Genomic DNA, 57,165 nt, shown 5'->3' with positions numbered 1-57,165 from the left:
AGGAGCCTGCCGGAGACCTGCCAAGTGCCTAGGACGACCAGCAAGCCCCCAGTCCCGGCCGCGATCAGGCCAGTGACTCCGAACACGGTCACCGACTGGATCGCCGCCGCGACGCCGAGCACAAGTAGCAGCGCGCCGGCGATAATGGTCGATCTGGCAATGCCTTTGGTCAACGAGACCACTCGGTATCCACTGAGGGTGAGTGTCCGCAACGTGATCAGTGGTGGCTTCAATACACTGGGCAGCTGCCGGACCGAGCCGGCCGCTCCGGCCGCAGTCGCGGCGGCTTTGGCGACCGTGTGCGCCATCAGTGGTGAGCCCTTGTCGCTGGCGAATGTTTCGCCTGCGATTGGATTTTCGTTCAGCAGAGCATATTTGGCGTCGCCAGGGTGAGCGGCCAATACCTTGGTCGCCCATGTTCGTGAACTCGTCGGGCTCCAGTCCGGCAATTTTCCGGGCTGTGGGTCGAGCACCGTGTTGGCCAGTCCGTCCAATTCCTCTTCGAGGACTCGTTGTTGCCACGCCTGCGACAACCACAGCGCGGTCCACGGAATGCTGGCCGGCAGCGGCTTTGCTGGGTCGTCCAGGAAGCCAAGCTCATCGAGCAGCATGTCCTCGGTCAGATGTTGGGCCGGCCCGCCGCCGACCGCCGGCAGCGGGTAGCCCGGACTCGGAAAGTCAGGTGCCCCAAGTTCTTTGAGTTTGCCTAGGAACCATTGTGCACCGCTCTGCGGCCCGTTGGTATCGGCGCGCTCCCCGACGATCCAGCGCACCCGGCGCGGGTCTAGCAGCACGTGGACGAGCCATCCCGCTCCGTCGAGTCGGCCCCACATCCAGTCATTGGCTCGCCATGACCTCTTGTAGAACGCACCGAAATGATGCAAGCGCATGCCGGTGAGCTTCTGCTGGGCTGTCTGCCAGTCAGGTGCGAGCAGGCTGCGGGTGTCGGCGCTAACCTGCACGAGTTCGAGGCCTTGCTCGATCTCTGCGTCGGCCGGGAGCATCGCGCGCTGCGTCGTGGCGAGATCGAATAGCTTCCATGCCATGGTCGGTGCGTCGCGCGAGTCGTCGGCACGCCCTGGATAGGTCCCCAGATAGCTGAGGTACGTTTCCAACTGACCGGCTGCAACATGGTCCCGGGCGAGCAGAGAGTCTGTCGGGGCACCCGAGTCGGCTGAAGCGCTGGCGGCAAGTTGCGTCAAGGTCGGGTAGGCGTTCACCAAGGCGGCACCGAGCCGCTCCCAAGCGTCGCCGGGCACCGTGGATTGTTGGAGATAGTCGGCAGCGAGCTGGTCAGTGGCGTTCTCGAGCGACCCTTGTCGGATCGCTGGTCTGCTACACATCGTCCGCACTAGCACACTGAGATCGGATGACGCGGTCGGTCGCCACGCCCGGTGGATTGCTTCGGTGACTTCCGCCAACGCGGCGATGTCAGCATCCGAACGTGCCAGCTGGAATGCCGCCCGGATGACGGTGAGCGCGCATCCTTTTGCAAGGTCGTAGGCCGGCTGACCGAACCGAGCCAGCTCGGCTGGACTCTGTGGGAGCGGCTGGGCGGTCGGCTGCGACCAAGAAAGCAGGATCGTCGCGGTGATCTGCTGCCGGCACACCTTGTCGGCGTCACCACCGACGGTGAGTTCGGCTGACCAGCTCTTGGGAAGGCTTTCGGTTGCCGGGCCCGACTCCGGCGGACAGGTGGAAAGCCGGCGCAGCAGAGCGCTGGTGAGGGTCTGGGCCTGCTTGGTTGCCTCGCGGGTCCGGTAATCCGTGAGCAGGGACGGGGTGAGCAACCGTGTGCCGTTCCGCAGCGTTGCCGCCAGCTCTGCGAGCCGCAGTTTGGCATCTGTGCGCGCTTCCATGCAGTCCTGATGGGCGCGGATCGCGCGTAGGTCGGCCGCGATCGACTGGGTGGTGACCGCGGCCAGGCCCTTCAGCAGCCCGTCGATGAGCCCGAGTGGCTCGTCGACGTTGTCCGGTGGTGGCTCATGCATCGGGTCGGGTGCGGGTCCGGACGATGGTACGACGAACAGGAGCACCCGGCGAACCGGCCGTCGGGCTGGACGGTCGAAGATGCGCTTGAACAAAACGCCAATTGGCCGGTTGTCCAGCAAGCCACCATCGCTAACCCAGTGCGGACGGGTAAGGCTGGTGAACGGCGCCATCGCCGGTCGAGCCGGCACCTCTCCCTTCTTGGCGGTTCCCTTCGTGAACGGCAGAAAGGAGGGTTCGAACGCAAGTGGGAATGAGGCGGAACTGCGCGCTGCTAGTGCCAGCGCCGGCGCCGTGTCTGGCCGCGCCAGGTCGGTTTCGGTGAAGGTGAACAGACCGCGGCGGTCGACATCCTGGACGAGAGTGCCGAATGAGTCGGTGAATCTGCTTGTTTCCCCGGCTAGCAGCGTCGTCGTGATGTACAGGGTGGTGGACGGGGTGCGCGCGGCCTCCGGAAAGGTCGTGGGCGGGAACGGCCCGGTCGCCAGCTTGGGAAGCCGCTTGGCCAGAGCGGCGAATATGCGTTCGTCGCCGTACAAGAGGGACGGTGTTTTCTTGTCCCGCGGATCTCGGAGAAGCTCGGTCAAGGCCCCAAGATCGAGCCAGAGGTCGCGGATCCCGCCCAGGTCAGACCCGGTGACTCGGGATGACGCAAGCAAAGCCGCGTTGATGCCGCCCGCACTTGTTCCCGACAAGATGTCGACGTCGACGACCATGTCGAGGAGGTCGATTAGTTGAGCGTAGAGCCGCAGGGAAGCGGCTGACTCGTTGGTGAGTTGGCTGTTGGTCGGGAAGGTTCCCCCCAGCCTGCGCCATTGTGAGGCCTGCGCGAGCAGGTTGATCTCCCGCGTAACACCGGCCATCCAGATCGCGAGGCTGACGCCGCCCGTCATGGTCGTCGCGAATCGTAGTTCCTGCGTCAATGCCGTTACCGGTGACGGCTTTTCGAATGCCATCGACAGCCCCTCGATGCCGTGGGGTCCGCCCGGTGGGGTCGGGTCCCTTAGACCAGATTGCCAGAGCACGCCAACCGCGGCGGGGAACAACGCCGACGCATCCGCGCAAACCGGTCGTGCTATCCGGCGGCCGGTGTGCGGGGTATCGCGTAGGCCCGTGCCGGCACCCGCAGCGCATTGTTGATACCGCTGCCGGCGTTGACCGAGTGCCCCAGCGGTAGCCCGCCCAGCATGTGTCCGGGGGCGGTTTGGGCGGCGCTGGTCAGGCTGGTCAGCGGCAGCGCCCGCGCCGCCGGGGTGACCGCCTGGTTGGCCGCGGCCCATGCTGGCGGCACCGACAACGAACCGACCGAGGCCGCCCGACCCAAGTTGGCGGCCACCCCAGCGCCCAGACCCGAAGAACCCAGCGAGCTGCCCAGCGAGCTCATCGCCTGGACCCCGTTTTGCGCCGCGGTTTGCACGGCCTGGGCGGCCGCCGCCGGAGCTAAGCCCTTCAACATCGAGTGCAAGGTGTTGGTCATCGACACACCCGTGCCCATCATCGACATGTGGTTGTTGGCTATCGAACTGACGTTGCTGAGCGGCGACAGATGCGGCGAGACCGCCGTCCACAGCCCACCCAGCTTGGAAGAAGGTACGACGCCCTGCGCTGGCTGGGCCAGCTGTTGCAGCGCTTGGGGCACATTGTTCATCAACTGGTTCGCCGCGGCGGTGTCGATGGCCTCCTCGACCGCGACGGCCTGCTCAAGGAGCCCGCCGGGGTTGGTGATCAGTGGGGCGTCCTCGAACGGCAGCAACGCCTCGGTCGCCGTCGCCGCCGTGGCGGCGTAGCCATACATCGCCTCCGCGTCTTGGCCCCACATCTGGCTGTATGCGGCCTGATTGGCCTCGATCGCCGGCGTGTTTTGCCCCAAGAGGTTGGTCGCGGTCAGCGTCATCAGTTCGGTACGGTTCTCGGCGATCACCGGCGGGGGCACCGTCAGCCTATACGCTGTCTCGTAGGCCGCCGCAGCAACCCGGACCTGGGCGGCGGTCAGCTGGGCCTGCCCCGCGGTGACGCTCATCCACGCCACATACGGCGAGGCCGCCGCCGCCATCAGACCCGCCGACGAACCTATCCACGACCCCACCGTCAGACCCCAGACCACCGACTGAAACGCCGACGCGGCCGAAAACAGGTCACTCGCCACGCTGTCCCACATCTTCGCGGCGGCCACCAGCGAGGCCGAACCCGGGCCGGCGTACATCCTCGCGGAGTTGATCTCCGGTGGTAACGCCCCGAAATCCACCACTTCGATAATCCTTCCGCTCGAATACCGTCAGGTCAGCTAGCCGGTGACCACAGCGTTGGCGGCCTCGGTGTCCGCATATGAACTAGCGCTGGTGGCCAGCGTGGTCACAAACTGCTCATGGATCACCGCGGCCTTGGCGCTGGCCGTCTGATACGTCGCCGCATGCGTACGGAATTGTGTGGCAAGCAGCAGCGACACCTCGTCGGCAGCCGGGGGCACCACCCCAGTCGTCGGCACGGCTGCGGCGGCATTGCTAGCCTTCAGCGTTGCCCCCAGGGAACGAAGTTCGCCAGCCGCGGCCGCCAACATCTCCGGTTGCGCAGTGAAAGACACGCGTGCTCCTCCTCATTTAGCCCGAGCATCGGCCCGGGAGCTCAAGATTGATTGGTAGTCAAGCGATCTGATCGCCCGCCTGGCGCGCACGCCAAGCGTTGGTGACGACTGGTCCGGCCAAATCGACCCCAACACGGGGTGAACGCTACATTAACCAATCGTGAAGTCCTATACCTCGCAGGCACTTCAACGAAATTAGTTGCACTAAAGAGCGGCATCGAGTCTGCATCCACGCCGGCGACACGCCGAGGGACGTCACCTTGACCGCAGAGTCAAAACCGACCACGCTCCAGCCCTGCACGGCGGGTGCTGACGTCGGTCACTATGGTGACCGTCAGACGGCGCGACAATGCGAATCGCATGGAGGACACCATGACCGTTTCCATTGCACCTCCATCGCGCCCGAGTCAGGCCGAGACCCGTCGGGCCATTTGGAACACGATCCGGGGATCGTCGGGCAATCTGGTCGAGTGGTATGACGTCTACGTCTACACCGTGTTCGCTACGTATTTCGAGGACCAATTCTTTGATCGGGCCGATCGCAACTCGACGGTCTATGTCTACGCGATCTTCGCTGTTACCTTCGTGACCCGGCCCGTCGGATCGTGGTTCTTTGGTCGGTTTGCCGACCGCCGCGGCCGCCGGGCCGCGCTGACGTTCAGTGTGTCGCTGATGGCCGCCTGTTCGCTGATCGTGGCGTTGGTGCCGTCTCGCTCGAGCATTGGCGTCGCTGCGCCGATCCTGCTTATTTTGTGTCGGCTCGTCCAGGGATTTGCGACCGGCGGAGAGTACGGCACGTCGGCGACGTACATGTCTGAGGCCGCGACGCGGGAGCGGCGCGGCTACTTCTCGTCGTTTCAGTATGTGACGCTGGTGGGTGGGCACGTGCTTGCCCAGTTCACCCTGCTAGTCATCCTGGCGGTCTTCACCCGCGAGCAGGTTCACGAATTCGGCTGGCGCATCGGCTTCGCCGTAGGCGGTGGCGCCGCGATCGTGGTGTTCTGGTTGCGGCGCACGATGGATGAATCGCTCAGTCAGGAACGCCTGACTGCGATCAAGGCCGGGCGGGACCACGACTCCGGGTCGCTCCGTGAACTGGCCACCCACTATTGGAAGCCATTGCTGCTCTGTTTCCTCGTCACGTTGGGCGGCACGGTCGCGTTTTATACCTACAGCGTCAATGCACCTGCGATCGTCAAGAGTGTCTACGGTTCGCAGGCGATGACCGCTACTTGGATCAACCTGGTTGGTCTGATTCTGTTGATGATGCTGCAGCCCATCGGGGGCATGATCAGCGACAAGATCGGCCGCAAGCCACTGCTGCTGTGGTTCGGCGTCGGCGGACTCATCTATACCTACGTCCTTGTTACTTATCTTCCCGAAACACGTTCGCCGACAATGTCGTTTCTATTGGTGGCCGTCGGCTATGTGATTCTGACCGGATACTGCTCGATCAATGCACTGGTCAAGTCCGAACTGTTCCCCGCGCACGTGCGCGCCCTTGGTGTCGGAGTCGGCTATGCACTGGCGAACTCGGTCTTCGGCGGCACCGCGCCGCTGATCTACCAGGCTCTTAAGGAACGCGATCAGGTGCCGATGTTCATCGCCTACGTGACCGCGTGCATAGCGGTCTCGCTGATTGTCTATGTGTTTTTCATCAAGAACAAGGCCGATACCTACCTCGACCGCGAGCAGGGATTTGCATTCTACGGGCACGCATAGCTGTAGCGTCTGGGTAACACCTTTCGCCGAGCGTGCAATCACTGCGAAAATGGCGCCTTGGGTTCCGTGGATGGACCACGAACCGGGTGCCGGATTGACGCCGAATCTGGGGTGACTGCGGGCCGCTCGGTAGGACAGGATCGTGGTAGGGCATGCAAACGGATGGTTCTGGATCCCCTGATGGACCCGATATCAATGGCAGCTGAATCGTTCTCGGTCCACGGGCCGGGCGGTGTCCGTATCGTCGCCGACCGCTTGGGAGACCCGCGAGCGCGTGCCGTGGTGTTCTTGCATGGCGGTGGACAGACGCGACGCTCATGGGGTCGGGCCGCAGCCGCTGTCGCCGAACGTGGCTGGCAAGCGGTCACGATCGATCTGCGCGGGCATGGCGAATCCGACTGGTCGAGCGAAGGCGACTATCGGTTGGTCAGCTTCGCCGGCGATATCCAGGAAGTGCTGCGCAACCTGCCTGGGCAGCCGGCGCTGGTGGGCGCCTCCTTGGGTGGGTTTGCCGCGATGCTGCTGGCGGGGGAGCTCTCGCCGGGCATTGCCAGCGCAGTGGTGCTGGTGGACATCGTGCCGAATATGGACCTGGCCGGGGCGAGCAGGATCCACGCGTTCATGGCCGAACGGGTGGAATCGGGGTTCGGCTCGTTGGACGAGGTGGCTGACGTCATCGCCAACTACAACCCGCATCGGCCGCGGCCTTCGGATCCGGATGGCTTGGTGGCCAACCTGCGCCGCCGCGGTGATCGCTGGTATTGGCACTGGGATCCGCAGTTCATCGGTGGTATCGCGGCGTTTCCTCCCGTAGAGGTCACCGACGTCGACCGCATGAATGCAGCCGTTGCGACGATCCTGCGCGACGAAGTGCCGGTGCTTCTCGTGCGCGGCCAAGTCAGCGACATCGTCCGCCAAGAAAGCGCCGACCAATTTCTCTCGCGGTTTCCGCAAGTCGAGTTCACCGATGTGCGCGGCGCCGGACATATGGTCGCCGGCGATCGCAACGACGCTTTCGCAGGGGCGGTCCTAGATTTTCTCGCTCGGCATGTCGGCGTCCGATGATGGGGTTAGGGAAGGTCCTGCACAGCCAACCCGCGAGCGCGTGTGTCCGTACACCGACGTCGGCCCTAGCTTGTCGCCCCTACGTGTCGCTCATCTGGGTTCCGAGCCGGCGCGCGGCCGCGAGAAGGTGACCGACGACCGCGGCGACGTCGGCATCGGCGACGTTTACCGCCACGCTGGGATCCGACACCAGCCGATCGTTGCGCAATCGCCGGTACGCGATACGCCACTGGCCGTCCTGCTTGATGAGGCGATCCTGGTACTCGCCCGAGCCGAGGATCTTGTAGCCGGCGGCAGTGGCCAGAGTGACCACGCTGGCGCTGCGCCCGGTGGCGACGTCCCCGTCGACCTCGTAGAGAAGATCCGTGGTCAAGTGGCGGCCCCGCACGACGCGGGCATGCGCATCTGCGTATTCGCGTAATGCGGGCCGCCCCCGGATCACCCAGCCGTCGAACTCGAAGGCACCGTCCTCGGTAAAGCATCCCGCCCAGCCTTCGCCATCCTGGGTGTCGATCGTCAAACAGTACCGAGCACACAGTGCCTGGATCCTGAGTATCTCGATCCACTGCTCATCCACCGGGCGCATTGTGTGGCCGGTGGTGGGGGATGTCAACCCGGCCCGAACGGGAGCGAGCGTCAACGTCGACAGACGCTGTGCTGCAGGCAACCGTCGCGCTCTCCGCCGGTCACAAACCCGCGTTCCGAGGATTCGTCAAGGATCCGCCAAGAGCGCGGGCACACGCTGCTGCCATGTTCGTCAGCAACGCCAGGGAGGCAGAGCCGTTCGTGGCGCCGGACTTGTCCGAGATTCGGGTCCTGGTGGATCGGGCCACTGTGGGCGTCGCCTCGGTCAGTCTGGCCCATGCGACCGTGGCGGCGGGAGCCGAGACCGTATGGCACCGATTGCAAGCCACCGATGAGATCTATTTTGTTCTCTCGGGGCGCGGGCTGGTTTCGGTCGGAGACGAATCTGGCGAGGTCGGGCCCGGCGATGCGGTCTGGATACCGGCTGGTGTCCCGCAGAAAATCCGGGCCCTAGGTTCAGTTCCGTTGACATTCTTGTGCGCCTGCGGCCCGGCCTACCTACCGGAACGCGATCAGCGCATGGGCGAGGCCGCCGTGATCGGGGCATGGCCGTGACTCCCGTGACCGTCGGGGATCATCTCGTCGCCAGGATGCGCGCAGCCGGCATTTCGGTCGTATGCGGGCTACCGACTTCCCGGCTCGATTCGTTGCTGGTGCGTCTGTCCCGCGATGCCGGCTTTCAGATCGTGTTGGCCCGGCACGAGGGCGGCGCCGGCTACCTGGCCGACGGGTTCGCCCGCGCGTCCGGCAAGTCCGCTGCGGTGTTTGTGGCGGGACCTGGGGCGACCAACGTCATTAGCGCCGTGGCCAATGCGTCGGTGAATCAGGTTCCGATGCTTATCCTGACCGGGGAGGTGGCGGTCGGAGAATTCGGCCTGCACTCGCAGCAGGATACGAGCGACGACGGACTGGGCCTGGGCGCAACCTTCCGCCGGTTCTGCCGCTGTTCGGTGTCCATCGAATCGATCGCCAATGCGCGCAGCAAGATCGATTCGGCGTTCCGGGCCTTGGCGAGCATCCCTCGCGGACCGGTGCACATTGCTCTGCCGCGCGATCTAGTGGACGAGCGGCTGCCGGCTCACCAACTTGGAACTGCCGCGGCCGGTCTTGGGGGCCTAAGAACCCTGGCGCCGTGCGGTCCTGATGTCGCTGACGAGGTGATCGGTAGGCTGGATCGGTCGCGTGCCCCCATGCTCGTGCTGGGGAATGGCTGCCGGCTGGACGGCATCGGCGAGCAGATCGTCGCGTTTTGCGAGAAGGCGGGACTTCCTTTTGCGACCACACCGAACGGGCGGGGGATCGTCGCGGAAACCCATCCGCTGTCTCTGGGTGTGCTCGGCATATTTGGTGACGGCAGGGCCGACGAGTACCTCTTCGACACACCGTGCGACCTGTTGATCGCGGTCGGTGTTTCCTTCGGCGGGTTGGTTACCCGCTCCTTTTCGCCCCGCTGGCGCGGGCTGAAAGCCGACGTCGTCCATGTCGATCCCGATCCATCGGCAGTTGGCCGATTCGTCGCTACGTCGCTCGGGATCACCACGTCCGGGCGCGCGTTCGTCAATGCCCTGAACTGCGGGCGGCCGCCACGCTTTTGTCGGAGGGTGGGCGTGCGGCCGCCGGCGCCAGCGGCGTTGCCGGGGACCCCGCAAGCGCGGGGGGAATCGATTCACCCGCTTGAGCTGATGCACGAACTGGACCGCGAGCTTGCACCCAACGCCACGATATGCGCCGACGTGGGTACCTGCATTTCTTGGACGTTTCGTGGGATACCGGTGCGGCGGCCCGGCAGATTCTTTGCCACCGTTGACTTTTCGCCCATGGGATGCGGCATCGCCGGAGCCATTGGCGTGGCCCTGGCTCGACCGGAAGAACACGTCATATGCATCGCCGGGGACGGGGCTTTCTTGATGCATGGCACGGAGATTTCCACTGCGGTTGCGCACGGGATCAGGGTGACCTGGGCTGTCCTCAACGACGGACAAATGAGTGCCAGCGCCGGCCCGGTCAGCGGGCGGATGGATCCGTCGCCGGTCGCTCGCATCGGCGCGAACGATCTGGCGGCGATGGCCCGCGCCCTTGGAGCGGAAGGGATTCGGGTCGATACGCGCTGCGAGCTGCGCGCCGGTGTGCAAAAAGCGTTGGCCGCCACCGGTCCCTGCGTCCTCGATATCGCGATCGATCCAGAGATCAACAAACCCGACATTGGACTGGGTCGATAGGACACCAGCCGCGCGTCCAAGAATTCATCAAGGATCCGGCAAGGGTGCGGGCTGACACTGATGCTCATGACTGCGACCCACAGAGAGCCGATTGTCCTGGACACGACCGTCCGTGACGGCAGCTATGCGGTGAACTTCCAGTACACCGACGACGATGTCCGCAGGATTGTCGGGGATCTCGACGCAGCGGGAATTCCCTACATTGAAATCGGTCACGGCGTCACCATCGGAGCCGCCGCGGCGCAGGGCCCGGCGGCTCACACCGACGAAGAATATTTCCGCGCCGCCCGATCGGTGGTTCGAAACGCGAGACTTGGTGCCGTGATCGTGCCGGCCCTGGCCCGCATCGAGACGGTCGATTTGGCCGGAGACTATCTGGACTTTCTGCGCATATGTGTCATCGCCACCGAATTTGAGTTGGTGATGCCGTTCGTCGAGCGTGCGCAGTCAAAAGGTCTGGAGGTTTCGATCCAGCTGGTGAAGTCGCATCTCTTCGAGCCCGATGTGCTTGCTGCTGCCGGGAAGCGGGCCCGCGATGTGGGCGTCCGGATCGTTTACGTGGTGGATACGACGGGAACCTTCCTGCCCGAGGACGCGCGCCGCTACGTCGAGGCTCTCCGCGGTGCCAGCGATGTCTCCGTCGGCTTCCACGGGCACAACAACCTCGCCATGGCCGTCGCCAACACCTTGGAGGCATTCGACGCCGGGGCCGATTTCCTGGATGGAACGCTGATGGGTTTCGGTCGCGGGGCCGGGAATTGCCAGATCGAGTGCCTCGTCGCCGCGTTGCAGCGGCGCGGGCACCTGGCGGCAGTCGACCTGGATCGGATTTTCGACGCAGCGCGATCGGATATGTTGGGCCGGAGCCCGCAGAGTTACGGCATCGATCCGTGGGAGATCTCGTTCGGATTCCACGGACTCGATTCGCTGCAGGTCGAGCACCTCCGCGCAGCGGCCCAACAGGCGGGGCTTTCCGTGTCCCACGTTATTCGGCAGACCGCGAAAAGTCATGCGGGGCAGTGGTTGTCCCCGCAAGACATCGATCGAGTGGTCGTGGGAATGAGGGCGTGAGTCGTGGGAACACATGCAGCCACCATGAGAGTCCGCGCCGGCGTGCGGTCCAGTCCGCTGTTGTTGCACGCGGGCACGCCTCCGACGGCTGCCGCCGCCGAGAGCGGGATGCGTACCCTGGTTACCGGCAGCTCCGGTCACCTGGGCGAGGCGCTGGTGCGCACTCTGCGTGCACGGGGCGCCGACGTCGTCAGCCTCGACAGCAGACCGTCGCGGTACACGAATATCGTTGGCTGCGTGAGTGATCGAGCACTGCTGCGAGACGTGATGGCCGGCGTTGAGGTGGTGTTCCACGCGGCCGCCCATCACAAGCCGCAACTGGCCTTCCTGCCGCGTCAGGCGTTTCTGGACACGAACATCATCGGTACCCAGACCGTGCTGGATGCTGCGGTCGCCGCCAACGTCCGCGCCTTCGTCATGACATCATCGACGACCGTTTTCGGCGACGCCCTGACACCGCCGGCAGACCAGCCCGCGGCGTGGATCGACGAATCCGTCACGCCCATTCCCAAGAACATCTACGGCGTGACCAAAGCTAGCTCCGAGGACCTCTGCCAGTTGGCACATCGCAACGACGGTTTGGCCTGCGTCGTGCTGCGTGTTGCCCGATTCTTCGTCGAGGGCGATGACATGCCTGACCTGTATGACGGGCGCAGCCAGGACAACATCAAAGCCAACGAATATGCCTGCCGGCGGGTCGCGCTCGAAGACGCGGTAGATGCGCACCTCAACGCCGCGCAGCGAGCTCCCCAGCTGGGGTTCGGGCGCTATCTGGTGTCGGCGACCACACCGTTTACCCGTGATGACCTGACGCAGCTGCGCACCGACGCGGCATCGGTGTTCGCCCGGCGGGTACCGCTGGCCGCGGCTGTGTGGACCCAGCGTGGTTGGCGCTTCCCCGACCGCCTCGACCGCGTGTACGTTAACTCCCGCGCTCGCCGTGACTTGAACTGGCGTCCGCGGTTCGACCTAAACGCGGTCGCCGCCAGACTCGCACGCGGGCAGTCGGTGCACACGCCGTTGTCACAACTGGTGGGCTCCAAGGCATATGCCCACAGCTCCTACCACCGTGGCGTGTTTGCTCCGGCCAGGCCCTGACGGACTCGGTGTTTATGGTTGTGCGGCGTTGTGGCGTGTGGCTTTGACTGCTGGGGGTCAATCGGGTTCGTCGTCGTCGTCTTGGTTGTGGAGGAATCGTTCGGGGTGGTGGAAGGTGTTGGTGCGGGGTTGGCCGTGGTCGAGGTGGGGTGGTGGTAGCCATTCGGTGTGGCCGTGGGTGTTTTTGCGGGTGGTCCAGCCTTTTTCGGCGAGTCGGTTGTCGGGGCCGCAGGCCAGGGTCAGCTCGGTGATGTCGGTGCGTCCGGTGCTGGTCCAGGCGGTGACGTGGTGGGCTTGGCTGTGGTAGGCCGGTGCGTCACAGCCGGGTTTGGTGCAGCCGCGGTCGTTGGCGAACAGCATGATCCGCTGGGCCGGGGAGGCTAGGCGTTTGGTGTGATACAGCGCCAGGGGTGTGCCGTGGTCGAAGATCGCCTGGGGGTACCTCCCGCTTGCGGGGGAGTAGTGGTGGGCGTGGCTGGTCATGCGGATCACATCGGCCATGGGTAGCAGGGTGCCGCCGCCGGTGAAGCCCTTGCCGGCGCCGGTTTGCAGGTCGGTCAGGGTGGTGGTGACCACGATCGAGACGGGAAGACCGTTGTGTTGGCCCAGTTTCCCGGAGGCGATCAGCGCGCGCAGCCCGGCCAGCAGCCCGTCGTGGTTGCGTTGGGCTTGGCTGCGGGTGTCGCGGTCGATGGCGGCCGCATCGGGGGTGGTGTCGATGACCGGGGTGTGGTCGTCGGGGTTGGTCGCGCCGGGGGCGGCCAGTTTGGCTAGCACGGCTTCAAAGGTGGCCCGCGCTTGGGGGGTCAGGTAGCCACTTAGCCGTGACATGCCGTCGTATTGCTGGTTGCTCAGGGTGATGCCGCGTTTGCGGGCGCGTTCGGTGTCGGTGAGGTCGCCGTCGGGGTGTAGCCAGTCCATGACCCGCTGGGCGTAGCGGGCCAGCTCGTCGGGACGATATTGAGCGGCTTTGCCGGCCAGGTCGGCTTCGGCGGCCTGGCGGGTGGACACATCCACCGCGGCGGGCAGGTGGGCGAAAAAGGGCGCGAATCACTTTGATGTGCGCCTCGCCGATCAGGCCCTGGCGTTGGGCGGTGGCGGTGGCGGTCAACTGTGGGGCTAGCGGTTCGCCGGTGAGTGCTCGACGAGGTCCGAGATCGGCGGCGTCGGCGATGCGCCGGGCGGCGTCGGGCTTGGTGATGCGTAACCGGTTGGCCAGCGCGCAGCACAGCGTGCCGCCCAGTTCTTCCTCGCTGGCTTGGGCGTCAAGTTGGTTGATCAACGCGTGACCCACCGCCGGTAGCCGGCGCACCAAGCATTCCAGACGTTCCAGAGACCGCAGCCGTTCCGGGGTGGTCAACACCTCAAAAGACACCTCGTCCAAGCGGTCCAGCTCGGCATCCAGCGCATCAAAGACCTCGACAATCCGTTCGCGGCTACCCGAACCCATACCCCAAATTCTACGAGGGGCCACCGACAACAATCGCCGCGCTGTGACCGCTGAAGCCAAAGCAACACAAGGGATTACCGAGCTAGGTGCCGCGCATCTCCCCAATGAACCGCTGCGTCTGTTCCCACCTGGGCAGCAGGCCAGACGCGCGCACATCCTCGAAGCTGGGCGCAGCGGCATCACGGTCGGACAGGCTGGGGGCAGCGCCATCGACCAGCGGCCAATCGACCGCCAACGTCGGATCTGTGGCGCAGATGGTGTGCTCGCGCTGCGGATTGTATTCCGCCGAGCACAAGTACATCACCGTCGAATTGTCTTGCAGTGCAAGGAAGCCGTGCGCTAGGCCTTCGGAGACGTAGATCGTCCTACGGTCTTGGTCGTCGAGCAGCACCGAGTCCCATCGGCCGAATGTCGGTGAGCCCTCTCGGATGTCGACGACGACATCGAACACCGAGCCGGAAACGCAGGTCACATACTTGGCCTGGCTCGGCGGCAACTGGGCAAAGTGCAGGCCGCGCAGCACACCGGCCGATGACACCGAGCAGTTCACTTGCCGGACGTCCAAACTGTGACCTGCGAATGCGCGGAACCCATGATCGGTAAGCCATTCGAAGAACAGTCCGCGGGAATCGACATGGATGGTCGGGGTAATCTCCCAGGCGCCGGGGACGTCGAGTTCGCGTGCTTTCATCTCATTGACCGCGTTCTTGATAGCGGGCCTCCGTGGCGTCTTTTAGTGGACGCCACCACGATTCGTTGTCGCGGTACCAGTCGATCGTGGTCCGCAGGCCCTCCTCGAAATCGGTATGCTTTGGCGCCCAGCATAATTCGTCGTAGAGCGTGGACGGGTCGATGGCATAGCGCAGGTCGTGGCCGACGCGGTCGGTGACGTGGTCGAAGTCGTCCGGATCGCGGTCCATCAGTCGCAGCAGCGTGCGCAGCACGGTCAGGTTGTCACGCTCGCCCTCGGAGCTGATCAGGTAGGTTCGGCCGATGCGGCCTCTGTCCAGGATTCGCCGCACCGCGCTGTTGTGGTCGTCGACGTGGATCCAGTCACGGACATTGGCGCCCGCGCCGTAGAGCTTGGGCCGCCGCCCGGTGAGCACATTGGTGATCTGACGCGGAATGAACTTCTCGACGTGCTGATACGGCCCGTAGTTGTTGGAGCAGTTGGAGATCGTCGCGCGTACGCCATAGGACCGAACCCAGGCCCGGACCAACATGTCTGCGCCCGCCTTGGTCGCCGAGTAAGGGCTGGACGGGTTATAGGGCGTCGATTCGGTGAACCGCGCCCGGTCGTCGAGCTCCAAGTCGCCGTAGACCTCGTCGGTGGAGATGTGGTGCAGGCGCACACCGTGGCGTCGCACCGCTTCCAGGATGGTGAAGGTCCCGATGACGTTGGTGTGCAGAAACGGCTCCGGATTGTCCAGTGCATTGTCGACATGGGATTCGGCGGCAAAATGCACCACCGCGTCGGACTCGGCCACCAGCTGCGAAACCAGCTCGGCGTCGGTGATATCGCCCTGAACCAGCCGGATGGCATCCTCCACGTCGGCCAGCGACTCGCGCCGGCCGGCGTAGGTCAGGGCGTCGAGTACGGTAACCGCATCGTCTGGATGCTCACGTACGGCGCTGTGCACGAAATTCGTGCCGATGAATCCCGCGCCACCGGTGACTAGCAACCGCATGGATCAAACCCTAACCGAGCCTTAACCGAGTGGAGCCGCGACCAGTTGGGTTCGCAACCCTCCGTTTCGGGATCAAGTCAGTCGGAGCGGCTTCGCGAGTTCGGTCAGCGCCGACACCAGGTTGTCATCTTCGGTGAGGACCTGAATAGGGACATGGTCGGCGCCTGCAAGCAGGTGTTCGTTCAGCCGTGCCGCGATCGCGTCTGGAGTGCCGTAGGCGACCACGGCGTCAACCAGGCGGTCGCTGCCCGGCCGGGAGACTTCGTCGTCGGTGAAGCCCAGCCGTTTCCAGTTGTTGCGGTAGTTAGCCAGGTTGAAGTACATATCGAGCGCCTGGCGTCCCACCGTACGGGCCCTTGCCGAGTCGGTGGTCAGCACCACCTTGTGTTCGGGCGCCAGGAACGCCGACGGACCAATCAGCTCACGGGCCCGTGCCGTGTGTTCGGGTGTGGTCAGGTACGGGTGCGCCCCGGCGCTGCGGCGTGCGGACAGGCCCAGGACCCGGGGGCCCAGTGCGGCCACCACCCGGCGGTTGGCGGGCACCCCATAGTCGTCGAGCCGGTCTAGGTATTCCACCAGCGCGTTGTAGGGCTTGCGGTACTCACTGATCATCTCGGCATGCCCGACTCCGATACCCAGCAGAAAGCGGCCCGGGTAGGCCGCCTCGATGCGGTGGAACGATTCGGCGACTCGCTGGGCCGGTGCCGACCAGATATTGACAATGCCGGTGGCCACACACAATGTGGTGGTCGCTTGCAGAATCGGTTCCACCCAGGACAGTGCGGCGGGTGGTGAGCCTCCCACCCAGACCGCCCCGTAGCCCAGCGCCTCGATTTCTGTGGCCTGCTGGGGGGTGACGCCGCGTCCGAACGATCCGAATCGGCCGAGGTTAGGGCCTGAGCTGGGTTTGCCGGCGGCACAATTGGTCATGGTTGCTCTAACCGCTCGGCTCACCGGTGCTATTCCGGTGAGCGCGTGGCCTACGGCGTTTTGCGCAGAGCACGGCGATGCGGGTAATGTGGGTTGGCGGTGCGGTGTCCCGTGCCGGTTTGGCGTGCCCAGTTTTGAAAATTTCTCGGAGCCCTTCGCGGAATTTCCACCACCGGCTCACGTTTGTAGTCCGAGCACGTGCTGCGCCGGAATCGGGTGCACCGACAAGGAAGAGAAGGATCGCCAGAAAGTAATGGCCAAGAAGGACGGTGCCATAGAGGTCGAGGGTCGCGTGGTCGAGCCCCTGCCCAATGCCATGTTCCGCATTGAGTTGGAGAACGGCCACAAGGTGCTCGCCCACATCAGCGGCAAGATGCGTCAGCACTACATTCGCATCCTGCCCGAGGACCGGGTGGTGGTGGAATTGTCGCCCTACGACCTGTCCCGGGGCCGCATCGTGTACCGGTACAAGTAGCGACATACCCATAGAACAGGACCGAGACAGTCGTGAAGGTAAACCCGAGCGTCAAGCCGATCTGTGACAAGTGCAGGCTGATCCGTCGGCACGGGCGGGTTATGGTGATCTGTTCCGATCCGCGTCACAAACAAAGGCAGGGCTAGTTCGGCGACGATGCGGGCCGCGTAGTGGTCCGAGGAGGAGCCGGACAGTTGGACTTGGTCGGCGACGATGCGGGCCGCGTAGTGGTCCGAGGAGGAGCCGGACGGCCCGACAACTAAATGCAGACCCCCAGCACCAATGAGCGGCTGGCATCGATGGAGATGGGCCAGCTCATTCACGCCCGGACGGAGGCCGGGCCCCACACCCAAAGATCTTTTTTGGGCAGGGAACGGACTGGGACCATACCTCCGCAGAGGAAGAGGAAACGCCACCTATGGCTCGACTCGTCGGCGTCGACCTGCCGCGCGATAAGCGGATGGAGGTCGCCCTGACCTACATCTTTGGCATCGGCCGTACCCGCTCGAACGAAATCCTGGCGGCCACCGGCATTGACCGGGATCTGCGCACCAGAGATCTCACCGAAGAACAGCTGATCCACCTGCGCGACTACATCGAAGCGAATCTGAAGGTGGAGGGTGACCTGCGCCGCGAGGTACAGGCCGACATCCGTCGCAAGATCGAGATTGGCTGCTATCAGGGGTTGCGGCACCGCCGCGGTATGCCGGTACGCGGCCAGCGGACAAAAACCAACGCGCGGACCCGCAAAGGCCCCAAGCGCACCATCGCAGGCAAGAAGAAGGCTAGGTAACCGATGCCACCAGCAAAAAAAGGGCCGGCAACGTCGGCTAGGAAGGGCCAGAAGACCCGCCGGCGGGAGAAGAAGAACGTCCCGCACGGCGCCGCCCACATCAAGAGCACGTTCAACAACACGATCGTGACCATCACCGACCCGCAAGGCAACGTCATTGCCTGGGCATCGTCGGGGCACGTCGGCTTCAAGGGTTCCCGGAAATCGACCCCGTTTGCGGCCCAGCTGGCCGCGGAGAACGCCGCTCGCAAGGCCCAAGACCACGGGGTGCGCAAGGTCGACGTGTTCGTCAAGGGCCCGGGCTCGGGCCGCGAGACCGCGATCCGGTCGCTGCAGGCCGCCGGCCTGGAGGTGGGCGCGATCTCGGATGTCACCCCCCAGCCGCATAACGGTGTCCGGCCCCCCAAGCGCCGGCGCGTCTAGGAGAGAAGATGGCTCGTTACACCGGACCCGTCACCCGCAAATCACGGCGGTTGCGCACCGACCTCGTCGGTGGCGACCAGGCCTTCGAGAAGCGTCCCTACCCGCCCGGCCAACACGGTCGCGCGCGGATCAAGGAAAGCGAATATCTGCTTCAGCTGCAGGAGAAGCAGAAGGCCCGTTTCACATACGGCGTAATGGAAAAGCAGTTCCGCCGCTACTACGAAGAGGCCGTGCGGCAGCCCGGCAAGACGGGTGAAGAACTGCTGAAGATCCTCGAAAGCCGGCTGGACAACGTCATCTACCGTGCCGGGCTGGCGCGCACCCGGCGGATGGCTCGCCAGCTGGTCAGCCACGGGCATTTCAACGTCAACGGCGTGCACGTCAACGTCCCCAGTTACCGGGTGTCGCAGTACGACATCGTCGACGTGCGGGACAAGTCCCTGAACACGGTGCCGTTCCAGATTGCCCGGGAGACGGCGGGCGAGCGTCCGATCCCGAGCTGGCTGCAAGTGGTGGGGGAGCGGCAACGCGTCCTGATCCACCAGCTACCCGAGCGCGCGCAGATCGACGTCCCACTCACCGAGCAGCTGATCGTCGAGTACTACTCAAAGTAAACCCAACCCTCGGGGGGGGCCGCCCCCCGAGTACCCCCCAACCCAACCCTCGGGGGGCGCCGCCCCCCGAGTACCCCCACCCTCGGGGGCGCCGCCCCCGAGTGCCCCCACAGACGTCATATGGCGGACGTCGAAAGGAAGAAGAAACACCATGCTGATCTCACAGCGCCCCACCCTGTCCGAGGACGTCCTCACCGACAACCGATCCCAGTTCGTGATCGAACCGCTGGAGCCGGGATTCGGCTACACCCTGGGCAATTCGCTGCGTCGCACCCTGCTGTCGTCGATTCCCGGAGCGGCCGTCACCAGCATTCGCATCGATGGTGTACTGCACGAATTCACCACGGTGCCCGGGGTCAAAGAAGATGTCACCGAGATCATCCTGAATCTCAAGAGCCTGGTGGTGTCCTCGGAGGAGGACGAGCCGGTCACCATGTACCTACGCAAGCAGGGTCCGGGTGAGGTTACCGCCGGCGACATCGTGCCGCCGGCCGGCGTCACCGTGCACAACCCCGGCATGCACATCGCCACGCTGAACGATAAGGGCAAGCTGGAAGTCGAGCTCGTCGTCGAGCGTGGCCGCGGCTATGTCCCGGCGGTGCAAAACCGGGCTTCGGGTGCCGAAATTGGGCGCATTCCAGTCGATTCCATCTACTCACCGGTGCTCAAAGTGACCTACAAGGTGGACGCCACCCGGGTCGAGCAGCGCACCGACTTCGACAAGCTGATCCTGGACGTGGAGACCAAGAATTCAATCAGCCCGCGCGACGCGCTGGCGTCGGCTGGCAAGACGCTGGTCGAGTTGTTCGGCCTGGCACGGGAACTCAACGTCGAGGCCGAAGGCATCGAGATCGGGCCGTCGCCGGCCGAGGCCGATCACATTGCGTCATTCGCCCTGCCGATCGACGACCTGGATCTGACGGTGCGGTCCTACAACTGCCTCAAGCGCGAGGGGGTGCACACCGTGGGCGAACTGGTGGCGCGCACCGAATCCGACCTGCTTGACATCCGCAACTTCGGTCAGAAGTCCATCGACGAGGTGAAGATCAAGCTGCACCAGCTGGGCCTGTCACTCAAGGACAGCCCGCCGAGCTTCGACCCCTCGGAGGTCGCGGGCTACGACGTCGCCACCGGCACCTGGTCGACCGAGGGCGCGTACGACGAGCAGGACTACGCCGAAACCGAACAGCTTTAGACTGCCTCTAATCCAGACAGGAGCGTCAGCTATGCCCAAGCCCACCAAGGGCCCTCGCCTCGGCGGGTCGTCTTCACATCAGAAGGCGATCTTGGCCAACCTCGCCACGTCCCTGTTCGAGCATGGGCGGATCACGACGACCGAGCCGAAGGCCCGGGCGCTGCGTCCGTACGCGGAGAAGCTGATCACGCATGCCAAAAAAGGCGCGTTGCACAACCGGCGCGAGGTGCTCAAGAAGCTCCGTGACAAGGATGTGGTGCATACCTTGTTCGCCGAGATCGGACCGTTCTTCGCCGACCGCGATGGTGGCTACACCCGTATCATCAAAATCGAGGCACGTAAGGGCGACAACGCTCCGATGGCCGTGATCGAACTGGTCCGGGAGAAGACGGTGACCTCGGAGGCCAATCGAGCACGCCGGGTAGCTGCCGCGCAGGCGAAGGCCAAGAAGGCGGCGGCCATGCCGACCGAGGAGTCCGAGGCCAAGCCTGCTGAGGAGGGTGACGTGGTTGGCGCCAGTGAGCCTGACGCGAAGGCCCCCGAAGAGCCCCCCGCAGAGGCCCCCGAGAATTAGCGGCGTTGTCCGTCTTCGGCTCGATATCGCCTACGACGGAACCGATTTCGCGGGCTGGGCTGCACAAGTGGGGCAGCGCACGGTCGCGGGCGATCTCGATGCGGCGCTGACTACCATCTTCCGCACCCCGGTGCGGCTGCGGGCGGCCGGACGCACTGATGCGGGCGTGCACGCCAGCGGCCAGGTCGCCCACGTTGACGTGCCCGCCGATGCCTTGCCGAACGCTTACCCGCGCGCCGGCCACGTCGGTGATCCGGAATTCCTGCCGCTGTTGCGGAGGCTGGGTCGATTTCTGCCCGCCGACGTTCGAATCCTCGATATCACGCGCGCACCAGCGGGTTTCGACGCCAGATTCTCGGCGCTGCGGCGGCATTACGTGTACCGGCTGTCGACAGCACCCTACGGTGTCGAGCCGCAGCAGGCGCGCTACATCACCGCTTGGCCACGCGAGCTTGATCTGGATGCGATGACGGCCGCGTCGCGAGATTTGATGGGGCTGCACGACTTCGCGGCGTTCTGCCGTCATCGCGAGGGCGCCACCACGATTCGTGATCTGCAGCGGCTGGACTGGTCGCGTGCCGGCACCCTGGTCACCGCGCACGTCACCGCCGACGCGTTCTGTTGGTCGATGGTGCGGTCGTTGGTGGGGGCGCTACTGGCGGTCGGCGAGCACCGTCGCGCGACAACTTGGTGTCGTGAGCTGCTCACCGCGACAGGACGATCCAGCGACTTCGCGGTCGCGCCGGCGCACGGGTTGACGTTGATCCAGGTGGACTATCCGCCCGATGACCAGCTCGCGTCACGGAACTTGGTCACCCGGGATGTGCGCTCGGGCTAACCCAGGAAGCACATGCTCGGCCTGCTTGTCCGTGGACAAGCACAGCGAACAGACATGCGCACCATGGGTCTGGCAGGCCAGCATGTCGGGCCGCTCGAAATCCTGGTGGCAGACATGGCAAGTCAACACCGCGGCCGAGGGATTGCCGTGCTCGTCGTACATGGGCAGATCGATACCGTCGTGCGTGCGGCGAAGGTAGTACTTGCCTTTGGTCGCGGCTGCCAGAATGGGCGGCATTACCAACGCGGTGACGATTGCCACCAATGGTGAATAAGGCTGCAGTGCCGCACCCAGACCGCCGAAGAAGGTGACGATCGACAGCCCCGCGGCCAGCAGCAACGACCCGAAGCCGACCGGGTTGATGGCGTATAGCATGCCGCGGCGGAATTCGGGAGTCTTCGGCGACAGGCCGAGCAGATACTTGTTGAAGCCGATGTCCGACGCCACCGCCACCACCCAGGCCATACCGCAATTGGCGTAGCAACCCAGGATTGTGTTCAGGAAGTCAAACATGTTGGCTTCCATGAGAATCAACGCAATCGCGAGGTTAACCCCAAGAAACACGACCCGCCCGGGATAGTGCTTGGTGAGCCGTGTGAATGAATTGGTCCACGCCAGCGAGCCCGAATACGCGTTCGTGACGTTGATCTTGATCTGGCTCAAGACCACCAGGATGACGGCGAGTGTCAACGCCAGCCAGCCCGGTACGAAGGTGCGGTATATCTGCATGAATTGGTGCACCGGCTGGTTGGCGATTGTCGACGAGCCGGGGATGTTGGCCATCAGATAGACCGCCAGGAACAGGCCGATGATCTGTTTGGTCGCCCCAAATGCAACCCAGCCGGGACCGGCCAGCAGCGTCCACGTCCACCACCTGTTCGCGTTCTCCGGCGTCCGTGGCGGCATGAAGCGCAGGTAGTCGATCTGCTCGGCGATCTGAGCGATGAGTGACAGGCACACTCCCGCTGCCAACAGGACAGAACCGAAGCTAAGGCCGCCATGACCATCCTTGCCGGCGTAGGAGAAAAACTGTCCAATCGAATCGGGATGGCTGACTACCAGGTAGCCAAATGGGGCCGCCATCAGGATCAGCCAGAGCGGGGTGGTCCAAAGTTGCAGCTGTGACAAAACTTTCATCCCGTAGACCACCAGCGGGAAGATGATCAGGGTCGAGCACGCGTAACCCGCCCACAGCGGAATGTGCAGGCCTAGCTTAAGGCCCTGAGCCATGATCGAGCCCTCCAGGGCAAAGAAGATGAACGTGAACGTGGCAAAGATGACGTTGGTGACCACCGAGCCGTAGTAGCCGAAACCGCTACCGCGGGTAATCAGATCCAGGTCGATGTTGTACCGCGCCGCGTAGTAGGCCAGCGGCAAGCCGGTGACGAAGACCACCAGTGCGAAGATTGCGATTCCGCACAGCGCGTTCGCGGTACCCCACGTGATACCGACATTGGCGCCGATCGCGAAGTCCGCCAGGTAGGCGATGCCGCCGAGAGCGGAGATGCCCACCACCGCCGGGGGCCACCTGCGATAGCTGCGCGGCGCCAACCGCAGTGTGTAATCCTCCAGCGTCTCTCTGGTGGCCGTAATTCTGTCGTGGTCGGCTGCGGTTGGGCTTTCACTGTTTGTTATGACGCCCGGCATCAACCCTCCTCAGCGCAATAGCGGTCGAAGTTAGCCCGAGCGTCCGGTTAGCGTGTCCGCACACTTCCCTTCCGGTGAAATGATTGCGGTTCATCGCGGCGCATTCGGCGGACAAATGCGCATTCGGCTGCGTTGACGGGCGGCGCGCCTGGCGGGCGGGGTCCGGCGCCAGCATAAGGCCGTGGTAAGCGGTGTGCCAGTCGGCGGCGGTCACTCGTGGCCGGGCGGCGGCGCAGCCGTTGCTTAGCCGGAATCTATGGGGCGGCTCGCGTTAGATCCTGCTCGCGACGAAACGCGCCGCCTGGTTGGTCATCCCGGGCACGTAGCCTAGGTGCGCTCGCCACCGGTTGCCGTCCGAACAAATCGGGTCGCCGTTGTTGCAGAGGTTGATGGTCTTGGACCCGAATTGAGGGGTCAGGGCGCTCATCAGCCCGCCAGCGCGGCCCGAGGGATTCCCGAACAGGGCGATCGCGGCGATGTGATCGTCCGCTGCGGGCGGCAACGGCTGCGTGAACCCGAGGCCGGGCAGTGGTGCGGCGGTGACGATGTCGATCACGGCCGCACCCTGGGAGTAGCCGCCGAGCACCAACCTCGTGGCCCGGCACGCGCTGGCCATCTGCTGAATGTGGTCGCTGGCGTCGTTCGCGCCGTCAGCGGCGGCCAAGAAATCACCGTTGGCCGGGTAGTTGACTCCGTATGTCCCGATGCTCTTGTTGGTCTGCTGGCGCAATGAACTGACGAAAGCTTGGCCTACCCGACCGAGGCCAGGTGGTTCGCCGGTTCCGCGGGCGAACACCACCTCGGCATCCGGGCAGCCCGCCGATGCCGGTGGTGCCAGCGCGGGGGTAAGCAACAGTGTGGCCGCCGCAAAGGCGGCGGCCACCAGGCTGGTGAGGCGGCGTGCGGCACCGGCTCGCCAGCGGCCCGAATGCGGCTGCGGGCGTGGGATCACCCCGATGAACCTCATGACGCGATTTTATGGGCTTACTGACAAAGCGTCAGCGACCGTGCAGCGATTCGGGAGCCGGTGCGGCAGTGCCGGGCATCTGAAGGACAGACCCGGGCAGCTGCGGGACGGATCCAGGCAGATGTGGCACCGACCCGGCGCGGAGCCTCTGCACGACGAAACTAGCCGCCTGGGTGGTGTAGGTGGGTATGTAGCCGTCGATGTGTCCGCTGAATTCGTTGCCGGGGCCCACATGGCAGATCGGATCGGTGGGATTGCACAGGTCAATCGCCTTGGAACCGAATAGCGGGCTCAGGCTCGACAGCGATCCGCCGGCGCGGTTGGACGGATTGCCGAAGACCGCGACCGCTGCGACGTTGTCTGCGTATGCCGCAGGTAGCGGACTGCCAAAGCTGATGCTGCCCAACGGAACCCCGGCCACGATATCGATCACGGTTGCGCCCTGCGAATAGCCGCCCAAGACCAGCTTGGTGTTCGGGCATGACGAGGCCATGGACTTAATGTGCGATATGGCGTCGTTGGCGCCGTCTCCCCCGTGCAGCTGTAGGCGGCTGGCGGCGTAATTCACCGGGTATACTCCGATCTCCATGCCAGTCTGCTGGCGCAGCGAGTCGACGAACGCCTGGCCAACGCGCCCGATTCCGGGCGGCTCGCCGGTGCCGCGGGCGAACGTGACTTCGGCGTCCGGGCATCCATCGGCGAAGGCAACCGGGGTCCAAACAGCGCCCAAGGCGATGAGCAGGACGACGGCGGTGATCAATGCGCCCGCACCCAAACCAGCCCTGCCGGATGTCAGCAGGCGGATGGGTCGATTGTTCACGACGGAATTTTACCCGCGATCCAGCCGGAGCAAATGTCGGTAGCTGTGGATAGACGGTGAAGAACATGCGTCGCAACGCCTACCGTGGGGAGAAATCAGCGCGCCACCGTGGGAGAGCCAGTGCCGAGCCCAGCGACGACCTGGCTGCACGTCAGCGGGTACCGATTTCTGCTGCGGCGCATCGAGTGCGCGTTGCTGTTCGGGGATGTCTGCGCAGCGACCGGAGCACTGCGCGCGCGCACAACATCGCTGGCCCTCGGGTGCGTGCTGGCGATCGTCGCCGCGATGGGATGCGCATTCGTTGCGCTGCTGCGGCCACAGTCGGCGCTCGGTCAGGCGCCGATCGTGATGGGTCGGGAATCCGGGGCACTCTACGTGCGAGTGGACGATGTCTGGCATCCGGTGTTGAACCTGGCTTCGGCGCGGTTGATCGCGGCGACGAACGCCAACCCGCAACCGGTGTCCGAGTCCGAATTGGGCCACACCAAACGCGGTCCACTGCTCGGTATTCCAGGTGCGCCGCAGCTGCTTGACCAGCCGCTAGCCGGCGCCGAATCGGCGTGGGCGATCTGCGATAGCGACAATGGCGGATCAACGACTGTCGTCGTCGGGCCCGCCGAAGACTCGTCGGCGCAGGTGCTGACCGCCGAACAGATGATCCTGGTGGCGACCGAATCAGGTTCGCCCACCTACCTGCTCTACGGCGGTCGGCGGGCCGTGGTGGATCTGGCCGACCCGGCGGTGGTGTGGGCGCTGCGGCTGCAGGGCCGGGTCCCGCACGTGGTCGCGCAATCGTTGCTCAACGCCGTCCCGGAGGCACCGCGCATCACGGCTCCCCGGATTCGTGGCGGCGGGCGGGCCTCGGTCGGGCTGCCCGGGTTTCTGGTCGGCGGTGTGGTGCGCATCACTCGCGCGAGCGGTGATGAGTATTACGTGGTGCTGGAGGACGGCGTGCAGCGCATCGGCCAGGTCGCCGCGGATTTGTTGCGGTTCGGCGATTCGCAGGGCAGCGTCAACGTCCCGACGGTGGCCCCCGATGTGATTCGCGTCGCTCCGATCGTGAACACCTTGCCGGTGTCGGCCTTTCCCGACCGGCCGCCAACACCGGTGGACGGCTCGCCGGGAAGGGCGGTCACCACGTTGTGCGTGACCTGGACGCCCGCGCAGCCGGGTGCTGCTCGCGTCGCGTTCTTGGCGGGCAGCGGCCCGCCGGTGCCCCTCGGAGGGGTTCCGGTGACACTGGCACAAGCCGACGGTCGCGGCCCCGCACTGGACGCGGTGTACCTGCCGCCGGGACGCAGCGCCTACGTAGCCGCGCGCAGCCTGTCCGGCGGCGGCACCGGCACGCGCTACCTGGTCACCGACACCGGGGTGCGGTTCGCGATCCACGACGACGACGTGGCACACGACCTCGGTCTGCCGACGGCTGCCATCCCGGCGCCGTGGCCGGTGTTGGCGACACTGCCGTCCGGACCGGAGCTGAGTAGAGCCAACGCGTCAGTCGCCCGCGATACCGTTGCGCCCGGGCCGTAGCCGGCGGCTGGCGGTGGCCAGGGTTGCCATCAGCGCGAGCAGGCAGATCGCGGCACCAGCAAAGGCGGTGTGTAGGGCGCGGCGATCCGATGGGCCGGGCGTTGACCGCCTAGGGACCGGCACCGCCACCGGAGCGGGGTCGCTCGTTGCGGTGCCGGCCTGCGGAATCGAGTCGCTGCTGACCGCAGCCAGGGCATCGACCGTGCCGTTGCCGACGAGCGGATCCCATCCGGCGGGTGGGTGATGCGCGGTAGATTCGATGCGCTGCATCACCTGCCGTGCGGTCAACGTCGGAAAGCGGGCCCGGATCAGGGCGGCCAGGCCGCTGACGACCGGCGCCGCATAACTGGTTCCGGATATCGGAATCGAACCATGCTGTCCGCCAAGCCTGTTCACGGTCCCGTCACCGAACGGGCTGAGCGAGGTCACCGCCTCGCCGGTGGCGGCGACATCCACCCAGGGGCCGGCGAGAGTGAATGCCGAGGGTTCGCCTTGGGCGTTCACCGAACCTACGGTCAGCACGTAGTCGTCGTACCAGGCCGGACTCACCGCAACCGTGACGCTGTCCCGGGTTACCCCGGGGGCCTGCGGCGGACACTGCGCGGCGCCGCCGGTATTGCCGGCCGCGGCCACGATGACGGCGTTCTTGACATCGACCGCATAGGCCAAAGCGGCACCTAGCGCGCGGTCGTCCGGCGCAGCCGCGGCCGGAACGCAGGCAATCGACGAGATGTTGATCACCGACGCGCCGAGGTCGGCGGCCGTCCGCACGGCCTTCGCCATGGTGTCGACGTCACCAACACCTGTGCTGGACGGGTCGCCGACCGGTGCGAACTTGCTGCTGGACTGGCGAATGCTGATCAAGGTGACATCGGGTGCCACCCCGCTGAAATTGTCGCTTTGCGCATCCGGTGCGGCCGCGATAATTCCGGCCACCAGCGTGCCGTGTGCATCGCAATCCGCGGTGCCGTCCCCGGTGAAGACATAGTCACCGCCGGCAACCACCTTGGGCAACCGTCGATGGCGCGCAACGCCGGTGTCGATGACCGCGACCCGTTGGCCGGCGCCGCGGGTGAGTCGCCAGACCTGGTCGAGGTCGGCGAGTTGAGCGGACCGCTCAGCCCGGCCGAAAGCCCGTCCCGATTCGGCGGTGACCTCGGTGCATACCTCACGTTGTACGGTCGGCCGCGGCGGCGCCGGCAGCGCAGATTCGGGTAGCCATCTTTCGTCGATCGGCGGCGGCGAAACCGCGTGGGCAACCGGCGTTCCCAACCCAGACAGCGTCGCGAGCGCTGATACCACCAGCAGGCGCAGGGTACGGGACGTGGTCATGTCCATGTCAGGTCGAGGTGGCGAACGGCGCTGTAGGCGCCGCATAGCCAAGCGGTCAATGGAACCATTGCGATCAGCGCCAGACACTCCAGCAATTCGATGGTGCGGTACGTGACGGGCGAGAGCGACAACGCGGGAGCGACGAAGCCCAAAAACATTGCCACGGCGGCCAGCATGGCGGTCAGCGCGGCAATCCACGGCCCGTGTTCCAGAGCCCGATCCGCGGCGACGGTAAATGCCGTTGCAACGGTGGTGATTCCACAGATGGCAAACACCAGTGACCTTCTGGTGTCTGCTGAACGTGCTCGTAGCAGCAGCAGCGCACCGGTGACGGCGGCCAACGCGATACCGCCCATGCTGGACCTGTGGATGCCGTGGGTTGCGACGGCGGTTCCGATGGCACCGATGGTCGCCGAGGCCGCGAAGGCCGCCAGCAGGCTCGTCAACCAAGCATCTGCACGGTTCGCTCGGGTGGTCAGCCGATCCGTGGTGGGCAGGGCATCGGCGTCGTCGGGGTTCAGCGCGGGCGGCAATCGTGGCGACAACCCCGCCAACAGGACTGCCATCCGCGCGGATACCTCTAACAGACCAAAGGATGCCAGCGTGGCCAGCGAACCGATGGCAGGCACCGGGGCCGCAGTGATCGCGCCGACCAGCGTAGCGGCCGCGACGACTACCGCGCAGCACGCCACCGCGGTCAACGTGATACCCCCACAACCCGTTATGCGCATTGCCAGCACCGACGTGGCGGCCGCCGCCATCGCGGCAACTAGCACGCTATGGACACCGGGGACCCCGGGCACCGCCAGTAGGCCGGCAACAGCACCGAATATGGTGGCGATAACGCTCAACGTGAGGCCGGCGATCGGGTCCCGATATGTCCGGCATGCAATCACCGCAAACAGCAAGGCAGCCAAGCCGGCCGCCGCTACAACTCCGGCCGTGGCGTCGGAGTAGCGGGTTACGTTGGTGCCGAGGGCGTTTCGAACCAGCATCAGGCCGCCGCCGGCGGTTATGCAGCTTGCCGCCAGCGCACCGCTGAGCCGGGTCGTGCGCTGGCATTGGGGCCGGGCTGTGGTGTCAAGCGCCGCCGCCACCGCTTCGGCCACATCGTCACAGCGGGGGGTGGGCGGCTGGGCGCTGGACTTATGCAAGACCAGGACGGCGCCGTCGCGGATACCGCATTGCGCCAATGTCGTTGCGTTTGGCAGAGCTGGCGCCCCCAGGGCAGACAGCTGGTAGCGCGCCGCCGTCGCCGGGCTGGCGCCACGGTCACCCAGGATGTCGACGATCGACGGGATCAGAGTCGCGACGGGCACCGCGGCGGGCAAGGTCAGGTCGACGGCCTGGGCGCCGGCATGTACGGTGACCCGGCGCAGTCCCGGATCAGACGTAGGCATTCTCCCCCTTTATTCTCGGATCACCGGAACGGTAGCCGGTTCTCGATCGCCCGGTATTCGGTTGTCCACAAGCGACTTGCGGCGGATTCTCGCGCTGCATACCGTCGCCCAGCATGAATTCAGGGCCGGCGTGCGCGACTGCGGACATCCTGGTTGCCCCGCCGCCCGAGTTGCGGCGGTCGGAACCGTCCAGCCTGCTGATTCGCCTGCTCCCGGTCGTCATGTCGGTGGCGACCGTGGGTGTCATGGTGACGGTGTTCTTGCCGGGCTCGCCGGCCACGCGCCACCCCACGTTTCTGGCCTTCCCAATGATGATGCTGGTCTCGTTGGTGGTGACTGCGGTAACCGGACGCGGCCGGCGGCATGTCTCCGGTATCCACAACGACCGTGTCGACTACCTCGGGTACCTGAGTGTCTTGCGCACATCTGTCACCCAAACGGCTGCAGCACAACACGTATCACTGAACTGGACGCATCCCGATCCTGCCACCTTGTGGACATTGATCGGTGGTCCGCGAATGTGGGAGCGTCGACCGGGTGCTGCCGACTTCTGTCGCATCCGTGTCGGAGTTGGATCTGCACCGCTGGCCACCCGCTTGGTGGTCGGGCAGCTTCCGCCGGCGCAGCGTGCGGATCCGGTCACCCGCGCCGCGCTGCGCTGTTTCCTTGCCGCACACGCGACCATTGCGGATGCGCCCATCGCGATCCCCTTGCGGGTCGGCGGTCCGATCGCCATCGACGGTGACCCGACCAAGGTCCGCGGGCTGCTGCGGGCGATGATCTGCCAGCTGGCCGTATGGCACTCACCGGAGGAGTTGCTGATCGCCGGCGTGGTCAGTGACCGCAACCGCGCGCACTGGGATTGGCTGAAATGGCTGCCGCACAACCAACATCCGAATGCCTGTGATGCCTTGGGGCCAGCCCCGATGGTGTACTCGACCCTGGCAGAGATGCAAAATGCGCTAGCCGCAACGGTATTGGCCCACGTTGTTGCGATCGTCGACACGGCCGAACGTGGCAACGGCGCGATCACCGGCGTGATCACGATCGAGGTGGGCGCCAGACGAGACGGTGCACCGCCGGTGGTCAGATGTGCCGGCGAAGTGACAGCGCTAGCGTGCCCGGACCAGCTGGAGCCTCAAGACGCGCTGGTATGCGCCCGTCGGCTGGCCGCTCACCGGGTCGGGCACTCGGGTCGCACGTTCATCCGTGGCTCGGGTTGGGCGGAACTGGTCGGCATCGGCGATGTGGCCGCTTTCGATCCGAGCACGTTGTGGCGCAACGTAAACCAACATGATCGGCTCCGTGTCCCGATCGGAGTCACGCCCGACGGTACCGCCGTGCAGCTAGACATCAAGGAAGCCGCGGAACAGGGCATGGGTCCACACGGGCTGTGCGTCGGCGCCACCGGATCAGGCAAATCGGAGCTGCTGCGTACCATCGCGCTGGGGATGATGGCACGCAATTCGCCCGAAGTCCTCAACCTCCTTCTGGTCGACTTCAAGGGTGGTGCAACATTTCTCGACCTCGCGGGAGCCCCACATGTAGCCGCGGTCATCACCAACCTTGCCGAGGAAGCACCGCTGGTCGCACGGATGCAAGACGCATTGGCCGGCGAGATGAGCCGCCGGCAACAGCTGCTGCGGATGGCAGGCCACTTGGTCAGTGTCACGGCATATCAGCGGGCACGCCAAACGGGTGCGCAACTTCCCTGCCTGCCGATCCTGTTCATCGTCGTCGACGAGTTTTCCGAATTGCTGAGCCAACATCCCGAATTCGTCGACGTGTTCCTCGCGATCGGTCGGGTGGGCCGGTCGCTGGGCATGCATTTGCTGCTGGCCAGTCAGCGGCTCGACGAGGGCCGACTGCGTGGACTGGAAACCCATCTGTCCTATCGAATGTGCCTGAAAACGTGGTCCGCCAGTGAATCACGCAACGTGCTCGGGACGCAGGACGCATATCAACTGCCCAACACCCCCGGTGCGGGCTTGCTGCAAACGGGAACCGGAGAGCTGATCCGATTTCAGACCGCGTTCGTTTCCGGGCCGCTTCGACGGGCGAGTCCCTCAGCGGTCCACCCGGTAGCCCCGCCGTCGGTGCGACCGTTCACCACGCACGCTGCGGCGCCGGTCACAGCCGGTCCCGTCGGCGGGACAGCCGAGGTGCCCACGCCTACCGTCTTGCATGCGGTGCTCGACCGGCTGGTCGGTCATGGACCGGCTGCGCATCAAGTCTGGCTACCGCCGCTGGACGAGCCACCGATGCTGGGCGCCCTACTGCGTGACGCTGAGCCGGCGCAGGCCGAGCTGGCCGTACCCATCGGCATTGTCGATCGGCCGTTCGAGCAGTCACGGGTGCCGCTGACGATCGACTTGTCCGGGGCCGCAGGCAATGTCGCGGTCGTAGGTGCACCGCAAACGGGCAAGTCAACCGCGCTGCGGACGCTGATCATGGCGTTGGCTGCTACCCACGATGCGGGCCGGGTGCAGTTCTATTGTTTGGACTTCGGCGGCGGGGCGCTGGCCCAGGTGGACGAACTGCCGCATGTGGGTGCCGTGGCCGGCAGGGCGCAGCCGCAGCTGGCATCGCGGATGCTCGCCGAACTGGAGTCGGCCGTGCGATTTCGGGAGGCATTCTTCCGCGACCACGGCATCGACTCGGTGGCGCGGTACCGCCAGCTGCGAGCAAAGTCGGCCGCTGAGTCTTTTGCGGACATATTTCTTGTCATCGACGGCTGGGCAAGCTTACGCCAGGAGTTCGCGGCCCTTGAGGAGTCGATCGTTGCCCTGGCAGCTCAAGGGCTTTCATTCGGCGTACATGTGGCGCTATCGGCAGCACGGTGGGCGGAGATCAGGCCGTCGCTGCGGGATCAGATCGGCAGTCGAATCGAGTTACGGCTGGCGGATCCCGCGGATTCCGAATTGGACCGTAGGCAGGCGCAACGGGTGCCGGTCGACAGACCGGGCCGTGGCCTCTCCCGCGACGGGATGCACATGGTGATCGCCCTGCCCGACCTGGATGGAGTTGCGCTACGACGCCGAAGTGGTGATCCGGTGGCGCCCCCGATACCGCTACTGCCCGCGCGCGTGGACTACGACAGCGTCGTGGCCCGAGCCGGCGACGAACTCGGTGCGCACATCTTGCTCGGCCTCGAGGAACGTCGAGGCCAGCCGGTGGCCGTCGATTTCGGACGCCACCCGCACCTGCTGGTGCTGGGCGACAACGAGTGCGGAAAGACGGCCGCGTTGCGGACCCTGTGCCGCGAGATCGTCCGGACCCATACCGCCGCGCGAGCCCAACTTCTCATCGTCGACTTCCGGCACACCCTGCTCGACGTCATCGAGTCGGAACATATGGGCGGCTACGTCAGCTCGCCGGCGGCGCTGGGTGCCAAGCTGTCGAGTCTGGTCGACCTGCTCCAGGCGCGGATGCCCGCCCCGGATGTGAGCCAGGCGCAGCTGCGAGCCAGGTCCTGGTGGTCGGGTCCGGATATCTATGTCGTGGTCGACGACTACGACCTGGTTGCGGTCTCATCGGGCAACCCGCTGATGGTCTTGCTCGAATATTTGCCGCACGCAAGAGATCTCGGTTTACACCTGGTGGTGGCGCGGCGCAGCGGGGGTGCTGCTCGGGCGCTGTTCGAGCCGGTGCTTGCCAGCCTGCGTGACCTGGGCTGCCGGGCACTGCTGATGAGCGGACGTCCGGATGAAGGCGCACTGTTCGGGTCGAGCCGCCCGATGCCGCTGCCACCGGGCCGGGGCATCCTGGTCACCGGTGCCGGTGACGAGCAACTGGTTCAAGTCGCCTGGAGCCCACCCCCGTGAGCCCACATCGCGCGGTGATCGAGGCGGGTCCGGGTGCCATCCGCCGATTGTGTTGTGGCGCAGACGTAGTCGCGGACACCGCAGTGTCTGCCGCCGCGCTGGCGGCGATCGACGACCAGGTAGCGCTGCTGGACGAACGGCCAGTCGCCGTGGATTCGCTGTGGTTCGACGCCCTGCGATCGGTGGCCGTCGACCACCGTGACGGCCCGGTCGTCGTGCACCCGTCGTGGTGGTCGGCGGCTCGGGTCGAGGTGGTCACCGCAGCCGCACGCACGCTGACCCGCGATGTCGTCGTGCACCCGCGGTCGTGGCTGCTGAGGCAGGCGTCCTCGGGGGTTTCGGCCGCAACGGTGGTGGTGGAGATCGCGGAGCGACTGGTGTTGGTGGCCGGCGCCGAGGTCGCCGCGGTGGCCCGCCGCACGGACGCCGAGTCCGTTGCCGGCCAGGTAGGCAGTGTCATTGCGCGGATGACGCGGGGTATTACCGTGGTGGTGCTGATCGACGTGCCCAGTACGGTCGCCGGGGCGGCAGCGCTCGCGGCGGCAATCGCCGGTGCGGTGCGGGGTACCGGTAGCAGCGTGGTCGAGATCGACGGCGTGCGGCTGGCGCGGTTGGCCAGGGCCGCCCTGCCGCCTTCCGACGAGCCCGCCGATCCGGCGGCGCGGCCTGCCACCCGCTCTCGGGTCCCGACACTTGCCCGGGTTGCGGCCGCCGGTGTCGCCTTGGCGTTACTGGCGCCGGCTGCCGTGGTCCGCCACGGTGCGACAACCCTGCAAAGACCACCGACGACGCTTCTGGTAGAGGGCCGGGTGGCGCTGACGATTCCGGCGGACTGGTCCACGCAGCGGGTGGTCTCCGGTCCCGGTTCGGCGCGGGTACAGGTCACTTCACCGGCCGATCCCGAGGTGGCGTTGCACGTCACACAATCACCGGTTCCCGGTGAGACGCTGCCTGGCACCGCGCAGCGGTTGAAGCGGGCGATCGACGCGTCACCGGCCGGGGTATTCGTCGACTTCAACCCCTCCGATATCAGAGCCGGCCGGCCCGCGGTGACCTATCGAGAGGTCCGCGCCGGGCATCAGGTGCGGTGGACGATTCTGCTCGACGGAGCGGTCCGGATCAGCGTCGGCTGCCAGAGCGGGCCCGGCCATGAAGACCTCCTCAGGGAGGTGTGTGCGCAAGCCGTACGGTCCGTCCACGCCGTTGGTTGAACCGGGAAGGATCGGAGGGAACCAGACGAGGTTGGCGGCGGTCCTACTTGATGTGAGCACACCGAACACGCTGAACGCCGACTTTGACCTGATGCGTTCGGTTGCGGGTATCACGGACGCCCGCAATGAGGAAATCCGTGCGATGCTGCAGGCATTCATCGGCCGCATGAGCGGTGTGCCGCCGTCGGTGTGGGGTGGGCTCGCGGCCGCTCGGTTCCAGGATGTGGTGGATCGCTGGAACGCCGAGTCGACGCGGCTCTACCACGTCCTGCACGCGATCGCCGACACCATCCGCCACAACGAGGCCGCGCTGCGGGAAGCCGGCCAAATCCATGCCCGCCACATCGCCGCCGCCGGCGGCGACCTATAGACCGAGGATCAGCCTCGACTATGAACGCAGACCCCGTGTTGTCGTACAACTTTGACGCCATCGAATACTCCGTTCGTCAGGAGATCCACACCACCGCGGCCCGTTTCAACGCTGCGCTGCAAGAGCTGAGGTCGCAGATCGCGCCGTTGCAGCAGCTCTGGACACGGGAAGCGGCCGCCGCCTACCACGCGGAGCAACTCAAGTGGCACCAGGCGGCCAGCGCGCTCAACGAGATCCTGATCGACTTGGGAAACGCGGTTCGCCACGGTGCCGACGACGTGGCGCATGCCGACCGGCGGGCGGCTGGAGCTTGGGCACGCTAGTTCCGGGCCCCGGAGCGCGCAACAGACCCCTGTGTGGTCCCGACGGGGGAGAGCCGTCGGGACCACACAGTCATTTTGACCTGCGTGGATGCTCGTCGGTAAGCTGCTCGGTTGGCGTGCGGTACGCCGGGACCTCGGGTCAATGTCGGTCGCCGAGACCAACCCGCCGTTCACGCCTGACCGGCGCCCGGGGCACCCCGGGATCCACCCGAGAGAAAAGAAGGTAAGCGCTGTGCCCACGTACGCGCCCAAGGCGGGTGACACCACGCGATCGTGGTACGTCATCGACGCCACGGACGTGGTGCTTGGCCGCCTTGCCGTCGCGGCGGCCAACCTGCTGCGCGGCAAGCACAAGCCGACGTTCGCCCCCAATGTCGATGGCGGTGACTTCGTCATCGTGATCAACGCCGACAAGGTCGCCATCAGCGGCGACAAACTGCAGCACAAGATGGTTTACCGGCACTCGGGGTATCCCGGCGGCCTGCACAAGCGCACCATCGGTGAGCTAATGCAACGCCACCCCGACCGCGTGGTGGAAAAGGCGATCCTCGGCATGTTGCCCAAGAACAGGCTCAGCCGCCAGATCCAGCGCAAGCTTCGCGTCTACGCCGGCCCGGAGCATCCGCACAGCGCTCAGCAGCCGGTTCCGTACGAGCTCAAGCAGGTGGCGCAATGACCGAAACCACCCCAGCCCCGCAAACCCCGGCGACCCCGGCCGGGCCCGCACAATCGTTCGTGTTGGAGCGGCCCATCCAGACCGTTGGGCGCCGTAAGGAGGCCGTGGTACGAGTGCGGCTGGTGCCCGGCACCGGCAAGTTCGACCTCAACGGCCGCAGCTTGGAGGACTACTTCCCAAACAAGGTGCACCAGCAGTTGATCAAGGCACCCCTGGTCACCGTGGATCGGGTGGAAAGTTTCGACATCTTTGCCCACCTGGGCGGCGGCGGCCCGTCGGGTCAGGCCGGCGCGCTGCGCCTGGGTATCGCCCGGGCATTGATTCTGGTATCGCCGGAGGACCGGCCCGCGCTGAAGAAGGCCGGCTTCTTGACCCGTGATCCACGCGCCACCGAGCGCAAGAAGTACGGCCTGAAGAAGGCCCGCAAGGCGCCCCAGTACAGCAAGCGCTGACATCACTTTCGGGCGACAAGCGTGCATGTTTGTGTGCGCTCGTCGGCGTGTCGGTGAACCAACAGGCATATTCGCTGCCAAGAGTGGATATGTGCGCAGCCGTCAACTGTGAAAGGTTGTCCGTATGGGTCGACTGTTTGGCACCGATGGTGTGCGCGGTGTCGCCAATCGCGAGTTGACCGCGGAACTGGCCCTGGCACTGGGCGCCGCGGCGGCGCGACGATTGTCGAGGTCGGGCGCACCGGGTCGGCGAGTCGCGGTGCTTGGCCGCGATCCGCGGGCCAGCGGCGAGATGCTGGAGGCCGCCGTGATCGCCGGCCTGACCAGTGAGGGCGTCGACGCGCTGCGGGTCGGGGTGTTGCCGACCCCCGCGGTGGCCTATCTGACCGGCGCCTACGACGCCGACTTCGGGGTGATGATCTCGGCGTCGCATAACCCGATGCCCGATAACGGCATCAAAATCTTCGGGCCCGGCGGCCACAAATTAGATGACGACACCGAGGATCAGATCGAGGATCTGGTCCTCGGCGTCTCCCGCGGACCCGGGTTGCGGCCGGCCGGCGCGGGGATTGGCCGCGTTATCGACGCCGAGGATGCGACCGAACGCTACCTGCGCCACGTGGCCAAGGCCGCCACCGCCCGGCTCGATGACCTGGCCGTGGTGGTCGACTGCGCTCATGGGGCCGCGTCGTCGGCGGCTCCGCGCGCCTACCGAGCGGCCGGTGCCCGGGTTATCGCGATCAACGCCGAACCCAACGGACGCAACATCAACGACGGCTGTGGATCGACTCACCTTGACCCGCTGCGGGCAGCGGTGCTCGCCCATCGGGCCGACCTGGGCCTGGCCCATGATGGAGACGCCGATCGGTGCCTGGCCGTCGACGCCAACGGTGACCTCGTCGACGGTGACGCCATCATGGTGGTGCTGGCGCTGGCAATGAAAGAGGCCGGTGAGTTGGCCTGCAACACATTGGTGGCCACCGTGATGAGTAACCTCGGGCTGCACCTAGCCATGCGCTCGGCCGGCGTCACCGTGCGTACAACCGCCGTCGGTGACCGCTACGTCCTCGAAGAGCTGCGGGCCGGTGACTACAGCCTCGGAGGCGAACAATCCGGCCACATCGTCATGCCGGCGCTGGGCTCCACCGGTGACGGCATCGTCACCGGGCTGCGGTTGATGACCCGCATGGTGCAGACCGGCTCGTCGTTGTCCGACCTGGCGTCGGCGATGCGGACGTTGCCGCAGGTGCTGATCAACGTCGAGGTTGTCGACAAGGCCACCGCCGCCGCGGCGCCCTCGGTCCGAACGGCGGTCGAGCAGGCCGCGGCCGAGCTGGGTGACACGGGTCGAATCCTCTTGCGCCCGTCCGGAACTGAGCCGATGATTCGGGTGATGGTGGAGGCAGCCGACGAGGGCGTCGCCCAGCGGCTGGCGGCCACGGTCGCCGACGCGGTGAGCACCGCGCGCTGAACCGGAAATGCTGGAACCCCGACGCGGCGCGGGGCGTCCGAATAGGCATGAGACCCGATAGCGTAAACAGCGCCGGCATAGACATAGCAGCGGTATACGCGGTTGCCGACCGGTTCAGCGCCGCCGCCGAACTCATCGATGACGCCATCGGCAATCACCTGACGAGGCTGGCTTTTGGCGGAGCCTGCGCGGGCCGGGGGCACGCCTCGCGTGGCGATGCGTTGCGCTGCAGGCTAGACCGGTTGGCCGGCGAGTTGTCAGTGTGGTCCCGGGCGGCTGTGCAGATCGCGTTTGCGTTGCGGGCGGGCGCCAACCGCTACGCCGAGGCCGACCTGTGCGCGGCGGCGCGGATCGGGTGAGGGTGGCTGACCGGTTGAACGTCGCTGAGCGTCTCGCCGAGGGCAGGCCCGCAGCCGAGCACACGCAAAGCTACGTGCGGGCTTGCCACCTGGTGGGCTACCAACATCCCGACCTGACCGCCTACCCTGCCCAGATCCACGACTGGTACGGCAGCGAAGACGGACTTGACCTGCACGCGCTCGACGCTGACTGCGCGCAGCTGCGGGCTGCCGCCAGTGTGCTCATGGAGGCGCTGCGGATGGAGCGTAGCCAGGTCGCCGTCTTGGCAGCGGCATGGACGGGATCGGGGGCCGACGCGGCGGTGCACTTTGTGCAGCGTCACTGTGAGACTGGAAATTCGGTGGTCACCGAAGTCCGTGCCGCGGCCCAACGCTGCGAATCGCTGCGCGACAACCTCTGGCAGCTGGTGGACTCCAAAGTCGCGACGGCCATTGCGATCGACGAGCGTGCCCTGGCGCAGCGGCCGGCATGGTTGGCTGCGGCCGAAGCGCTCACGACGGAGGGGGCAGATCGGCCGACGGCCGTCGAAGTGGTTCGCCAACAGATACAGCCCTACGTGGACGACGATGTTCGCAACGACTGGCTGACCACGATGCGATCGACAACGGCCGGTGTGGCGGCGTCGTATGATGCGGTCACCGATCAGCTGGCCAGCGCGCCGCGCGCGCACTTCGAGATTCCGGACGATCTCGGGCCCGGTCGCCAACCTTCTCCGGCATCGGTGCCGGCTCAACCGAGCGCGACGGCAGCGATTACGCCCGCGGCCGCTCTTCCCCCGCCGGATCCGGTGCCGGCCGTGACCTCGCGGCCAGTGACGCCGTCGGATTTTGGATCGGCGCCAGGTGATGGTTCCGCGACGCCGGCGGGTGTTGGCAGCGCCGGTGGTTTCGGCGATGCCGGCGGCACCGGCGGTCTGGGCGGGTTTGCCGGGCTTGCCGGGCTTGCCAACCGGATCGTCGATGCGGTGGATAGCCTGCTGGGTTCGGTGGCCGAACAGCTGGGGGATCCGTTGGCAGCTGACAATCCGCCGGGTGCCGTCGATCCGTTCGCTGAAGACGCGGCCGACAACGCTGATGACGGCGACGATGCCCACCCGGAAGAGGCCGACGAGGCAGCGGAGCCGAAGGAAGCAACAGAGCCCGACGAAGCAGACGAGGTCGACGACGCCGACGAATCGGTGCCCGCTGAACGTGCCCAGGATGTCGCCGAGGAGGCCACGCTGCCGCCGGTCGCCGAACCGCCGCCGCCTGCCGCGCCTCCGGTCGCCGAACCACCGCCTCCGGTCGCTGCGCCGGCGCCGCCGGGTGCGCCGGAACCGGCGAATGGGCCTTCGCCGGAAGCGCTGTCCGAGGGAGCCACCCCCTGTGAGATCGCCGCCGACGAGCTTCCGCAGGCGGGGCCGTGACGGGTCGGGGTGTCCCGCGCTACTTCAACAGCGTCACGATCTTCTCCCCCGGGGTGATCGGCGGCGCTTCAGGGTCGATCGGGTCCGTCTTGGGCAGCTGCAGGTCTGGATCGGCGAACCTGCGATAAGTCTTGTCGCCGCCGAGCGTGTACAACAGGTACCCGGTCAGCAGCGCCCGGACCGAACGCTGCGTCCGGCGGTGTGGGCCTGGGAGCCCCAACACCTTCGTCAGTCGTCTGCCCTCAACCAGACCACCGGCTCGGGCTTTGCTGACGATGCGTAGGGTGGCCTTATCCCAAGCCCGGGATAGCCCGAGGGCGTTGGAGGTCAGCGTCTTCGGATCGCCAGGTGCGGTCAGAATCAGTCCCGGAACGTCTAGGGTCGCGGCTGGCTGCTCCGCGGCCGGATTGGTCACCGTCGGGAATATCGCCGCCACGGACTTGACGTGCGTGCCGGTCAAGCCGGCGGCGGCGAACACGGCGGCCGAGCCACCGAAACCATGGCCCACCAGCCCGAGCTTGGCGGGGTGCACGCTGATTTTTCCAGGCCCAAGGCGGACACCGGCCACGATGTCGAGGGCAACGCCCAGATCGAAGGCCAGATTCAGGACCGATGGGGCCAGTCCGCGCTCGCTGTCGGGGGCGGCGGCCACGATGCCCCATGACGCCAAATGCTCCAATAGACCCGAATAGCGAGAGGTGCCGGTGAGCCAGTCGTGGCCGAAGGCGACACCGGGAAGGTGCAGCCCCGCCTCGGGGGTGTACACCACCCCGGGTAGGCCGGCAAAAGCCAGGTCACCGCGCAAAACACGGTGTGGTCCCCGGCGGTGCAGGGCGGCGACGAGCTTGCGGATCCGGGGCACCCGTCGACGTTAGCGGTGACGTGGCGGATGGGTCCAGTGGGTCCACGTCGCACCGTCCCAGTAACGCAGTCCCGCCCCGGACGGGTCTGGATACCAGCCCGCCGGTATGGGTCCCCGGGGAACGGCTGGATGGGCGATGGCGTGCGGGCCGTGGGGAACGGACGCCCCGTCGGCGGCGGCTCGCACCCGCCGAATCGCATTGAAGTTGGAAATCAGCGCGATCCAGTTCATCGCGAGGAGCGACACCAAACTCCACCAACCAACGAGCAGGTTGTAGGTCTGCGCCGACTTGTACGCCGCTTCGCATTGCTCGCGCGTCCCGGAGACCACGTAGGTGCGTTGCTGCCACAGGATCAGCGCACCCGTGTGCCTGATGAGCTTCAGCTGGTGCTGGGCATATGGGTTGGACAAGTGTTGGCCTTTCGTGCGCGGTGGCCAAACTCGACGATAGCGTCGGTTGGGCGACGGGACTGCCCTACCGACCATGCTGCACTACCCTGGTCTGCTGTGTGCGGAATTGTCGGTTACGTCGGGCGGCGCCCCGCCTACGTCGTCGTCATGGACGCGCTGCGCCGGATGGAGTACCGCGGCTACGACTCGTCGGGCATCGCGCTGGTCGACGGTGGCACACTCACCGTGCGCCGGCGTGCGGGCCGGCTGGCCAACCTCGAGGAAGCCGTGGCGGAAATGCCGTCCACGGCGCTGTCCGGTACTACCGGCCTGGGCCACACCCGCTGGGCCACCCACGGTCGTCCCACCGACCGCAACGCGCACCCGCACCGCGACGCTGCCGGCAAGATCGCCGTCGTCCACAACGGCATCATCGAGAACTTCGCCGTCTTGCGCCGGGAGCTGGAGACTGCCGGTGTCGAGTTTGCCAGCGACACCGATACCGAGGTCGCGGCGCACCTGGTGGCGCGGGCGTATCGGCACGGCGAGACGGCCGATGACTTCGTCGGCTCCGTACTTGCCGTGCTGCGCCGGCTTGAGGGGCATTTCACGCTCGTGTTCGCCAATGCCGACGACCCCGGCACCCTCGTGGCGGCCCGCCGTTCCACGCCCCTGGTGCTGGGCATCGGCGACAACGAGATGTTCGTCGGTTCCGACGTGGCCGCGTTTATCGAGCACACCCGGGAAGCGGTCGAGCTCGGCCAGGACCAGGCGGTGGTGATCACCGCCGACGGCTACCGGATCAGCGATTTCGACGGCAACGATGGCCTACAAGCTGGGCGCGATTTCCGCCCCTTCCACATCGACTGGGATCTGGCTGCCGCCGAAAAGGGCGGCTACGAGTACTTCATGCTCAAGGAGATCGCCGAGCAGCCCGCCGCGGTGGCCGACACCTTGCTCGGACACTTCGTGGGTGGCCGGATCGTGCTCGACGAGCAGCGGTTGAGCGACCAGGAACTGCGCGAGATCGACAAGGTGTTCGTGGTGGCCTGCGGTACCGCATATCACTCCGGGCTGCTGGCCAAGTACGCGATCGAGCACTGGACGCGGCTGCCCGTGGAAGTGGAACTCGCCAGCGAGTTTCGGTATCGGGATCCGGTGTTGGACCGTAGCACCTTGGTGGTGGCGATCTCGCAGTCCGGGGAAACCGCCGACACGCTGGAAGCGGTCCGACACGCCAAGGAGCAGAAAGCCAAGGTGCTGGCGATCTGCAACACCAACGGCTCGCAGATCCCGCGCGAGTGCGACGCGGTGCTCTACACCCGCGCCGGCCCGGAGATCGGTGTGGCGTCCACAAAAACGTTTCTGGCGCAGATTGCTGCCAACTATCTGCTCGGCCTTGCCTTGGCGCAGGCCCGCGGCACCAAATACCCCGACGAGGTCGAGCGCGAGTACCACGAACTGGAAGCGATGCCGGACCTGGTGGCCCGGGTGATCGCGGCGACCGGACCGGTGGCCGAGCTGGCCCACCGGTTCGCCCAGTCGTCGACCGTGCTGTTCCTGGGTCGCCATGTCGGCTATCCGGTGGCGCTGGAGGGTGCACTCAAACTCAAGGAGTTGGCCTACATGCACGCCGAGGGTTTCGCGGCCGGCGAGCTCAAGCACGGCCCGATCGCGCTGATCGAAGACGGCCTACCGGTCATCGTCGTCATGCCCTCACCCAAGGGGTCGGCCACGCTGCACGCCAAGCTGCTGTCCAACATCCGTGAAATCCAGACCCGCGGTGCGGTGACCATCGTGATCGCCGAGGAGGGCGACGAAACGGTGCGCCCCTACGCCGATCACCTGATCGAAATCCCAGCGGTGTCAACGCTATTGCAGCCGCTGCTATCAACCATTCCGCTTCAGGTGTTCGCGGCTTCGGTGGCGCGCGCCCGCGGCTACGATGTCGACAAGCCGCGGAATCTGGCCAAGTCCGTCACCGTCGAATAGTCGAGGTGGCTCACGGTACGGGACCTGGCGGCCCAAGACACTCGACGCGATCCACGTGGCGACCGCGGAGACGTTGGGTGCGGAGTTGACGGCGATGATCACCTACCACAGGAAGGTGGCGGCTGTCGCACAATCACGTGGCCTGGCGGTGGCATCCGCTGACGGAGGGGTCCCGCGGTTACAATTTCCGGGCCGGAACGCACAAGTGGGCGGGTAGCGAGTTGGGACGCATCCTGAGAGTCGTTGTCGGTTTGGTGCTCGTGATTGCGGCCTACGTCACCGTGATCGCGTTGTATCACAGCACCGGCCTCGGCCGACCTCATGAAGTCGCCCACGGTCGGCCGACGGCCGACGGGACCACGGTGACCCTGCACGTCGAGCAGCTTCAGACGATCAAGGGCGTGCTGGTTGCCAACCTCGCCGTGTCACCTGGGACTGAGCTGCTGGATTCGCAAACCCAGGGCCTCAAGGACGACCTCACCGTCACGGTCACATCCGTGGTAACGCCTACCAAGCGCACCTGGTCGAGTGGTTCGCTGCCCGGCGTCTTTCCCGTCCCGCTGACCATCTCCGGGGATCCCGCGAATTGGCCGTTCGACCACTACCGTTCGGGGCCGATCACGGTCCAGCTCTACCGCGGAGCCGCGCACGCGCCGGAACGTGTGTCGGTGACATTCGTCGACCGGCTTCCGGGCTGGAACGTCGACATTTCCGGTGTCGGCGACGCCAATGTGCCTGCCCCGTACCGAGTGGGGTTGCACCGATCGCCGAGCAGCGTGGCATTCGGCACCGTCATCGTCGGTGTGTTGATCGCGCTGGCCGGGGTGGGCCTGTTCGTTGCGGTTCAAACCGCACGTGGCCGGCGGCAATTCCAGCCGCCGATGACAACGTGGTATGCGGCAATGCTTTTTGCGGTGATACCGCTGCGCAATGCGCTTCCCGACGCGCCCCCAATCGGATTTTGGATCGACGTCACGGTCGTACTCTGGGTGGTCGTCGCATTGGTGACCTCGATGGTGCTGTATATCCTCTGCTGGTGGTGGCACCTGAAGCCTGACGTCGACGAAACCATGTAAGTGTTGACCCGTGGCGGACGCATCGGTGGTGGCACGGCTGCGATCGTGGGCGCTCGCGGTGTGGCACTTCGTCAGCAACGCCCCGTTGACCTATGCCTGGCTGGTCGTGTTGGTGATCACCACGATCATCCAGAACAATCTCACCGGGAGCCAGCTGCATTTCGTGCTCCTGCACCGGTCCACCAACATCGCCGAGTTGGGGCGCGATCCGCTCGAGGTGCTGTTTTCCAGCCTGTTGTGGATCGACGGCCGGAATTTGGAACCGTACCTGCTGCTGTTCACCCTGTTCCTAGCGCCCGCCGAGCATTGGCTCGGCCACTTGCGTTGGCTCACCGTGGGATTGACCGCTCACATCGGTGCCACCTATTTGAGCGAAGGCCTGCTCTATCTGGCGATCCAGCACCGAGACGCCTCCGAAAGGATGGTGCACGCTCGTGATATCGGGGTCAGCTACTTCCTGGTCGGTGTGATGGCGGTATTGACCTATCACATCGCCAAACCGTGGCGCTGGGGCTATCTCGGGGTGCTGCTGGTCATCTTTGGTTTTCCGCTGATCGCGATGGACAAAGCCGAGCTGGACTTCACCGCGGTCGGTCACTTCGCGTCCATCCTGATTGGTCTGCTGTTCTATCCGATGGCCCGGGAACGCGACGGTCGGCTGTGGAATCCGGCCAGAATCAAAAGTCTGCTGCACAGGCGCGGCACCCTAGGACGGCGGGCCTGAGATGCGCCACTACTACTCTGTCGACACCATCCGCGCGGCTGAGGCGCCCCTGTTGGCCAGCCTGCCCGACGGTGCGCTGATGCGACGCGCGGCCTTCGGGCTGGCCACCGAGATCGGCCGTGAGTTGACCGCTCGCACGGGTGGGGTGGTCGGCCGCCGGGTGTGCGCGGTCGTCGGATCCGGCGACAACGGTGGCGACGCGCTGTGGGCGGCGACGTTCCTGCGACGCCGCGGCGCCGCCGCCGACGCGGTGCTGCTCAACCCGGACCGCACGCATCGCAAGGCGCTGGCGGCGTTCACCAAATCCGGGGGTCGCCTCGTCGAGAGTGTCTCGGCGGCGACCGATCTCGTCATCGACGGGGTGGTCGGCATCTCCGGCTCGGGGCCGCTGCGACCGGCGGCCGCGCAGGTGTTCGCCGCGGTTCAGGCCGCCGCCATACCGGTGGTCGCCGTCGACATCCCCAGCGGCATCGATGTGGCGACCGGGGCGATCACCGGCCCCGCCGTGCACGCCGCGCTGACCGTCACCTTTGGCGGGCTCAAACCGGTGCACGCGCTGGCCGACTGCGGCCGCGTCGTCCTTGTCGATATCGGGCTGGACCTGGCGCACACCGACGTGTTGGGTTTCGAGGCTACCGACGTGGCCGCGCGCTGGCCGGTGCCCGGTCCCCGCGACGACAAATACACCCAGGGCGTGACCGGCGTGCTGGCCGGGTCGTCGACGTATCCGGGTGCGGCCGTGCTGTGCACCGGGGCGGCCGTCGCCGCCACCTCCGGCATGGTCCGCTACGCCGGGACCGCCCATGCGGAAGTCCTCGCGCACTGGCCGGAGGTCATCGCCTCGCCCACCCCGGCGGCGGCCGGGCGGGTGCAGGCCTGGGTCGTCGGGCCGGGCCTGGGCACCGACGAAGCCGGGGCCGCCGCGTTGTGGTTCGCGCTGGACACCGACCTGCCGGTGTTGGTCGACGCCGACGGGCTGACCATGCTGGCGGACCACCCCGATCTGGTGGCGGGCCGCAACGCCCCGACGGTCTTGACGCCGCACGCCGGTGAGTTCGCCCGGCTGGCCGGGGCGCCGCCCGGTGACGACCGCGTGGGGGCCTGCCGCCAGCTGGCCGACGCGCTGGGCGCCACCGTGCTGCTCAAGGGCAATGTCACCGTCATCGCCGATCCCGGCGGCCCGGTCTATCTCAATCCGGCCGGCCAGTCCTGGGCGGCCACCGCCGGGTCCGGTGACGTGCTGTCCGGGATGATCGGTGCGCTGCTGGCGTCGGGATTGCCGTCTGGGGAGGCGGCCGCGGCCGCGGCGTTCGTGCACGCCCGGGCGGCGGCGGCCGCGGCCGCCGATCCCGGCCCCGGCGATGCGCCCACGTCGGCGTCGCGCATCAGCGGCCACATTCGGGCCGCTCTGGCTGCCCTGTAGTCCTGCCAGTCCGCAACAAGCCCGGAAAGGATCCGCCGTGTCTCGCAGTCACCCGTCCGTGCCCGCGCATTCGATCGCTCCGGCCTACACCGGTCGGATGTTCACCGCACCGGTGCCGGCGCTGCGGATGCCCGATGAGTCGATGGATCCCGAGGCGGCCTATCGCTTCATCCACGACGAGCTGATGCTCGACGGTAGCTCGCGGCTGAATCTGGCCACCTTCGTGACCACCTGGATGGACCCGGAGGCCGAAAAGCTGATGGCCGAGACGTTCGACAAGAACATGATCGATAAGGACGAATACCCGGCGACCGCGGCCATCGAGGCGCGCTGTGTGTCCATGGTCGCCGACCTGTTTCACGCCGAGGGTCTGCGCGACCACGACCCCACCAGCGCCACCGGGGTGTCCACCATCGGCTCCAGCGAGGCGGTGATGCTGGGTGGGCTGGCCCTGAAATGGCGTTGGCGGCAACGGGTGGGGTCTTGGAAGGGGCGCATGCCCAATCTGGTGATGGGTTCGAACGTCCAGGTGGTGTGGGAGAAGTTCTGCCGCTACTTCGACGTCGAACCCCGTTACCTGCCGATGGAGCGGGGCCGCTACGTCATCACCCCCGAGCAGGTGCTCGCCGCCGTCGACGAGAACACCATCGGCGTGGTGGCGATCTTGGGCACCACCTATACCGGTGAACTCGAACCCATCGCCGAGACCTGCGCCGCGCTGGACAAACTGGCGGCTGGCGGGGGTGTGGACGTCCCGGTACACGTCGACGCGGCCAGTGGGGGCTTTGTGGTGCCGTTTTTGCATCCGGACCTGGTATGGGATTTTCGGCTGCCCCGCGTGGTGTCGATCAACGTCAGCGGCCACAAGTATGGGCTGACCTATCCCGGCGTCGGGTTTGTCGTGTGGCGCGGGCCCGAGCACCTGCCGGAGGATCTGGTTTTCCGGGTCAACTACCTCGGCGGCGACATGCCGACCTTCACCCTGAACTTCTCCCGTCCCGGTAACCAGGTGGTGGGCCAGTACTACAACTTCCTGCGGCTGGGGCGCGACGGCTATACCAAGGTGATGCAGGCGCTGTCGCACACCGCCCGGTGGCTGGGTGACCAGCTGCGCGAGGTGGATCATTGCGAGGTGATCTCGGATGGTTCGGCGATCCCGGTGGTCAGCTTCCGGCTCGCCGGCGACCGCGGGTACACGGAGTTCGACGTCTCCCATGAGCTGCGGACCTTCGGGTGGCAGGTGCCCGCCTACACCATGCCGGACAACGCCACCGACGTGGCGGTGCTGCGGATCGTGGTTCGGGAAGGACTCTCCGCCGACCTGGCGCGGGCCCTGCACGACGACGCGGTCACCGCGTTGGCTGCCCTGGACAAGGTCAAGCCGGGTGGCCACTTCGACGCACAGCATTTCGCGCACTAGTACTGCAGCCGGTGCGCCCAGTGATCAGGAGGTGATGTCTTAGGTCATGACCTGATCAAAGCTCGTCGTCGCCTGCCGGTGGGAGTCCGGTCCGGGTAGCTGTCAGGAGGCCCGGTAGCAGGCTGGCCGCTTGGTTTGGAAACGGGCAGGGTCGAAGCCCAGCGTCGAAAGCCCCGTTGGGGGAAGCAACTGAGCGGTCCGTAACGCGAGTGAAGCTGCTGATGCCTCGGCGGTGTTTGCCGAGCTGATCCGTGCCGGGTTGCAGGCGTTGATCGAGGCCGAAGCCACCGAGGCGATCGGTGCAGGCCGCTACGAGCGCTCCGATGGGCGCATCGTGCACCGCAATGGGCACCGGCCCAAGACAGTGTCGACCACGGCCGGCGATATCGAGGTGCAGATCCCCAAGCTGCGGGCCGGTTCGTTCTTCCCGTCGCTTTTGGAGCGGCGCCGCCGCATCGATAAAGCGTTGCACGCGGTGATCATGGAGGCCTACGTGCACGGGGTGTCGACGCGCAGTGTCGATGATCTGGTGGCCGCGATGGGCGTGCAGGCCGGGGTGTCTAAATCCGAGGTCTCACGCATCTGCGCCGGTCTGGACACCGAGATCGAGGCGTTTCGGACCCGCAGCTTGACCCACACCGAGTTCCCGTATGTGTTCTGCGATGCGACCTTCTGCAAGGTGCGTGTCGGGGCGCACGTGGTGTCTCAGGCTCTGGTGGTGGCCACCGGGGTGTCCATCGACGGCACCCGCGAAGTGTTGGGCACCGCTGTGGGTGACAGCGAGTCTTACGAGTTCTGGCGTGAGTTTTTGGCCTCACTGAAAGCGCGTGGGCTGACCGGGGTGCATCTGGTGATCTCCGATGCCCATGCTGGGCTGAAAGCCGCTGTGGCACAACAGTTCAGTGGGGCGTCGTGGCAGCGTTGCCGGGTGCATTTCATGCGAAACCTGTACACCGCGGTAGCGGCCAAACACGCCCCGGCGGTGACCGTGGCGGTCAAGACGATTTTCGCCCACACCGACCCTGAGGAGGTCGGCGCTCAGTGGGACCGCGTCGCCGACCCTCTCTGTCAACCTTGAGTGAGACACTGCGAGTGGAGATGTTTACTGAGCCTGAGGGCGAGTACGAAGAGAACGAGGTTGACTAATAGGGCTGGTACTGGCCGACGGGGTTCGTCGGTCACCGTGGACGAGGTGCCTGATCCTCAGGTGCCTGAGCGGGCGCAGCGGCGTACGTTCACCGTGAAGTACAAGCTGGCGATCCTTGATGAGTATGACCGCGCCGATCGCACGGAAAGGGGTGCGATCTTGCGGCGGGAGAACCTGTATTCGTCGTTGCTGACCGAATAGCGCCATCAGCGTGATCGGGGGGCGTTGGCGGCGCTGTCGGCGCGGCGGGGCCCCAAGCCGGGCAAGGCCGGCGCCAATGCCGCTGACGCCGAGATCGCGTGGCTGCGCGCCGAGCTCGACACCGCACGCGAGGTGATCCGTGTGCAGGGGGAACTGTCCGCGCTCTTGGAGAGGCTCTGAGCCGACAGCGCGGCGATGTGCGAGAGTGAGCGCTGAGCGTGATCGACACGGCCATCGAGGAGATGATCCCGTTGATCGGGGTTCGGGCCGCGTGTGCGGCGACCGGTCGTGCGCCGGCCTCCTACTACCGGGCCCACTCGAAACGGTTGTCGGCACAATCGGATACGTTCACCAGCACGGCGGTGACCGACCCGTCGGGACCGCGGGAGAGCGCGCAGCCGCGGGCGCTGAGTGCGGCCGAACGTGAGCACGTACTGGCGGTGCTGAACTCGCAGCGCTTCGCTGACATGGCGCCGGCGGTGGTATATGCCACGCTGCTCGACGAGGGCATCTACCTGTGCAGCGAGTCCACGATGTATCGGCTGCTGCGTGAGCGCGGCCAGACCGGTGATCGCCGCCGCCAGGCCACCCACCCGGCTGCGGTGAAGCCAGAGTTGGTTGCTCATCAGCCGAATTCGGTGTGGTCGTGGGATATCACCAAGCTGCGTGGCCCAGCAAAGTGGAGCTATTACTACCTGTATGTGATCCTCGACATCTTCTCCCGCTACGTGGTCGGGTGGATGGTGGCCTCGCGTGAGTCGAAGGTCTTGGCCGAGCGGCTGATCGCGCAAACCCTTGCCGCCCAGCACATCAGCGCCGACCAGCTGACCCTGCACGCCGACCGCGGCTCGTCGATGAGCTCCAAACCGGTGGCACTGCTGCTGGCCGACCTCGGTGTCACCAAGTCGCACTCACGCCCGCACACCAGCAACGACAACCCGTTGTCTGAGGCCCAGTTCAAGACCCTCAAGTACCGGCCCGACTTCCCGAAACGGTTCGAGTCGATCGAGGCGGCCCGGGTGCACTGCGACCGGTTCTTCGGCTGGTACAACCACGAACACAAGCATTCCGGCATCGGACTGCACACGCCCGCCGACGTGCACTACGGCCGCGCCGATCAGATCCGCCGGCACCGCGCCACCGTTCTGGACACCGCCTACCGAGACCACCTCGAGCGGATTCGTTCGCAAACCACCCGAGCCACCCGCGCTACCGGCCTTCAGCGCGATCAACCCACCACCGAAGGAGGACCAGCCGACTCAATAAATCCCCGAAAATCGTGTCTCAGAAATGTTGACAGGTTCCGCCCCGGCCTTCTGGACCTACCCGCCCCCGCCCCCGTAGATCTGCGGCGGCTCCTGCCATCGGGGCAGATACGCTAGGATAAACCGGGCGGTACTTTGATAGTCGTTCATGACAGCGATATTTTGGGCCCGGTACTGGTCGTATTGTGCATCGAGGTCTGCGATTGCTGGAGTGTTTACCCCGGCCACGTTGCTCGCGATCAGCCTGTGCACCTCCTCGCGGTTGTTGGCGATAGTCGCCGGGGGTACCACCTTGTGACGTGTCTCCTCATAGACGTATGCGAGGAAGTCGATCACGTAGGCGGTTTCCAGAATTTGACGAGAGTGTTTAGTCAGCCAGTCGAGATACCGCCCAGCCGCGTCGGCCAACAAGTCCGACGAACTACCTTTCCAGTTCTCCTGCAGCTCGCCGAGCCTGTCGGTGAGCGACTTAGCCGTCATGTTAGCTGAGTTATACATTAGTCGCAATTGCTCGGCGGCGGCAGACAATGAGTCAGCACCCGGACCTTCATATATTATGTTGGAGATATACTCCGCTGGTATCATTGGATGCATCTGTTTGTTCTTTGCTCCTTTCGGTTGATGACGGCTGTTGTCGCGTATGGCAATGTCTGCTGTGCCGGTTTGGTCTTCAGCTAGATCAGTGCAAGGTTGTGCTGTTTTGGGCCTCGGCGAGCCGACACGCCTCGGCGTTCTCAGCTAAGCGCTGCCTAAACCATGCCTAACCCGGTGACGATGCTCTATGGCCGGAAAGCTGATCTGGTGATACTGCCTCATGTGCTGGCGGAGGAGCGGCCTCATCCCTATTCGACACCGGGTCGGAAGCGGGGGGCTCAAATAGCGTTGACCACCGGGATCGATGCCTTAGCGTCCTTTGCGCCACAAATCGTGAATCCCCGACACGGACTTAGCCGCGTTGTCCAATGCCTGGGGGGTTGTGAAAATAAAAGACACGCCTACTTTCGCTCCATCTCAAAAACACCCCACATCCGTGCAAGGGGTGTGCCGTCGGTTTGCGCTGTCCGCACTGTCGGCGTTGATGGTGCGAAGCGACCGCCAAAGCCCATACCCGTGCAGTGATGCACGGGCGCAATAGGTTCACTTCCCCCGGAACTGCGGCAGTCTAGGGCAGATAGTACCCTCTGCAACTGTTTCCTGCGAGGCGCGCGAGAGCAGTCAGGTAGCGCCGGCGCGTTGCTGGGCCGGGGCCCCTGCCTGCCCTGGCCTTGGCCCCTGCCCAAACCGGCGGAGACACTCGGTGGCCTGAGCTAAGCCGCTGTGTCCAGTGCCTGGGGGGTTGTGCATATCCAAAGACACGCCTACTTCGCTCCCTCTCAAACAAACCCCGCGCACAAGGGGTCTAGCCATGTACCGTCGGTGTGCGCTGTCGCACTGTCGGCGTTGATGGTGCGAAGCGACTGCCAAAGCCCATACCCGTGCAGTGATGCACGGGCGCAATAGGTTAACTTCCCCCGGAACGGTGGCAGTCTAGGGCGGATAGTACACACTGCAACTGTTTCCTACCAGGGACGCGGTTGATGGTTTTGGTGTCGCCGGTGAGCGCGATGAACCGGTTGCGTTTAACGAAGACCTCGCCGGCGACGGCCTTCTCGGCTGTGGCGCATCGAGTTGAGCTTGCCGATGTCCACGCACGACCTGTAGGTCCGGGCGATCTATCACCACAAACGCCAGTCGATCGAGGCCCATCGGAGCATCGTGGTTTGCCGCCCTGGCCGGTAGCCACTGGGTCGAACACCAAACCGATTGGGCCATCAAGACATTCGTTCAAACCCTACACCGCTACCGCACCGTGACCATCCGCTCAGGAAACCAGACCCGCACCGCTGCCGACCCGCTACCTGCCGAACTGCACGACGTTGTGGCCACCATCACCCGGGGCGCCGCGGCTCCCAGCGACTGCGGCTGCAGCGGGTGATGCCGGCCGTTGAGGGCCGGTAGCCGCTATCCGCCCGATGGGGTGTGGGGCATCATAAAAGGCCGTGGTGGGAGCTGGGGTGAGCTGCTGACCTCGCCGTCATCGCTTGCGGCGGCGTCGATTTCCTCGATCGGCAGCCAGCCCAACGCGTGGCTTGGCTGGGCCGCGGCCTCCGCGGCGGCGTCGATGTCCTGCATCGGCAGCCAGCCCAACGCCTGGTTTGGCTCGGCTTCGGTCCCTGCGGCCAGGTTGGCCTGGTTGGCCTCGGTCCAGCCCTGTGGCACCGACAAGTAGCCGACCAAGGCTGCCCGGCCCAAGCCGGCGGCCACCGGACCGCGCAGGCCCGCCCACTCGGCGTCGCACCAAAAGTCACTGGTGGCGCCGTGGGTGTCGGCGTCGTCAAACTGGTTGTTGATCGTCATCTCGGTTTCTCCTGACGTGCAAAACAGGTCAGCATCATGTGAAACGCCTGATTCATCTGGTGGGCGCAAGACCGCGCCAGCCTCCGGGACCTACCCGCCCCTACCCCTCTGGTGGATCTGCGGCGGCTCCTGCCACCGGGGCAGCTGCGATAGCAGAGTCTGCGCGCGCTCTGCATAGAGGTTCATTGCTTGCACATTGGTGTCCCCGTACGACTGATATTGTTCGTCGAGTTCTGCGATTGCCGGAGCGTTTTCCCCGGTTATGTCGCTCGCGATCAGCCTGCGCACCTCCTCGCGGTTGTCTTCGATGGCCGCCGGGGGTACCACCCGCTGACGTATATCCTCATAGGTGTTCGCGAGGTGGTGGATGGTGTTGGCGGTTTGCCAAAGCCGTTTGGAGTGTTTAGACAGCCATTTGAGATAACGCAAAGCCGCGTCGGTCATGAACGCCGACGACCCACCTATCCAGGTATCATCTAGGTCGAAGAGCGTGTCGTTGAGCGAGTCGGCCGTCGTATCAGCTGAGAAAGCCAATTCTCGTAACTGCTGGGAGGCTGCGCGCATTGAGTCAGCACCGGGGCCGGCATACATTTGGTAGGAGATCTGGTGCGCTGGTGTCAATGTGAAAGGCATCTGTTTGTTCCGTGCTCCTTTCGGTTGGTGACGGTTGTTGTCGCGTATGGCATTGTCTGCTGTGCTGGTTTGGTGTTTAGCTAGATCAGTCGAAGGTTGTGCTGTTTTGGGCTTCGGCGAGCCGATACGCCTCGGCGTTCTCGGCTAAGCCCTGGCTAAACCCGCGAAGATACTCTAGGGCTTGAGAGCTGATCTGTTGATACTGCGCCATGTGCTCGAGGATGCGCCCCACCATCCTATTCGACACCGGGTCGGCAGCGGGGGGCACAATAGCGTTGACCACCGTGATCGCTGTCTTGCTGTCCGCGAGCCACAAATCGTGAATCCCCGACACGGACTTAGCCGCGTTGTCCAGTGCCTGGGGGGTTGTGAAGATAAAAGACACGGCTACTTCGCTCCCTCTCAAAGACACCCCGCATCCGTGCAAGGGGTGTGCCGTCGGTTTGTGCTGTCGCACTGTCGGTGTTGATGGTGCGAAGCGACTGCCAAAGCCCATACCCGTGCAGTGATGCACGGGCGCAATAGGTTCACTTCCCCCGGAACTGCGGCAGTCTAGGGCGGATAGTACACACTGCAACTGTTTCCTGCCACGGGTGACGGGACCGCGGTCACAGCTACGCTCCCGTCAATTCATCCGGCAGGTCCTCACGCTTTAACGCCAACCATCATGCGGCACAGGCAATTTGAGCCTGAATGAGCAATTGTCAATACCTGTGTGTCAGCGGTCACGTATTTCCCCAGGTTTGAGGGGTTGTCCGTCACGTAATTCCCCACCCCGGCTGTCACGTAATTCCCCACCATGGGCGGTGTGTCTGCCCGGTGTGGGCCTTGCTGCAAGGTTCGCTCTGCATCCGTCGGCTGACGGATGGAAGGGCGCTGATGGCGAGGAGAAGTATCTTGATGCTCGATTTGGTCGAGTTGTTGACCCACTGGCACGCGGGCCGCTCTCAGGTCCGGTTATCGGAGTCGCTGGGCATCGATCGCAAGACGGTCCGCAAATATACGGCGCCGGCGATCGCCGCCGGTATCGAGCCCGGTGGGGAGCCGCTGAGCGCCGAGCAGTGGGCGGAGTTGATCGGCGGGTGGTTTCCTGAATGATCCGGCGGCGCGGGCGTCGACGTGGCCGCTGATCGCGCCGCATCATGATCGGATCAAGGACTGGCTGGATGCCGATGTCACGGTGGCCACGATAGCCCAACGGCTGCGTGACGACCACGGGGTGGCGGCGTCGGAGTCGTCGGTGAGGCGTTGGATCGCAACGCATTTCGCCGAGGAGGTGGCCCGCGAGAGAGTCACGGTGCCGCGCGGACCGGTCGATGCGGGTAGTGAGGCGCAGATCGATTACGGGCGGCTGGGCATGTGGTTCGACCCGGCCACCGCGCGCCGGGTCGCGGTGTGGGCGTTCGTGATGGTGCTGGCGTTCTCCCGACACCTGTTCGTGCGTCCGGTCATCCGAATGGACCAAACCGCTTGGTGTGCTTGCCATGTCGCCGCATTCGAATTCTTCGACGGGGTGCCGGCGCGGCTAGTGTGTGACAACCTCAGGACCGGGGTGGACAAGCCCGACCTGTACGACCCGCAGATCAACCGCTCCTACGCCGAGCTGGCCAGCCACTACGCCACGCTGGTCGACCCGGCCCGCGCCAGAAAACCCAAAGATAAACCCCGCGTGGAGCGGCCGATGACCTATGTGCGGGACTCGTTTTGGAAAGGCCGCGAGTTCGATTCGCTGGCCCAGATGCAGCAGGCGGCGGTCACCTGGAGCACCGAAGTGGCCGGGCTTCGGTACTTACGTGCCTTGGAGGGCGCCCAACCCCTGCGGGTGTTCGAAGCTGTGGAGCAACAAGCGTTGATCGCATTGCCGCCCAGGGCATTTGAACTCACCAGCTGGTCGATCGGCACCGTCGGGGTGGACACGCACCTCAAAGTTGGCAAGGCACTCTATTCCGTGCCGTGGCGGCTGATCGGGCAACGCCTGCACGCGCGCACCGCCGGTGATGTGGTGCAGATCTTCGCCGGCAACGATGTGGTGGCCACCCATGTGCGCCGACCCAGCGGGCGCTCCACCGACTTCTCCCACTACCCACCGGAGAAGATCGCCTTCCACATGCGCACCCCGACCTGGTGTCGACACACCGCCGAACTGGTCGGCCCAGCCTGCCAGCAAGTGATCGCCGAATTCATGCGCGACAACGCCATCCACCACCTACGGTCGGCCCAAGGCGTGCTCGGGCTACGCGACAAACACGGCTGCGACCGGCTGGAGGCCGCCTGCGCCCGCGCCATCGAGGTCGGCGACCCGAGCTATCGCACCATCAAGGGCATCCTTGTTGCCGGCACCGAACGCGCCGCCAACGAGCCGACCACCAGTAGTCCGGCAAGCACCGCTGGGGCGTTCCTGCGCGGCCCTGAACAGTTCGGCACCGACACACCCCGTCGCCTGATCTCACAGCGGAATCCCGAACCATCCCGACACAATCCACATCGCTATTCTCAAGGAGAAGCATCCATGTCTATCTGTGATCCGGCGCTGCGTAATGCGCTACGTACCCTGAAACTGTCCGGCATGCTCGACACCCTCGACGCCCGCCTGGCCCAAACCCGCAACGGCGACCTGGGGCATCTGGAATTCCTGCAAGCGTTGCGTGAAGACGAGATCGCCCGCCGCGAGTCCGCCGCCCTGACACGACGATTACGCCGCGCCAAGTTCGAAGCCCAAGCCACCTTCGAAGACTTCGACTTCACTGCCAACCCGAAACTGCCCGGTGCGATGTTGCGCGATCTGGCCGCGCTGCGCTGGCTGGATGCCGGCGAATCGGTCATCCTCCACGGCCCGGTCGGCGTCGGAAAAACCCATGTAGCACAAGCACTTGTCCACGCCGTGGCCCGCCGCGGCGGCGACGTGCGCTTCGCCAAAACCTCCCGCATGCTCTCCGACCTCGCCGGCGGGCACGCCGACCGATCCTGGGGCCAACGCATCCGCGAATACACCAAGCCGCTCGTGCTCATTCTGGACGACTTCGCGATGCGTGAGCACACCGCCATGCACGCTGATGACCTCTACGAGCTCATCAGCGACCGCGCCATCACTGGCAAACCGCTGATCTTGACCAGCAACCGCGCACCGAATAACTGGTACGGCCTGTTCCCCAACCCCGTCGTCGCCGAATCACTCCTGGATCGGCTCATCAACACCAGCCACCAAATCCTCATGGACGGACCCAGCTACCGACCCCGCAAGAGACCCGGCCGCACCACCAGCTAGACAACGCCCACACGGGCCGCTAAGACCTACCACTGAGGCACACACCTGGGGAATTACGTGACGCCAACCCCTGGGGAATTACGTGGCGGTCGACAGGGGCGCCGGTGGTGGCGCCGTGGGTGTCAGCGTCGCTCACCTGGTTGTTGATCGTCATCTCGGTTTCTCCTGACATGCAAAACACGTCAGCAACATGTTCACCATGGTGTGAAACGCCTGATTCATCTGAAACCGCGGTGTGTCGTGCGAGCAGCGAAGCGATGGGCCTGGTCGACCGCGGCATTGTTGCTGGCCTGCAAGACCGCGCCGGCCTCTTGGACCTACCCGCTCCTGTGGATCTGCGGCGGCTCCCGCCATCGGGGCAGCTTCGATAGCGCAAATCGGGTCCAACTTAGATAGCGGTCCATTGCTTGGATATTTTCGGCCCGGTACTGCTCGTATTGTGCCTCGAGGTCTGCGATTGCTGGAGTGTTTACCCCGGCCACGTTGCTCGCGATCAGCCTGCGCACCTCCTCGCGGTTGTTGGCGATAGTCGCCGGGGGTACCACCCTCAGAAGTGTCTCCTCATAGGCCATTACGAGGGATTCGATCACGCGGGCGGTTCGCAAAATCTGACGGGAGTGTTTAGACAGCCAGTCGAGATACCGCAAAGCCGCGTCGGCCATCCATTCCGATGAACTACCTTTCCAGTTCTCGTGCAGCTCGTCGAGCGTGGTGTTGAGCGACTCGGCAGTCGTTCTAACTGAGTCAGCTAATTGTCGCAATCGCTGGTCGGCGGCATACAATGAGTCAGCACGCGGACCTTCATATATTACGTTGGAGATATACTCCGCGGGTATCATTAGATGCATCTGCTTGTTCTTTGCTCCTTTCGGTTGGTGACGGCTGTTGTCAGGTATGGTAATGTCGCTGTGCCGGTTTGGTTTTCAGCTAGATCAGTCGAACCTGAAGCTAGATCAGTCGAACCTGACGTGTAAACGGATCAGCAGCATATTCACCATGGTGTGAAACGCCTGATTCATCTGAAACCGCGGTGTGTCGTGCGGGCCCGGAAGCGATGGGCCTGGTCGACCGTGGCATTGTTGCTGGCCTGCAAGACCGCGCCGGCCTCTTGGACCTACCCGCCCCTGTAGATCTGCGGCGGTTCCCGCCACCGGGGCAGATCCGATAGCGCAGATCGGGTCCAACTTACATAGGCGTTCATTACAGCGACATTGCGGGCCCGGTACTGGTCGTATTGTGCATCGAGGTCTGCGATTGCCGGAGCGTTTA

At 65.4% G+C, this 57,165-nt stretch carries 54 protein-coding genes and 4 pseudogenes (2 of these 58 only partly in view); 37 read left to right on the top strand and 21 right to left on the bottom strand.

Features of this window, described 5'->3' with window-relative positions; genetic code table 11:
• The 3 genes in view from FF952_RS18345 to FF952_RS18335 are tightly spaced (at most 36 nt apart) and all read right to left on the bottom strand, a layout consistent with a single transcriptional unit that may run on beyond the window.
• A protein-coding gene (locus FF952_RS18345) for a patatin-like protein (protein WP_116198332.1) crosses the window boundary here: on the bottom strand, positions 1-3,035 show its 5' portion. It extends 214 nt beyond the left edge of the window; only the first 3,035 of its 3,249 coding nucleotides appear in the window; the start codon lies at positions 3,033-3,035; the stop codon falls past the left edge of the window.
• A 29-nt stretch (positions 3,036-3,064) separates the two neighbouring features.
• Positions 3,065-4,237, bottom strand: a complete 1,173-nt coding sequence (gene ppe60 / locus FF952_RS18340) for a PPE family protein PPE60 (protein WP_003905090.1) — start codon at positions 4,235-4,237, stop codon at positions 3,065-3,067.
• A 36-nt stretch (positions 4,238-4,273) separates the two neighbouring features.
• Positions 4,274-4,570, bottom strand: a complete 297-nt coding sequence (locus tag FF952_RS18335; RefSeq protein ID WP_003418781.1) for a PE family protein — start codon at positions 4,568-4,570, stop codon at positions 4,274-4,276.
• A gap of 372 nt (positions 4,571-4,942) precedes the next feature.
• Between FF952_RS18335 and FF952_RS18330 the strand changes: the two genes are divergently transcribed.
• Together FF952_RS18330 and FF952_RS18325 are read left to right on the top strand one after the other, a co-directional pair.
• Positions 4,943-6,292, top strand: coding sequence for an MFS transporter (locus FF952_RS18330; protein ID WP_003901651.1), 1,350 nt, complete (start codon positions 4,943-4,945; stop codon positions 6,290-6,292).
• A 162-nt stretch (positions 6,293-6,454) separates the two neighbouring features.
• Entirely contained in the window at positions 6,455-7,357 is a 903-nt protein-coding gene (locus tag FF952_RS18325) for an alpha/beta fold hydrolase (RefSeq protein ID WP_003913481.1), read from the top strand.
• A 79-nt stretch (positions 7,358-7,436) separates the two neighbouring features.
• Here the strand turns inward: FF952_RS18325 and FF952_RS18320 are convergent, their stop codons facing one another.
• Entirely contained in the window at positions 7,437-7,943 is a 507-nt protein-coding gene (locus FF952_RS18320) for a nuclear transport factor 2 family protein (protein ID WP_003418774.1), read from the bottom strand.
• 164 nt (positions 7,944-8,107) lie between these two features.
• Between FF952_RS18320 and FF952_RS18315 the strand changes: the two genes are divergently transcribed.
• The 4 genes from FF952_RS18315 to FF952_RS18300 are packed head-to-tail and all read left to right on the top strand — an operon-like array spanning position 8,108 to position 12,330.
• Complete coding sequence (locus FF952_RS18315; RefSeq protein WP_003900069.1) at positions 8,108-8,497, top strand: cupin domain-containing protein; 390 nt, start codon at positions 8,108-8,110, stop codon at positions 8,495-8,497.
• A gap of 5 nt (positions 8,498-8,502) precedes the next feature.
• Complete coding sequence (locus FF952_RS18310) at positions 8,503-10,161, top strand: thiamine pyrophosphate-binding protein (RefSeq protein ID WP_003900704.1); 1,659 nt, start codon at positions 8,503-8,505, stop codon at positions 10,159-10,161.
• Positions 10,162-10,221: 60 nt separating this feature from the next.
• Entirely contained in the window at positions 10,222-11,232 is a 1,011-nt protein-coding gene (locus FF952_RS18305) for a 4-hydroxy-2-oxovalerate aldolase (protein ID WP_003900067.1), read from the top strand.
• A gap of 24 nt (positions 11,233-11,256) precedes the next feature.
• Entirely contained in the window at positions 11,257-12,330 is a 1,074-nt protein-coding gene (locus tag FF952_RS18300) for an NAD-dependent epimerase/dehydratase family protein (RefSeq protein ID WP_003913065.1), read from the top strand.
• 57 nt (positions 12,331-12,387) lie between these two features.
• On the opposite strand, the pseudogene FF952_RS18295 reads toward FF952_RS18300, so the two are convergent.
• The 4 genes and pseudogenes from FF952_RS18295 to FF952_RS18280 form a co-directional block, all read right to left on the bottom strand.
• Positions 12,388-13,780, bottom strand: a pseudogene (locus FF952_RS18295) (HNH endonuclease signature motif containing protein).
• Positions 13,781-13,862: 82 nt separating this feature from the next.
• A complete protein-coding gene (rfbC, locus tag FF952_RS18290; protein ID WP_003418610.1) occupies positions 13,863-14,471 on the bottom strand; it encodes a dTDP-4-dehydrorhamnose 3,5-epimerase in 609 nt (202 codons plus the stop codon).
• A 1-nt stretch (position 14,472) separates the two neighbouring features.
• The gene (gene rfbB / locus FF952_RS18285; RefSeq protein ID WP_003418607.1) at positions 14,473-15,468 is read right to left on the bottom strand and encodes a dTDP-glucose 4,6-dehydratase; all 996 of its coding nucleotides are present in this window, start codon (positions 15,466-15,468) and stop codon (positions 14,473-14,475) included.
• Positions 15,469-15,540: 72 nt separating this feature from the next.
• Positions 15,541-16,398 (bottom strand): LLM class F420-dependent oxidoreductase, encoded by an 858-nt coding sequence (locus tag FF952_RS18280; protein ID WP_003418604.1) that lies wholly within the window; start codon positions 16,396-16,398, stop codon positions 15,541-15,543.
• Between the two features lie 253 nt (positions 16,399-16,651).
• Here FF952_RS18280 and infA point away from each other — a divergent pair, with 253 nt between their 5' ends.
• The 8 genes from infA to truA all read left to right on the top strand — a co-directional run bounded on the left by infA (position 16,652) and on the right by truA (position 21,310).
• Complete coding sequence (gene infA / locus FF952_RS18275; protein WP_003418601.1) at positions 16,652-16,873, top strand: translation initiation factor IF-1; 222 nt, start codon at positions 16,652-16,654, stop codon at positions 16,871-16,873.
• Between the two features lie 32 nt (positions 16,874-16,905).
• On the top strand, positions 16,906-17,019 hold the full coding sequence (gene rpmJ / locus FF952_RS18270) for a 50S ribosomal protein L36 (protein ID WP_003418367.1): 114 nt from the start codon (positions 16,906-16,908) through the stop codon (positions 17,017-17,019).
• 272 nt (positions 17,020-17,291) lie between these two features.
• A complete protein-coding gene (gene rpsM, locus FF952_RS18265; RefSeq protein WP_003418360.1) occupies positions 17,292-17,666 on the top strand; it encodes a 30S ribosomal protein S13 in 375 nt (124 codons plus the stop codon).
• A gap of 3 nt (positions 17,667-17,669) precedes the next feature.
• Positions 17,670-18,089: a 30S ribosomal protein S11 gene (gene rpsK, locus FF952_RS18260; RefSeq protein ID WP_003900064.1), complete on the top strand. Its 420-nt coding sequence runs from the start codon at positions 17,670-17,672 to the stop codon at positions 18,087-18,089.
• 8 nt (positions 18,090-18,097) lie between these two features.
• Complete coding sequence (gene rpsD / locus FF952_RS18255) at positions 18,098-18,703, top strand: 30S ribosomal protein S4 (protein ID WP_003418354.1); 606 nt, start codon at positions 18,098-18,100, stop codon at positions 18,701-18,703.
• 151 nt (positions 18,704-18,854) lie between these two features.
• Positions 18,855-19,898: a DNA-directed RNA polymerase subunit alpha gene (locus FF952_RS18250; RefSeq protein WP_003418351.1), complete on the top strand. Its 1,044-nt coding sequence runs from the start codon at positions 18,855-18,857 to the stop codon at positions 19,896-19,898.
• Positions 19,899-19,929: 31 nt separating this feature from the next.
• Positions 19,930-20,472, top strand: coding sequence for a 50S ribosomal protein L17 (gene rplQ, locus FF952_RS18245; RefSeq protein ID WP_003418346.1), 543 nt, complete (start codon positions 19,930-19,932; stop codon positions 20,470-20,472).
• On the top strand, positions 20,417-21,310 hold the full coding sequence (gene truA, locus FF952_RS18240; RefSeq protein ID WP_003418344.1) for a tRNA pseudouridine(38-40) synthase TruA: 894 nt from the start codon (positions 20,417-20,419) through the stop codon (positions 21,308-21,310). Before rplQ ends, truA begins: the two co-directional genes overlap by 56 nt.
• Here the strand turns inward: truA and FF952_RS18235 are convergent.
• The 3 genes from FF952_RS18235 to FF952_RS18225 all read right to left on the bottom strand — a co-directional run bounded on the left by FF952_RS18235 (position 21,272) and on the right by FF952_RS18225 (position 24,744).
• Entirely contained in the window at positions 21,272-22,957 is a 1,686-nt protein-coding gene (locus FF952_RS18235) for a purine-cytosine permease family protein (RefSeq protein ID WP_003418342.1), read from the bottom strand. The two genes, truA and FF952_RS18235, sit on opposite strands and share 39 nt — an antisense overlap.
• 271 nt (positions 22,958-23,228) lie before the next feature.
• Complete coding sequence (gene cut4 / locus FF952_RS18230) at positions 23,229-23,909, bottom strand: cutinase Cut4 (protein WP_003418339.1); 681 nt, start codon at positions 23,907-23,909, stop codon at positions 23,229-23,231.
• Between the two features lie 46 nt (positions 23,910-23,955).
• Complete coding sequence (locus FF952_RS18225) at positions 23,956-24,744, bottom strand: cutinase family protein (RefSeq protein WP_003418336.1); 789 nt, start codon at positions 24,742-24,744, stop codon at positions 23,956-23,958.
• A gap of 120 nt (positions 24,745-24,864) precedes the next feature.
• Between FF952_RS18225 and eccB4 the strand changes: the two genes are divergently transcribed.
• Positions 24,865-26,277 (top strand): type VII secretion system ESX-4 subunit EccB4, encoded by a 1,413-nt coding sequence (eccB4, locus tag FF952_RS18220; RefSeq protein WP_003418333.1) that lies wholly within the window; start codon positions 24,865-24,867, stop codon positions 26,275-26,277.
• Here the strand turns inward: eccB4 and mycP4 are convergent.
• Entirely contained in the window at positions 26,242-27,609 is a 1,368-nt protein-coding gene (gene mycP4, locus FF952_RS18215; protein ID WP_003418331.1) for a type VII secretion system ESX-4 serine protease mycosin MycP4, read from the bottom strand. The two genes, eccB4 and mycP4, sit on opposite strands and share 36 nt — an antisense overlap.
• Complete coding sequence (gene eccD4 / locus FF952_RS18210) at positions 27,606-29,009, bottom strand: type VII secretion system ESX-4 subunit EccD4 (protein ID WP_003900062.1); 1,404 nt, start codon at positions 29,007-29,009, stop codon at positions 27,606-27,608. Before eccD4 ends, mycP4 begins: the two co-directional genes overlap by 4 nt.
• Before the next feature lie 113 nt (positions 29,010-29,122).
• Between eccD4 and eccC4 the strand changes: the two genes are divergently transcribed.
• From eccC4 to FF952_RS18165, 9 genes are all read left to right on the top strand, one after another.
• Positions 29,123-32,833: a type VII secretion system ESX-4 FtsK/SpoIIIE family ATPase EccC4 gene (gene eccC4 / locus FF952_RS18205; RefSeq protein ID WP_003418326.1), complete on the top strand. Its 3,711-nt coding sequence runs from the start codon at positions 29,123-29,125 to the stop codon at positions 32,831-32,833.
• Complete coding sequence (locus tag FF952_RS18200) at positions 32,830-34,044, top strand: type VII secretion-associated protein (RefSeq protein WP_003904325.1); 1,215 nt, start codon at positions 32,830-32,832, stop codon at positions 34,042-34,044. Before eccC4 ends, FF952_RS18200 begins: the two co-directional genes overlap by 4 nt.
• 52 nt (positions 34,045-34,096) lie before the next feature.
• Positions 34,097-34,414 (top strand): type VII secretion system ESX-4 protein EsxU, encoded by a 318-nt coding sequence (esxU, locus tag FF952_RS18195; RefSeq protein WP_003900060.1) that lies wholly within the window; start codon positions 34,097-34,099, stop codon positions 34,412-34,414.
• Positions 34,415-34,434: 20 nt separating this feature from the next.
• Entirely contained in the window at positions 34,435-34,737 is a 303-nt protein-coding gene (locus FF952_RS18190; RefSeq protein WP_003900059.1) for a WXG100 family type VII secretion target, read from the top strand.
• A 232-nt stretch (positions 34,738-34,969) separates the two neighbouring features.
• Positions 34,970-35,413: a 50S ribosomal protein L13 gene (gene rplM, locus FF952_RS18185; RefSeq protein ID WP_003418312.1), complete on the top strand. Its 444-nt coding sequence runs from the start codon at positions 34,970-34,972 to the stop codon at positions 35,411-35,413.
• The gene (rpsI, locus tag FF952_RS18180; protein ID WP_003904323.1) at positions 35,410-35,865 is read left to right on the top strand and encodes a 30S ribosomal protein S9; all 456 of its coding nucleotides are present in this window, start codon (positions 35,410-35,412) and stop codon (positions 35,863-35,865) included. Before rplM ends, rpsI begins: the two co-directional genes overlap by 4 nt.
• 124 nt (positions 35,866-35,989) lie before the next feature.
• Positions 35,990-37,336, top strand: coding sequence for a phosphoglucosamine mutase (gene glmM, locus FF952_RS18175; protein ID WP_003418304.1), 1,347 nt, complete (start codon positions 35,990-35,992; stop codon positions 37,334-37,336).
• 47 nt (positions 37,337-37,383) lie between these two features.
• On the top strand, positions 37,384-37,695 hold the full coding sequence (locus FF952_RS18170; RefSeq protein WP_003418301.1) for a hypothetical protein: 312 nt from the start codon (positions 37,384-37,386) through the stop codon (positions 37,693-37,695).
• 2 nt (positions 37,696-37,697) lie between these two features.
• Entirely contained in the window at positions 37,698-39,101 is a 1,404-nt protein-coding gene (locus FF952_RS18165) for a hypothetical protein (RefSeq protein WP_003418300.1), read from the top strand.
• Positions 39,102-39,120: 19 nt separating this feature from the next.
• Here the strand turns inward: FF952_RS18165 and FF952_RS18160 are convergent, their stop codons facing one another.
• Both FF952_RS18160 and FF952_RS18155 read right to left on the bottom strand, forming a co-directional pair.
• Entirely contained in the window at positions 39,121-39,963 is an 843-nt protein-coding gene (locus FF952_RS18160) for a dienelactone hydrolase family protein (RefSeq protein ID WP_003418298.1), read from the bottom strand.
• A gap of 9 nt (positions 39,964-39,972) precedes the next feature.
• Positions 39,973-40,449 (bottom strand): DUF2510 domain-containing protein, encoded by a 477-nt coding sequence (locus tag FF952_RS18155; RefSeq protein WP_003900057.1) that lies wholly within the window; start codon positions 40,447-40,449, stop codon positions 39,973-39,975.
• Between the two features lie 21 nt (positions 40,450-40,470).
• On the opposite strand from FF952_RS18155, the gene glmS reads away from it, so the two are divergent.
• From glmS to FF952_RS18110, 9 genes and pseudogenes are all read left to right on the top strand, one after another.
• Positions 40,471-42,345: a glutamine--fructose-6-phosphate transaminase (isomerizing) gene (gene glmS / locus FF952_RS18150; RefSeq protein WP_003418289.1), complete on the top strand. Its 1,875-nt coding sequence runs from the start codon at positions 40,471-40,473 to the stop codon at positions 42,343-42,345.
• Between the two features lie 221 nt (positions 42,346-42,566).
• Positions 42,567-43,421, top strand: coding sequence for a DUF4436 domain-containing protein (locus FF952_RS18145; protein ID WP_003901640.1), 855 nt, complete (start codon positions 42,567-42,569; stop codon positions 43,419-43,421).
• Between the two features lie 10 nt (positions 43,422-43,431).
• Positions 43,432-44,145, top strand: coding sequence for a rhomboid-like protein (locus FF952_RS18140; RefSeq protein WP_049955737.1), 714 nt, complete (start codon positions 43,432-43,434; stop codon positions 44,143-44,145).
• 1 nt (position 44,146) lies between these two features.
• Positions 44,147-45,568, top strand: a complete 1,422-nt coding sequence (locus tag FF952_RS18135) for an NAD(P)H-hydrate dehydratase (RefSeq protein ID WP_003418280.1) — start codon at positions 44,147-44,149, stop codon at positions 45,566-45,568.
• 37 nt (positions 45,569-45,605) lie between these two features.
• The gene (gad, locus tag FF952_RS18130; RefSeq protein ID WP_003904318.1) at positions 45,606-46,988 is read left to right on the top strand and encodes a glutamate decarboxylase; all 1,383 of its coding nucleotides are present in this window, start codon (positions 45,606-45,608) and stop codon (positions 46,986-46,988) included.
• Between the two features lie 217 nt (positions 46,989-47,205).
• Positions 47,206-48,054, top strand: a pseudogene (locus FF952_RS18125) (IS256 family transposase); the annotation flags it as partial.
• A gap of 126 nt (positions 48,055-48,180) precedes the next feature.
• Positions 48,181-48,336 (top strand): hypothetical protein, encoded by a 156-nt coding sequence (locus FF952_RS18120; RefSeq protein ID WP_003917789.1) that lies wholly within the window; start codon positions 48,181-48,183, stop codon positions 48,334-48,336.
• A 24-nt stretch (positions 48,337-48,360) separates the two neighbouring features.
• A complete protein-coding gene (locus FF952_RS18115) occupies positions 48,361-48,516 on the top strand; it encodes a hypothetical protein (protein ID WP_003418266.1) in 156 nt (51 codons plus the stop codon).
• A gap of 50 nt (positions 48,517-48,566) precedes the next feature.
• Positions 48,567-49,602 (top strand): annotated as a pseudogene (locus tag FF952_RS18110) (IS3 family transposase); the annotation flags it as partial.
• Positions 49,603-49,658: 56 nt separating this feature from the next.
• On the opposite strand, the gene FF952_RS18105 reads toward FF952_RS18110, so the two are convergent.
• Positions 49,659-50,195: a PPE family protein gene (locus FF952_RS18105; RefSeq protein ID WP_003904315.1), complete on the bottom strand. Its 537-nt coding sequence runs from the start codon at positions 50,193-50,195 to the stop codon at positions 49,659-49,661.
• 162 nt (positions 50,196-50,357) lie between these two features.
• Here FF952_RS18105 and FF952_RS18100 point away from each other — a divergent pair, with 162 nt between their 5' ends.
• Together FF952_RS18100 and FF952_RS21025 are read left to right on the top strand one after the other, a co-directional pair.
• Complete coding sequence (locus tag FF952_RS18100) at positions 50,358-50,720, top strand: hypothetical protein (RefSeq protein ID WP_003904310.1); 363 nt, start codon at positions 50,358-50,360, stop codon at positions 50,718-50,720.
• A 730-nt stretch (positions 50,721-51,450) separates the two neighbouring features.
• Positions 51,451-51,576: a hypothetical protein gene (locus tag FF952_RS21025; RefSeq protein WP_009940399.1), complete on the top strand. Its 126-nt coding sequence runs from the start codon at positions 51,451-51,453 to the stop codon at positions 51,574-51,576.
• A gap of 26 nt (positions 51,577-51,602) precedes the next feature.
• Here the strand turns inward: FF952_RS21025 and FF952_RS18090 are convergent, their stop codons facing one another.
• From FF952_RS18090 to FF952_RS18080, 3 genes are all read right to left on the bottom strand, one after another.
• Complete coding sequence (locus FF952_RS18090; RefSeq protein ID WP_003418146.1) at positions 51,603-51,998, bottom strand: PE/PPE C-terminal domain-containing protein; 396 nt, start codon at positions 51,996-51,998, stop codon at positions 51,603-51,605.
• A gap of 90 nt (positions 51,999-52,088) precedes the next feature.
• Complete coding sequence (locus FF952_RS18085) at positions 52,089-52,631, bottom strand: PPE family protein (protein ID WP_003418141.1); 543 nt, start codon at positions 52,629-52,631, stop codon at positions 52,089-52,091.
• Positions 52,632-52,716: 85 nt separating this feature from the next.
• A complete protein-coding gene (locus FF952_RS18080; RefSeq protein WP_003901635.1) occupies positions 52,717-53,016 on the bottom strand; it encodes a PE family protein in 300 nt (99 codons plus the stop codon).
• 515 nt (positions 53,017-53,531) lie between these two features.
• Here FF952_RS18080 and istA point away from each other — a divergent pair.
• A pseudogene (gene istA / locus FF952_RS18075) lies at positions 53,532-55,071 on the top strand (IS21-like element ISMt2 family transposase); the annotation flags it as partial.
• Between the two features lie 69 nt (positions 55,072-55,140).
• The gene (istB, locus tag FF952_RS18070; RefSeq protein ID WP_003418125.1) at positions 55,141-55,896 is read left to right on the top strand and encodes an IS21-like element ISMt2 family helper ATPase IstB; all 756 of its coding nucleotides are present in this window, start codon (positions 55,141-55,143) and stop codon (positions 55,894-55,896) included.
• Positions 55,897-56,213: 317 nt separating this feature from the next.
• On the opposite strand, the gene FF952_RS18065 is transcribed toward istB, so the two are convergent.
• Positions 56,214-56,744 carry a PPE family protein gene (locus tag FF952_RS18065; RefSeq protein WP_003418122.1) on the bottom strand — a complete coding sequence of 177 codons (531 nt, stop codon included), beginning with the start codon at positions 56,742-56,744 and terminating at the stop codon, positions 56,214-56,216.
• Positions 56,745-57,010: 266 nt separating this feature from the next.
• On the bottom strand, positions 57,011-57,165 hold the 3' end of the coding sequence (locus FF952_RS18060; protein ID WP_031653951.1) for a PPE family protein. The gene runs 376 nt beyond the window's last position; only the last 155 of its 531 coding nucleotides appear in the window; its start codon lies beyond the right edge, outside the window; its stop codon occupies positions 57,011-57,013.

It is taken from the genome of Mycobacterium tuberculosis complex sp. N0072, from assembly GCF_030323725.1.
GTDB lineage: Bacteria > Actinomycetota > Actinomycetes > Mycobacteriales > Mycobacteriaceae > Mycobacterium > Mycobacterium tuberculosis.
The sequence above is the reverse complement of the archived record's forward strand: the minus strand, read 5'-3'. Positions and strand labels throughout refer to the sequence as shown.

Coding starts and splice junctions, on each gene's coding strand:
- FF952_RS18330 (WP_003901651.1), top strand. CDS start 4,943: ATGACCGTTTCCATTGCACCTCCATCGCGCCCGAGTCAGGCCGAGACC.
- FF952_RS18325 (WP_003913481.1), top strand. CDS start 6,455: ATGGTTCTGGATCCCCTGATGGACCCGATATCAATGGCAGCTGAATCG.
- FF952_RS18320 (WP_003418774.1), bottom strand. CDS start 7,943: ATGCGCCCGGTGGATGAGCAGTGGATCGAGATACTCAGGATCCAGGCA.
- FF952_RS18315 (WP_003900069.1), top strand. CDS start 8,108: ATGTTCGTCAGCAACGCCAGGGAGGCAGAGCCGTTCGTGGCGCCGGAC.
- FF952_RS18305 (WP_003900067.1), top strand. CDS start 10,222: ATGCTCATGACTGCGACCCACAGAGAGCCGATTGTCCTGGACACGACC.
- FF952_RS18300 (WP_003913065.1), top strand. CDS start 11,257: ATGAGAGTCCGCGCCGGCGTGCGGTCCAGTCCGCTGTTGTTGCACGCG.
- rfbC (WP_003418610.1), bottom strand. CDS start 14,471: ATGAAAGCACGCGAACTCGACGTCCCCGGCGCCTGGGAGATTACCCCG.
- rfbB (WP_003418607.1), bottom strand. CDS start 15,468: ATGCGGTTGCTAGTCACCGGTGGCGCGGGATTCATCGGCACGAATTTC.
- FF952_RS18280 (WP_003418604.1), bottom strand. CDS start 16,398: ATGACCAATTGTGCCGCCGGCAAACCCAGCTCAGGCCCTAACCTCGGC.
- infA (WP_003418601.1), top strand. CDS start 16,652: ATGGCCAAGAAGGACGGTGCCATAGAGGTCGAGGGTCGCGTGGTCGAG.
- rpsM (WP_003418360.1), top strand. CDS start 17,292: ATGGCTCGACTCGTCGGCGTCGACCTGCCGCGCGATAAGCGGATGGAG.
- rpsK (WP_003900064.1), top strand. CDS start 17,670: ATGCCACCAGCAAAAAAAGGGCCGGCAACGTCGGCTAGGAAGGGCCAG.
- rpsD (WP_003418354.1), top strand. CDS start 18,098: ATGGCTCGTTACACCGGACCCGTCACCCGCAAATCACGGCGGTTGCGC.
- FF952_RS18250 (WP_003418351.1), top strand. CDS start 18,855: ATGCTGATCTCACAGCGCCCCACCCTGTCCGAGGACGTCCTCACCGAC.
- rplQ (WP_003418346.1), top strand. CDS start 19,930: ATGCCCAAGCCCACCAAGGGCCCTCGCCTCGGCGGGTCGTCTTCACAT.
- FF952_RS18235 (WP_003418342.1), bottom strand. CDS start 22,957: ATGCCGGGCGTCATAACAAACAGTGAAAGCCCAACCGCAGCCGACCAC.
- mycP4 (WP_003418331.1), bottom strand. CDS start 27,609: ATGACCACGTCCCGTACCCTGCGCCTGCTGGTGGTATCAGCGCTCGCG.
- eccD4 (WP_003900062.1), bottom strand. CDS start 29,009: ATGCCTACGTCTGATCCGGGACTGCGCCGGGTCACCGTACATGCCGGC.
- eccC4 (WP_003418326.1), top strand. CDS start 29,123: ATGAATTCAGGGCCGGCGTGCGCGACTGCGGACATCCTGGTTGCCCCG.
- FF952_RS18190 (WP_003900059.1), top strand. CDS start 34,435: ATGAACGCAGACCCCGTGTTGTCGTACAACTTTGACGCCATCGAATAC.
- rpsI (WP_003904323.1), top strand. CDS start 35,410: ATGACCGAAACCACCCCAGCCCCGCAAACCCCGGCGACCCCGGCCGGG.
- glmM (WP_003418304.1), top strand. CDS start 35,990: ATGGGTCGACTGTTTGGCACCGATGGTGTGCGCGGTGTCGCCAATCGC.
- FF952_RS18170 (WP_003418301.1), top strand. CDS start 37,384: ATGAGACCCGATAGCGTAAACAGCGCCGGCATAGACATAGCAGCGGTA.
- FF952_RS18155 (WP_003900057.1), bottom strand. CDS start 40,449: ATGGTCGGTAGGGCAGTCCCGTCGCCCAACCGACGCTATCGTCGAGTT.
- FF952_RS18135 (WP_003418280.1), top strand. CDS start 44,147: ATGCGCCACTACTACTCTGTCGACACCATCCGCGCGGCTGAGGCGCCC.
- FF952_RS18105 (WP_003904315.1), bottom strand. CDS start 50,195: ATGCATCCAATGATACCAGCGGAGTATATCTCCAACATAATATATGAA.
- FF952_RS18100 (WP_003904310.1), top strand. CDS start 50,358: ATGCCTAACCCGGTGACGATGCTCTATGGCCGGAAAGCTGATCTGGTG.
- FF952_RS18090 (WP_003418146.1), bottom strand. CDS start 51,998: ATGACGATCAACAACCAGTTTGACGACGCCGACACCCACGGCGCCACC.
- FF952_RS18085 (WP_003418141.1), bottom strand. CDS start 52,631: ATGCCTTTCACATTGACACCAGCGCACCAGATCTCCTACCAAATGTAT.
- istB (WP_003418125.1), top strand. CDS start 55,141: ATGTCTATCTGTGATCCGGCGCTGCGTAATGCGCTACGTACCCTGAAA.
- FF952_RS18065 (WP_003418122.1), bottom strand. CDS start 56,744: ATGCATCTAATGATACCCGCGGAGTATATCTCCAACGTAATATATGAA.